Origin of the sequence: Pseudoalteromonas distincta, assembly GCF_000814675.1 — a bacterium.
Lineage (GTDB): Bacteria > Pseudomonadota > Gammaproteobacteria > Enterobacterales > Alteromonadaceae > Pseudoalteromonas > Pseudoalteromonas distincta.
The window spans coordinates 1-57,671 of the sequence record NZ_JWIG01000011.1 but is presented as its reverse complement, the minus strand read 5'-3'; the positions used below and the strand labels follow the sequence as shown (position 1 = coordinate 57,671).

Here is a 57,671-nt window from a genome sequence, read left to right as displayed (position 1 = left end):
AAAACACCACTGGCATTTAATCCCAAATGAGCCCAATTAGCATGAACAAATTGGCTAGAAAAAATTCGCCACAGTTCGCCATCATCAATTAGGCTTCGGTTAAATTCAAGTAAACTATTTAAATCAAATGCAGCAAAAATGGTACTAAAAAGCAGCAAAGTAATAGGCGGTAATATATAACGAGGTTGAATAGGTAAATTAAGCATTTTATTATATTTTTTTAGTCAAAATTTTTGCATATTGTGCCCGTTTAACTTTAAGATGCCAAATACAACTACGTAATTAAGTGTTTTTAGTATTTTTATGCATTTTAAACTTAACTCATTATTTGCCATTGGACTGTGCGCAGTATCACTGCCTTCATTAGCACAGCAAACAACTCAAATTGAAACTCGCGAACCTGAAGCTGCTACCGGATTAATCCATAAAAAAGTAGTGCAAGGTGATAAATACATGGTCGCTGCGGCAAATCCATATGCCTCAAAAGCCGGTCAACAAATTTTAGCCCAAGGCGGCAGTGCCGTAGATGCTGCGATTGCTACTCAACTAGTGCTTACCTTAGTTGAACCGCAATCTTCTGGTATTGGCGGTGGTACATTTATGATGTATTACAACAAGGCTAACAATAAATTGACTAGTTTTGATGGCCGCGAAACCGCACCTGCAAATGCAGACGAAACGCTGTTTTTAGATAAACACGGTAAAGCCGTTAAATGGATTGAAGCCGTAGTAGGTGGACGCTCTGTTGGTGTACCCGGTATTTTACATGCCTTTGCAAGCGCACATAAACAATACGGTACATTACCGTGGGAAGCGCTTTTTAAACCTGCTATTGAACTTGCAGAGCAAGGCTTTGTAGTTTCGCCGCGTTTACATGGCTTATTAGCCCGACAGTTAAACCCAGGCGTATTGAGCATGCCAATTATTAACGAATACTTTTACCCTAATGGTAAATTAATTGAAGTGGGTAGCGTTAAAAAGAATCAACCACTTGCTGATTTGTACAAAGACATTGCAAAGCAGGGCATTGATGCATTTTACAAAGGCGAAAATGCAAAAAAAATGGTTAATGCGGTACAACATTCTAAAATTGCCCCTGGTAAATTAAGTGTGCAAGATTTAGCAGATTACAAAAGTAAAGAACGCGATGCGGTATGTATTCAATACCGTGCTTATAACGTGTGTTCTATGGCACCACCAAGTAGTGGCGGCGTAGCAGTACTGCAAATGCTTGGCTTGCTTGAACATAAAGATATGAGCGCACTTAAGCCAAATGGCGAAAAGGCGATTCATTACTTTAGCCAAGCTTCGCGTATTGCATTTGCCGATCGCGATATGTACATGGGCGATCCCGATTTTACTCAAGTACCTACACAAGAGCTCTTAAACAAAGATTATATTGCCTCACGCGCTAAATTAATTACCGAAACAGACCAAAAAGCCGTAGCAGGAAATCCTGTAGGGTACTTAAGTTATGCAATGGATGATTCATACGAGTTACCTTCTACCTCACATGTATCTATTGTAGATAGTAAAGGTAATGCCGTTTCGATGACCAGTTCAATTGAAATGGCGTTTGGCTCTACGGTTATGGTTAATGGCTTTATTTTAAATAACCAACTAACTGACTTTGCGTTATCACCACGTAAAAATGGCAAGCTTGTAGCAAACCGTGTAGAGGCAGGTAAACGCCCGCGTAGCTCTATGTCACCGGTAATGGTATTTAATAAAGATGGTAGCTTACGCTTAATTGTAGGCTCACCTGGTGGTAGCCGTATCATTGATTACGTTGCACAAGTTGTTGTGGGTGTTATTGACTGGAATTTATCAGCGCAAGACGCCATTAACTTACCCCGTACAACAAATCGTAACGATTACACCAGCCTTGAAAAAGGCACAGCCATCGAAGCCATTGCGCCTGCACTTACCAAACGCGGCCACAATGTACGTATTATTGATTTAAACTCAGGCTTACACGCAGTTGAAGTTAAAAATAATACCTTATATGGTGGCGCTGATCCGCGCCGTGAAGGTGTTGCGTTATCTGATTTAACTGATAATAACGCCACTATCAAATTTTAAATTATGTATAATATACATGCGGGCAGTGAAGCCCGCATGTATTTTCTCTCAATGGTCTGACTAGCTTAATTGTCGTTGCAATTAAACCTCTAACACTGATAATGACAGATCATAACTTAAGACTCCGTTAAAGCCTGGAAATATGACAACTAATACTGATCCTAACTACTTATATATTCATCATTCTGGCCCTGGCCTAATTGAAACACCGCTATTAAATAAAGGCAGCGCCTTTAGTAAAAAAGAACGCGAAAATTTCAATCTTGCTGGTTTACTTCCTCCTCGCTTTGAAACAATAGAAGAGCAAGTTGAGCGTTGTTATCAGCAGTATTCTAGCTTTACCGACAACCTTAATAAGCATATTTACTTACGTGCGATTCAAGATAACAACGAAACACTTTACTACCGTTTAGTACGTGACCACCTTGAAGAAATGATGCCCATCATTTACACACCGACAGTGGGCGATGCTTGTGAAAAATTCTCAGACATTTATCGCAGCGCACGTGGTTTATTTATTTCGTATGAAGATCGCTTTCAAATTGACGACATTTTACGCAACGCTACTAAAGGTAAAGTAAAAGTTATTGTTGTAACCGATGGCGAGCGTATTTTAGGCCTAGGCGATCAGGGTATTGGTGGCATGGGTATCCCAATTGGTAAATTGTCACTTTACACAGCGTGTGGTGGTATAAGCCCAGCATACACATTGCCTGTAATGCTTGATGTGGGTACTAATAACGAAAAGCTTTTAAACGATCCTATGTACATGGGCGCACGCCATAAGCGTATCGCTCAAGACGAATACGATGAGTTTTTAGATTTATTCATTAAAGCGGTTAAACGTCGCTGGCCGAATGTATTACTTCAGTTTGAAGATTTTGCACAGCCAAATGCAATGCCATTACTTAAGCGCTACCGCAATGAAATTTGTAGCTTTAACGATGACATTCAAGGTACGGCGGCTGTAACGGTCGGTTCTTTACTTGCTGCGTGTCGTGTTAAAAATTCAACCTTAAGCCAACAAAAAGTAGTGTTTGTGGGAGCAGGCTCTGCTGGTTGTGGTATTGCTGAGCAAATTATTAGCCAAATGGTTTTTGAAGGTATTTCAGAAGCACAAGCGCGTAGCCAAGTATTTATGGTTGACCGTTTTGGCCTACTTTCAGAGGGTATGGAAGGCTTACGCGATTTCCAACAAGCACTTGCACAACCTACAGGCTCTCTAAGTGATTGGACATACAGCGGCGAGTACGCATCACTTCTTGATGTTATGCACTGTGCTGAGCCTGACATTTTGATTGGTGTTTCTGGTCAACCTGGCTTATTTACAGAACAAGTAATACGCGCTATGCATGCCGGTTGTGAACAGCCAATTATTTTCCCATTAAGTAATCCATCTAAGCAAGTAGAAGCGCATCCTGCTGATGTGATTAAGTGGACTGACGGTAAAGCACTTGTTGCCACAGGTAGCCCATTTGATCCTGTTGAGTACAATGGCGAGACGTTCCCAATCCCACAATGTAACAACAGTTATATTTTCCCGGGTATTGGTTTAGGTGTTATTGCCGCTAAAGCGACGCGCATTACAGATGCTATGTTAAGTGTGTCTAGCGAAATGCTTGCAGAGTCGTCGCCGCGTGCCAACACAGGTAAAGGCAGTTTATTACCAGCCCTGACTGAAATTGAAACGCTAAGTAAGCGTATTGCATTTGCCATTGCTAAAAAAGCAATCGAAGAGGGCGTTGCTCTTGAGATTACGGATGATGCCTTATGGGCAGCAATCGACAAAAATTACTGGTTACCAAAATACCGTAACTATAAACGTTGTAGTGTTTAATTAGGTTTATAAGTAATTAAAAGTAAATGGCGTAATAGCATTATTTACAACGCTTAACAAAAAACAGGCAATTGCCTGTTTTTTTGTGCTTGTTCATATTTAATTAACCACGTACGGTGTTTACTTGCTTTTACATAATTAAAGGATCGACTTAATGAAAACACTGACTCTTGTTTTAGGTAGTGCACTGGCTTTAAACGTACTTAGCTTTGATGCACTTGCGGCAGCGACTCCCGATGCTCCTCATATTTATGTTAAGGGCGAAGCTACTCTTACTACAATGCCAGATTACGTACAGCTTAGTGTAGGTATTACCGAAGTTGATAAAGACTTAATTGCTGCTAAAAATAAAACCGACTTAACTATCGCCAAGGCAATTAAGCTCGTAAAAGAAATTGGTGTTAAAGAGGGAGATATAAACGCAGGGCAAATTTCAATAAACCGTGATAGCCAATACAACCGCACTACCGGTAATCAAGAATTTAAAGGCTTTAAGGTTTCTCGTACGTTAACAGTAAAACTCAGTGATATAAATAAATACCCAGAGTTACTACAAAGCTTAGTTAACAACGGTATTAACGAAATTAATCAAACGCAATTTTTAGCAAGTAACTATAACGAGCTGCATAAAAAAGCGCAAAAGTTAGCAATTAAAGACGCACGGGATGCTGCAAAAGAGTTTAGTGAAGATTATGGCGTTGACTTAAAAGGATTGTACAGCGCATCACTGAGTCCACTCAATGTGCAGTCGCAGCCTTATATGCGCGCAGAAAAAGTAATGATGGCTGATAGCGCACCAAGTAACTATGTACCTGATGCCTACCATGCTGGAGAGATTAAAGTAACAGCGTCAAGCTATGCTGTGTACTACATAGATTAAAATATAGGTTCTTCCTAGGGACGATTAACTCTATGTTGCTCGGTTTTTACTTAGCCCACTAGGTTACAAACCTCGCGCCGCGATTTAATCGCCCCTAGATTGAACAAATTTCAATCCAAATAATTCAACACGCCCTAGTGGTGCTCAAAACGTGCCACCAACTTCTCACCTTGCTCTTGGCTAATACGCGCTATTGAGTTGAGCATATTAGTCACTTCGCGTCTGTCGTATTCATTAGTTACATGCTCATTTATGTCATCAACAATCGCATTTAAATAATTAAATAAACTGTTTCGTGCATCGGTATCTTTATGGGCTACAAACAAAATATTTTTAAATGCCTCAAGCACGTTTGTCATTACGTATGCATCGCCTTTGGCGTAATTACGCAGCGGTGTAAAGTTGTCGTGTAATAACTCATCAAAGCTTGTTTCATGAAGGTATAACAATGGGGCATTATCACTGTGCTTAAACGAGTAGTTAATATCGTTAATCGAAAGTCGTTGAATAAGTAAAATACTCAGCATATCAATTGATTTAACCGCAGTACCGGGATCGTTTATGCCCGGGCTCATTGCCTTAACTGCAATTTCTGATATTTGCGTTAATCCATAACGGTAATGATCGCTAATGTACTCTTCTATATAAAAAATAAAGCAGTCGAGAATTTTATTAATCAGCTCTTCATCGTTTGCTATATCTTTATTACATTTTAAAAACGGGTAACCTTTAACTGTAAAATAGCCTTGGTTTACAGATATATACACCTTTATATCTTGCTCAGCCAAAATAGCACACAGCTTATCGGTATGTACGCCTTTATAATATCCTTCTGTTTTACTGCTTACCGAATGCCACTTGCTAAAGTCTGGAAAGTCTTCAACTGGGTTCTCTTGTTGTCTTTGTATTATTGTTTTAATTTCGTTTTTAGTTTGGCTAAACAAGCCATTTAACACGTTATCAACTTGAATAGCACGTGAGATTGAATGTATAAAAAATACAAACAAACCTAATGAAATCAATCCAAAAATAAGTGCAAACAACACACCTATTGAAGGAATTGCCGTACTGCCACCATCAAGCTTATTAATATTTATAAGCATAATAATAGAGTAAATTATGCTGCCTAAATAAAAGCCCAAAACCATTTGGTGTGATTTACGTGTAATAAGCCCTGGCACTACGCGGGGCGATAAACTCGCACTGGCCGAATTTAAAACCACCATTACCATAGAAAAACTAAACACGGTGAGCGAAATAATACTCCCCGCTAAAGTGCTTAAAATAGTCCGCGCGTTTTCGGCGCTATCTACAAGTACAACCGATATAAACGATTTTAGCTGCTCAACAGGGGCTAAATATTCAACCGACATTGTAATAATAGCAAATACCAAAAAGCCCACTGAAAGCATCGAAGGGTAAAAGCCAATACTGTTAATCATTTCACGGTAACTGTCGGCTACTTTGCGAGGTACAAACATAAAATCCTTATGTATTTTCTACTAACTTAATACCTCTAGCTTAGCATAGGCAATTATTAAACTTCTGATAATGCAGCTCAAATTTATGTGTTATTATCACGCCCACAATAATAGAGCGCATATTTATGCGATAAAAATAACAGGAAAACGCCGTGATCATTTCAACTTATGCTGCATTACTCGCATTCTTTTACATTTATTTAAGCTTTAACGTAATAAAAGTGCGCCGTGCGGAGCAAATATCACTTGGTGATAACGGTAATGCAACGCTACAACGTGCTGTGCGTGCCCACGCAAATTTTATGGAATACGTGCCATTTGCTTTAATTTTGCTTTTTTTAGCAGAGTACCAAGGGCTTGCTAGCCATTACTGCCATATATTAGGTGGTGCGTTATTAGTAGGGCGTGTGTTTCAAAATTTAGGCATCGTAGAAAAAAGCCTTAAATATCGCCAAATTGGTACTATTACTACATTTTTAGTCATGATTATCAGCGCCTTTGTATTACTAGTAACACGCGGCTAATTAAAGAAAAATTAATGAGCAAAATATTTATAATAGGTTTACCACGTACCGGCACAACTAGTGTGTGCCATGCTTTTTTAGAACTTGGCATTACAACAGCGCATACCGCGTATACTAATGCCTGTTTTGAAAATGCCAGTGCGATTGCCGACACTCCCATATTTAACGATTTTAAAGCGCTTGATATTCATTATCCTGACTCTAAGTTTATTTATTTAGAGCGCGAACTTGATGCATGGCTGCCTTCAATAAAACAGCTTTTAACGCGTATGCACACTAATTTAACGCGCGGCGACGGGGGCTTTAATATTCATATAAAGCGCTGTTATTTAAATACGTTTAGTGAGCTTTCGCTTGATAATATTAGCGACGATAGTTACTTAGCTCACTGCTATGAAACACATTTTAACGATGCTCACACGTACTTTAAGAACCGTGACAACGATTTTTTATCCATTGATATAGCAAAGCCTGATAGCTACAAAAAGCTATGCGATTTTTTAGCATTAAAAAGTGATAAAACTGATTTTGAAAAAATGAATATGGGCGGCAAAGTTACCGCGTGGAACGATATTAAACACCCGCTAAAAGTCGAATCCACCGCTAAAGGGCGCATAGATAAATTACTGCCTTACAAGATTTTTTAAATCAAATACGTTAAAATCCCCGCATTATTATTTAAGTTGTACAGAACATGTTTGAATTAAAATACCACACCCCATTTGAATGGACCGAAGTTGTCCTTGCTGACTTTAATACTTTTTTACAAGATCATGCCGCTGCAGAAAAAAAAGCATCGGGTATGGCTATGTCTATGCTTTCACATTACCCAGACAAACGTAAATTAGTAAAAGCCATGACCGACTTAGCATTAGAAGAATTAATACACTTTAAACAAGTGCTTAAGTTACTTTTAGAGCGCGATGTAAACTTAGGTGACGACAAAAAAGATCCGTACATAAAACAAATACGTGCACTGTTTAGACATGGTCGTGATGGTTTTTTAATGGACCGATTACTGGTTGGTGGTGTAATTGAGGCACGTGGTCACGAGCGTTTTTCTTTAGTTGCACAAGCACTTCCTGAGGGTAAAGAAAAAGACTTTTATGTTGCGATTGCCAAGTCAGAAGAAAAACATAAAAACCTTTTTGTAGAGCTTGCTTACGAATACTTTGATAAAGAAGAAGTAGATACTCGCCTAGAAGAGTTACTTATAGCAGAAGCTAAAATCTGTGAAAGCATCCCATTTACAGCTGCTTTGCATTAACTAAAACTAGCGCAGAGCCTATTTTATTCGCTTTGCGCCACCTACCTCTACTCTCATTTCTTGGTTAAACCCTTTATGAATTATTGATTTGCAATTTGCGAATCAAAATAATAAAACACACTTTCACACATCTTAATGCATTGATAATAAAGATAAAAGCGTTTGGTCTCATACTTGCTACCTATACATTAAGCAAATTGAGGGAAAGGCTTATGTTAAAATTTACTTTTATACTATTACTAATATCTTTTAGCGCTGTAGGCAGTGAAAGTCATTTAGATTATATAGAAAATGCAAATGGTGAGCGGGTACAAAAAGTATCACACTTAGTTAAATGGACACATACTCGCTTTGTGTTTACCCGTGATATTTCGCGTATAGCACTTGGCCACGAAACAACGCTTGATGTGAACGTGGTTAATGGTCGCGAGCTACTAATTTTAGCTAAAAAGTTAGGCCGTACATCTATGATGGTGTGGTACGACGATAAAAGCTCGGAAACATTTTTACTTGGTGTTACCGAAGACTATAGCGTACTGGAAAATGCCTTAAACGATATTCACCCTGACGTGCAACTAACCATAGCACCTGATCGCCATGCTGTTGTATTACGAGGTGAAGTACCTACTATAAATTATCGTCATGCCGCTTATGAAGCTGCAAAAAACTATCTATACGCCAGTAGCTCACAAGCATCACAACCCGTTATTACCTCAAACCCTAACCAAGGAATGTTTAATTCTCTCGCTCAACGCTTGCAAGGATTGGGTAACGCAAACGGAGGTACCTCTCAAAACTCGAGCAAAGTCGCTATTATTAATTTAATAAAAGTAACTCAAGCACCCAAGCCAAAAGAAGAACGTATTAGCGAAGTAATTAAATCAATGGGCGCAGATAAAGTGACCATTAAACGCATCTCGGTTGATGAGCTATCAAATGACGACAACGATGTATTTTTACTGTCAGGCTCTGTAAAAAACCAGATAGAGCTAGTGCGCTTATTAAATACAATTAATAAATTATTTGAACCAGAACAAGCATTACAAACTCAGGGTTCTCCCCTTGATCCTAATAATTTAATGGGCGGCGCAACGCAGGATAAAAGCGCAGGTATTGAAGTACTTGCCAACGAGTCGGGTGGGTTAATAAACGATGCTACATCAGGGTTAAACTTAAGTAATGTAAGTTCTAATATTGCAAGAGCAACGTTGCTTTCAGTGGCTGGCGGTAAAGTTTTGTCGAGCATTGAAGTTGAAGATTTACCTCAAGTGCGTGTGTCGGTGCAATTATACGAAGTAAATCAACGTAGATTAAAGCAATGGCGCCCAGATATTAGCGTACTGTCTAATGGGTATGAAAAAGAAGCGGGATTATTTGGTCGTGACGGTATGACTGAACGCGAATCAGGCTCTGCAACAATAGAAAATGCGCTGCAATTAATTGGCGGTCAATTAACTAATAACTTACAGCTTTCTACCTCACAGTTTGCCATTGATATGTTGTTTTCATTACTTGAACAAGAAGGTATTTCTCGAACACTTTCTCGCCCTACAATTACGGTTTTAGCCGGTGAAAGTGCCGTATTTAAGGTCGGTGGAGAAGTACCCGTACCTACAAGTTATAGCCCTTCAGGAATTACAAGCGGGCAGCAAGGTAGTAGTGGTTCGGTGTTTAGCGGTACAGAATTTAAATCATTCGGAGTTGAATTAAATGTACGCGCCATGGTTGACGACAAAGACAGAATCACACTTGATCTAAACCCAGTAATTTCGCTACCCGATACCACGTTAACCGCCGAAATTGCACAAAGCACAGGCAGCAGTTTGAACAGTAGTGCATTTAATACACGCAGCATGCAAACATCAACGCGTTTAAAAGACGGACAACCTCTTATTATTGGTGGCTTAATTAGCACCGATAACAATGCAAGCCACGACTTTGTACCTGATGGCAACGGCAATAGCATGCTAGGAAAGTTAAGCGAAACAACCAGTAAAAGTGAAAACAACCGCGAGCTTATAATTGTTGTAACTCCGAACCTGGTGCGTGAGCCAATTAATACCTTACGTTCGTGGGAACAGGCAAATATAGACACCCAGATACTTAGCTATATACAGGAGCAAGGGCTATGAAAATACTTTATATAATTTTACTGCTTACTTTATCGGGTTGCGCTCATATTGATTACAAGCCAACAGTAAATCCTTACAACGCGCTGGGTGACATAGTTAAAAAATACCAATTAAATGCCCAACCATTAAAGTGCGAAGGTATAAATGCAAGTAACTGTTTGAACCTAGTGCATGAGGTGAATCAGTTAATGCTTGAACACCCCGATAACACGGCAATACTTTCAATATCGGCATATGTACTTTATAAAAGTGGCCGTGCTAATCAATCTCAACAGGTTATAAACACTTTGCTTAATAAAGCTAACCCGCCGTTAAACGCAATTACTTTAGGAGTCACTTTAGCAATTGAGCAAGGTAATTTAGCTAAAGCAAAAAGCATTGCCCAATACGGCGTCGATGTTTTTGGTACACATGCTTCACCATACCTGCAAATGGCCTCTATACATTATGCCCAGGGCAACTACGTTGTAGCTTCAAACTATTTAGAGCTTTCGGTTAAGTTTGGCTTAAATAGCACCGCCTATTTTTACCATAAAGGCCTAATTGAAGAAGCTAATACCAATAATTTATTGGCCTGTGGCTATTATGAGCAAGTTTTACGTGTCGAACCCACACATCAAAAAGCACTTGCTAGGCGCGGTAAACTCTCTGTTTTAGGTAATTGTTATTCTTAAGGCCTTCGGGCCTTTTTTTATACCTAAAATTTGGCATTATTAAGGAGCCAAAACCACTTTATTATTTATCAAAAATAGTAGTAAAGCTTACGCTAATCATACGTTTTATAAGTTACCCCACAAGACTGCTTCTAATATTTAACCCTTTTTTGAACACCTATTAGTTTTAATAATTTAACAGAACGTCTCTAGGGTCTGTTGATCTTTCAAGGTTAAATTTGCAGCAGTCTGTTTGGTATTTAGGCAAGGCAGAGCCTATGTAGTGTGGTTATTCCCCATAAATGGGCGATAACGTAGCATTAATGCCAAACAGGCGCTGCCCAAAGGGTTCTTTCTAGGGGCTATTTACTCTTTGTTGCTCGGTTTTGACTTATTCTTACATGGATGTAAGCCAGTAGGGTAACGCAGGAGCAGTTACCGAGCCCACTAGGTTACAAACCTCGCGCCGCGATTAAATCGTCCCTAGTTTGAACAAATTTTAATCCGCAAAGATCAACAGACCCTAGTATTAAGTATCTAAAATTATTTTTTAATATTGATTTGCATTTTGCAAATCAAAAGTAAAAACAGCTAAAGAGCAAATAATAAAAACACACTAACCACATGTATTTAAAGGACTTAATTAGTTGGCATGGTCCTCGCAATATATAAAGTGAGCATAAGCTCTTCTAATTTAAAGGCTACGATTATGAAAACTATTAAACATAACTTAAATAGCAAAAAGCAAAAAGGTTTTGTACTAACGTCAGAGCTAATCATTCTTTCTACTTCAATGGTAGCGGCACTTGTAATTGGTTTATCTACATTACGTGACTCGGTAACCAGCGAACTTGAAGATGTAGCTGAAGCAATTGGCTCACTTGACCAAAGCTATGTATTTGACGGGATGATTAACGCCGAAGGTACAGCTGAAGTGTCTGGCTCAGGCTTTGTAGATTCAGTTGATGTGTACGCAGGCGATGGTAGTTCATTCACTTTTGTTGCATCAGACTTTAGTGAAAATGCGGCACTTATTAGTGCAACACCAAGTGGTGATGCTGCAACACGTACAACGGCAGGCGGTTCACAAGGTAACTAAGTTTGAATACCAAGCTTAAGGCTCACTGCCACAAAAGTGTGGCAGTGAAAGTTACTCTGGAGGAATATTATGAAAAGTAAAAGTAACAAAGGCGCAACCACAGCGGCTCTCACATTACTCATCACCTCTGGCATGTTAGCTTCGGCTTTGGGTATTAGACAGGTAAACGATGAAAATAGCGTAACAGCCTGGGTAGTAAATAAAAATATGTCGGCCGGTCAAACAGTAACCGTTCACGATGTAGAGCAAAAGAGTATAGATCCAAATAACTATTCAAATATTGCACTGAGCGTTCAAAACCCACGTGCATTAATTGGTCAAAAATTAGCAACTAATAAAATGGTTGAACAACCATTATTTGACACAGATTTTATTAGAGCGAAAAGCCAAAATTTGTCAGAAGCCATACCAGCAGGGCGTGTTTTATATACTTTAAAATTAAACACCTTAGATATTCCGCTTTCGCGTATACACAAAGGTGACCGACTCGACATAGTCGCTAAAACTAATCGTCTAGTAAGAACAGTTGCCCGTGATGTACAGCTCATTGGTGTTTCAAAAGGCCCTAAATCGCAGGCCGAAAAAAATGGCGTAATGGATAACTTAGCTAAAGAGTCTAATTCTGCTACAGGCGGTGTTTCGTTAGTCCTTGCGGTACTTCCAAAAGATGTTTATTCGTTGGCGGGTATAGATAATGCCGACAAAGTTTCAATTATTGTGCATAGCGCTTATGACATTGAACAAGGTCGTTTGCAAAACTTTTCACGCTTACAAACCAGTCGCACAATCGAAGTGGTTAAAGGCGTTAAAAATGAAGCTGTATATGTAGCTAAGTGAGTTTTTATGTTTAATTTATCAAGCAAACATGAAGAAGTTCAAACCAGTTTAAGTACCTTTGAAGAGCTTAAAAAGCTATTGCATGATGCCGTTATCGAAGAGTACGAACAAGAACCAACCGCACTTTTATCAAGTAATGTTCTCGAAAAAATCTCTGCACTGTGCAGTGAAATTCCACAATTTAATCAATCTTCATTTAACCAACATCAACAAGAGCAGGTTGTTCAGGCTGTATTTGATGAAATTCAAGGCCTAGGTCCTATTGCACAGTTTATGCTGGACGATCAGGTAAGTGATATTTTAATAAACGACACTCAAGATATTTGGATTGATAAACAAGGCAAACTACTTTGCACAGCCAGTAAGTTTGATGACGAACGCCATTTACGCCGATTTGTTGATCGCTTACTTGATGGCTGTGGCCGACAAGTCAATGCGCTTATGCCGATTGTTGATGGCAAACTAAAAGATGGTAGCCGAGTTCATATTATTGTACCGCCTGCGTGTACCAGCGCCGCGATTGTATCGATTCGTAAATTTAATCATAAAAAAATAAACGATGACTTTTTAGTTAATAACCATTTTTTAGATAAAAACATCTTATCATTTTTAAAAAGCGCAGTTAAAACAGGCGTTAATATTTTAGTGTGTGGCAATGCGGGGGCTGGTAAAACCTCATTATTAAACGTACTTGCTAACTCAATTAACCCAAATGAACGAGTTGTAACCATTGAAGAAAGTGCTGAGCTTAATTTGCATCACAACCACGTTGTGCAATTAGAAGCCCACGACACAAACAGCGATGGTAAAGGTGCAGTAAGCCTAAGAGATTTAGTAAAAGCAGCCCTAAGAATGCGCGCAGATAGAATACTTGTAGGTGAGGTACGCTCTGGCGAAGTAATCGATATGCTCCAAGCAATGAACTGTGGTCACCAAGGTTCGATGACGACCATACATGCTAACAGCGCAAATGATGCCGTTATTCGTTTATCTACTTTAGTGCAGTTACACAATGCACAACTGAGTGATACACATACAAGTTCGCTAATTGCGTCTAGTATTCAACTTATAGTGCATGTTTCTCGCTCAACTAATGGCACCCGAACTCTAAAAAGTATTGGTGAAATTAAGCGTGTTAATGGCGGCGCACATTTTAGCCCGCTTTATAGTATTAACGAAGCAGAGCCTGTTCAAAGTGAGCTAATAGATAACTCAAGTGTTATTGAGTTTATGAAAGGCCAAGGCGCAAATGCAAAAGAATTAAAAGCATTACTGCACAATAACCCGGAGGCTAACAATGACTAAACTTGATTATTTGTTAGCTATAGCGGCGGTTATTACTTTTGTACTTGCAGCTAGTGTGTTGGTTTCTTTGTATGCTAAAAATAAAAGTAACCAGAGCGCTAAAAAGGTAGATATTTTAGAAGAAAAAGACGTCCTTACTTTGTCACTACGAGTACTAGGCTTAAACATAAGTAACGCTTGGTTTATAAGCATGGCGTGCTCGCTCTCTAGTAGTTCATGGTTTTTAGCTAAATTATATTACCCTGAGGCATCAACCAGCGCATTTATTATTTCAATCGTGGTTTTTGTAACCTGTTTTATAACTGTGATTGACTTGGCTCATTATAAATTAGCAAAATTTGAGCATCATTTTTTAGAATTTATTGAAACCGTACAATCGTGTTTAAGTACGGGGCTGTCGCTACAACAATCAATGCAGTTTGCTGATGAACATGCTGACCCATATATAAAAAAACAAAGCTCTTTGCTATTACAACGCATGAGCATGGGTAGTGATGCCGAAACGTCGTTTGCTCCGTTAATTGAAAGATACAACTGCGAGACCGTAAGATTATTTGCTCATAGCATCATCACACATACACAAAGCCAGTGCGATTTAACTGACATGCTAAAAAGCGTATGCAACATGATGTCGCTTCGGACCCTCGACCGCCAACAGCTAAAAGCAAAGCTTTCGGGTACTAAGTACGCTGCTGTATTTAGTGGTTTTTTACCTTACGCACTAATTCCTTTATTTAGCTATACCGATCCAACCTGGTTTGAACCTTTATTAAACGATCCTAATGGGATTGCATTTATAACGGTTGCGCTTCTTTGTCAGCTATTTGGCTTTTTATGGCTACGCCTTAGCTTAAGGGTAACATTATGATTGATATACTTTTACTTATCGGACTTTTAGTAAGTATGGGCTCGTTTATCCATATTCATAGGCAATCTCTTAAAGTCGAATTAGATAAACCCGATACTAAAAACATTAATTGGTATCCGCTAATCATCATCTCTAAACGTCAATTAAGACAAGCAGGAATTCAAATTAATAAAATATTAATAAGCCTGTACTGCTTTAAAGTGGCTGCTACTTTTAGTGCATTTACAGTTATAGAACTAACAGGGTATGAGCTGAGCCAATCGATTAAATTATTACTGTGTTTTATGTGTTTTTTTGCACCCGAATGCTGGTTTTTATTACGTAAAAATCAACGTAAAACCTTTATAAATAATAGCTTAGAGTTTTTTTTACGGGTGTTACTGGTTTACATGCGCGCTGGATTTTCACTAGAGCGTTCATTTGCACTAGCAGTTGATCATGGATTAAGTCAAAAACACCCATTATACAAAGAGCTAAAGTTATTTTTATTCGAACTAAGCGCAGGTAAAGATCGTGAATTTGCATTTAATTCACTTTTTGAAAGAACCGGCGTATTAGGAATTAAAAAACTCGCAAACTTAATGTTAATAGGGTCAAAACTTGGTACGCCACTTATCCAAGCAGTAGAGGCTCAACTTGAAGGCCTAGCTTTAAAAAAGAACATTTTACTCGCTAAAAAGGTAAACAAAAAAGCGATGCACACAACCTTTCCCATTATCTTAATTTGTTTTCCGATGTTTTTGGTATTGGTGTTTTTTCCCGCAGCATTACAAGTAATGAACGTACTTAAAATGCTTGTAGAAGTGTTATAGGAGCCTGATATGAAAAAGCATTATCAACAAGGGTACATACTTACTATTGAGCTTATTTTAATTATAACTATTTTAATTATTGGCTCAATTGGTGGGGTGATTTTAGTAAGGGATGCCCTTATTAAGCGCCATCAAACTAAGGTCGATAATCAAATTACTGTAGTTGATGCTAACAATAGACCACTCGGTATTGCAGTAAGTTTTGATGAGCATCAAGCACCACTCATTTTTTATACAGACAGGGGAGCAAACAACACGTACAGGGCATTAATAGGCATAAGAGATGATAGGTTTACCTCGCGGGAAGCTGTTTATTACGATGCTCCAAATTGCCAAGGTAACCCGTGTTTAAAGGGCTTAAGCGACGAAGCAACAGACAGCCAAGGTGTGAGTAAACTAAATAATACCGGTAATGTAAGTTATATAAATGCGCTGCAGCAAGGTCCAAATTATGCAATAGGGCAGTTAGGTAACACCGTTATTGGTCAGTTATTAAGAAGTACGCCACAACAATGCCCTGCTAATAGTGAACAAATTCTATCTCGTTATGTATCGCAAAAAGTAGTAACAGGCTCACCTTGTGAAAGCTTTGAAATAGATAAGCAACCGGCCGACAGCAGTTGTTTAGTTGGAGTGACTGCTTTGGGTCGTCCGCTTGTAGGGACCGATGGTCGAGAGTTGGCGGTATCATGTGACACATGTCAAACAGGGTACGAATCGCAAGGCGACATACTTGATTTATACTTACCTGAAGTAGAATCTCTTTTAAAAGATGCACTTAAAGCACTTAAGTTCGTTGGAGTTGCAGTTGGAACAAACTTTGACATAGAGCTTGGCACAATCTGCTGCCCAGAAGGTACACGCTTAGAAGAAGATGAAAACATTGTAGAGACACTCGTCTTCACTATTTTACAAACTACATTTGAGCTCGCTGGTATCGATTTAGTAAATAACCTTATCATTAGTGAAACACTGAGCTTAATAGGGATTGAGCCAGGTATTACATATTGCAAAACATCACTTAATTTAGTTAATGCAGAACAAGTAATAAATATCACCACAGGCGAACCTGCACTTAGTAGCTTAACACCACCATTTAAAGTTTTACTGCCAGTACATAGCGGTCAAAACAGTACAACGTGGATACATACTCCCCCAAAAGGGGAAGGAGAACGTCAATGAACGCCTCAAATATATTTACCTCACATGCTAATTTAGCAGATACACCAACTGATGAAATATCAACAGAAATTAAAGAAACGCTAACGCTATTAAAACAGTTTTATGATGTTCCAATTGTTAAATTTATCGATTTTAGAGAGGTTTATTCAGACCAGTTAATAACCTGCAACGATATAGAAAGCGTCGAAAATGAGTTATTAAGCTATCAACAACGCTGCACACAAGAAAAACTATATTTATTTGAAGATACCTTTTTTGATGATGTATCAAACAACACGCACAAATTAATTCGTTTTTATGCACAATATCCAATTTATAGTGTCACTAATAAATTAATTGGCGTAGTGCTGATGGCTGATTTAGCACCTAAAACATTAATAGGTTCACAAAAAGATCAGTTTATTTCATTTGCTCAATTATTGCAGACACAGTTAAATAAAAATTCAGATTCAGTAAGTAATCAAATTACTAATCCTGTGAAAAAAAATTATGGGGAAAAGTATATTCATGTATTTAGTTTAGCGCCCGTCGCATTCTTAATTGCATTAGTATTATGCTCATTCACTGCATTACTGCTTTATACTATAGAAAAAAAGGAGCTGCAAAGTAATTACAATGAACAAACTCAGCAATTACGTAAAACGTTATTTAATGCTTTAGAGCGATTTGATAATCAAGGATTATATATATCGCAAAAAGATTTAGTTATCGCAGGCTTTTTACAAAGCCAAAATAGCTATACAAAAGAGCAGCTTAATGATTTAGTACAGAGTCAGGTTTCACAAAGCTTAACTTATAAAGGGTATGTTGTGTTTGATTCTGAGTATAACCAACTTGCACTTTGGTCAAAAAATAATTTTGATTTAGCCGCGTATGGATTTAAAAACTGGTTAGAAAAATTCAATAATAGAGCGAATAAACAAGCAGTAGAAGTATTTACTGTTGCAGATACAGCCTTTTTAATTTCTGAAATAAAAATTAAACAAGGCTCTATTTATACACTTACAGCATTTGATTTAAGTAAGTTTTTAAAAGCCGTTATTGGCAAATTAAACACTGAAAATTATAACGTTTTTATAGCAACACCACAGTTTACTTTAGGAAAACAAGGAGAAGTAAACCCTAGTATAATTAAAAATAGTATTAGCGCTTTAAGCAGTCGTTTTCCACCTACTTGGCGTTTACATGTGCAACCAATGAATAAAATAGTACGTCCACAAATAACTAAATATAGCCTAATTAGATTAGGACTGATCGCCTTTTGTGTATTCGCATTCGTGTACTATTTTTTACGTTTGCCTAGGCGTTTACACAATGAAATAAAACAAAAAAATCAGTTAATACTTAATAGGGAAGAGCTATTTTCAAGTTCTCTTGATGCATTGCCACATGGGTTTGCTATTTTTAATAGCCACGAATTTCCTGTGATTACTAACAATGCATTTAATCTTTTATTTGCACAGGTGAATAAACAAAACAGTCAGCTATCGTATAGCCAGCTGATAAGTATTGCGCAACAGCATAATATTATAAATCATTACCATGAGCATCATAAGCTTGATAATGATCGTAACCAATTAATAGATATAGGTTTTACAGACGGGAAGTGGATAACCGTATTACAAAGACATACAGATTTTAATGGTTTTGTTTGCTACTTTAGAGATGATACAGAGGCACATCAAAAAGAGTGTTTACTCGCTGATGTTCTCGAAAAATCAAAACAGACAAATCAATTAAAAGAAAAATTTGTTTCAAGGCTTAGCCGTCAGTTGAAAACGCCTTTATCATCTTTAAAGTCATTAATTGAAATATCTAAAGATCCTATAAGCTTTAACGAATTTAAAAACAATGTAGGGAATATTTCTGATGTGTGCGACCAGCTTGAAAGTGTTATTCAACAGCTAGTAAATATAAATAAATCAGAGATAGGTAAGTTAAAGCTTCAAGCCAAAAACGTAAATCTAAAGAAACTGATCAATAATAACATGTCAATTTTAACGAAAGAGGCTGAAAATAATAAAATAGTTTTGAAAAATAATATTACACCAGAGTTAACGGTAGCAAGCGATGAAAAGTTAATTTCTCAACTGGTTATTCAGTTAGTTACTGAGGTTTTGGATTCATCAAATAATACAACGCTTTCAATTGACGCTCAGATTAAAAAAGAAAGTACGCGTAATTACTTAAACCTCGACTTTTCATTAAGTAATTTAATCAACACTAACCATTTTATAACTGAACTTAAAAGCATTTCGGGTGATGATATAACGCGCTTTATAGATGATAAAGACTTATCATTAGAGTTAAAGTTTTTTATCTCGATATTTAAAATGCTTGGTGGGAAAGCGATAATTATTAGCAGTAGTGCCAATAAAACGACGATATCACTTTCTATGTTGGTAAACCTAGCGAGTAAACAAAACAAAGATGATGAACAAGAAGTATTAAACAGTCCATTAATAACTACCGATTTAGTTAATATTAATCCATTAACTAATGAAGAACAAAACACACTATTACTGGTTGATGACGATCCACTGGTTGAAATTGTTATTAGGGCAATGCTAAAAAATGAGAGCATTAAAATAGATTACGCGCGCAGTGCTATAGAAGCAATGTTGATGGTATCTCAAAACAGTTACGACATTATTTTAATGGACATAGTAATGCCAGAATTATCAGGAACTGATGCTATGTTAAAAATTAAAAAACACAGTGATAATTCTAAAACTAAAATAATTGCACATACATCGACACCCGATCCAGAATCTAAATATGTAAACCAGGGCTTTGATGACATGCTATTAAAACCTGTAAAACAAGGCATATTAATAAACCAAATAGCACGTATTTTAAAAAGGTAATCCGCTATACCAACCGCCTTACATAAGAGGTCTATTTAACGAGAAAGAATTAGCGCTACAACTTAGTAAGTTTTATATCTAATTTCTTTATTTGAAATTTTAACAACATTATAAAGTTATTTTACTCGTTAATTTGTTCAAAAAGTTATAGCGGTTGGTATTAAAAATTAGCAGTAATATATTACTGAAAAGTAATAAGGTGAAAAATGAATAACACTATTGGAAATACAGCGGAAGTTATCGGGTTTAATAAAGTAAAGCCTATAAATAAAACTACACGACTACTTTTAGTCGATGATGATTTACTAATAGAAATTGTAATAAGAAAAATGCTTAAAGAAGAAAACATATTAATAGATTTTGCATCCAGTGCAATAGAGGCGCTATTAATGGTTTCACAAAATATTTACGATATTATTTTAATGGACATAGTCATGCCACAGTTTACGGGCACCGACGCAATGCTAAAAATAAGAAAGCACGCTGATGCATCAGCAACGAAAATTATTGCGCATACATTTAGTGAAAACGAAAATAGTAATAATAAATATATAAAGCTGGGATTTAATGGTTTGTTATTAAAGCCAGTTAAGCAAAGTGTATTAATTGAAAATATTAGATCTTTCTTAAAGTGATTAATACCAATAGTAGGGCGGTTCGCTGTTTATTACTTACTAAAAACTATTTAATAAGAATAATTTCTTCAAATTATTAGCAACTTCGCTTTTGTAATTGTTGCATATATAAGAGTAAACGCTTCACACTTCATAAAGTGGTTTAACAATCACAATTATCAAACTCTATAATAATAAAAAAAAATAAACTTACTTTGCCTTAAGCCCAGGTATCACAAGGGTTTAACTTTTAAAACATTAAGATTTTTTAATAACTAAAAAATACTCATCTTGGGATGGAATTTGCTTTATAAGGCTATATTCCAATTTTATAGTTTACTAAACATTATAATTTTTAAAATTAACGAGGCACAAGCATGAGCAAAACACAGTACGTTACAGTAGAAGGTCATCAAATTGCTTATCAAGAAATGGGACAAGGTACACCTTTATTATTGATACACGGTATTCCGACAAATAAATTTTTATGGCGAAATGTGATGCCAAAACTTGCATCAAAATATCGGGTAATAGCACCAGATTTACTTAACTTTGGTGAATCAGATATGCCAAGTAACACTGATGTATCTATAAATGCGCAATGTAGAATAATGTGTAAGTTTATAGAAGAGCTCGGTATTTCTAAAGTTAATATTGCTGCACATGATATTGGTGGTGGTGTTGCTCAATTAATGGCTGTAAATCATCCAGATAAAGTAAACGGGTTGGTTTTACTTGATAGTGTATGTTTTGATTCTTGGCCAATACCAGAATTTGAACCTTTACTAGAACCAGGCATAGAAGAAAAAACATCTGTAGATGAATTTGTTGATACATTAAGAGATTTCATGCCCAAAGGTGTTTACTACTCGAACGTAATGACTGAAGAGTTGATGAAAATATACTTAACACCATGGAGTAATGAAAAAGGAAAAGCCGCTTTATTTAGTAACATGCGCAGACTCAATAAAGAATATACCGAAGCTATTACAGGCGATCTTAAAAGCTTACCTCATGAAACACTCATAATATGGGGTAAAGAAGACAAGTTTCAAAAGCCAAAGTATGCACCAATGTTAGAAGAAGCAATTCCAAATTCGTCATTGGTTTGGATAGATAAAGCCGCACATTGGGTTATTGATGAACATCCAGATAAAGTGTCTGAGCTTATTAATGAATTTATGAATGATAAAACATTCTAGTTAATTACTAGCCTTATTAAAAAGCTATTTATTTCAATACGTTAAGTTTTATTGAGTAAAGTAGCGAATAGGCAACCATTGTAATACCGCTTGATTATATTAATAACCAAGCGGTATTTTTATATGATTAAGTAACAAATAGCGAAAATAGGCAAAACATTAATTTTTAAAATAAGTAGGTTAATGCTTATTAAATAGTCAAAATATCGCGTTTATACGTTAATTAATGAAGGTGAGTAACTTAGTTATGTATTTATTTATGCTATTTAACATAATATAAATTATAGGTAGTTAATGTGTATATAGAAAGAGCGCTAAAATGCGCCCTTACTATGTCCAATACTAGACGGTATCGGACATTAAGTGTTTTTATTACAATAACTAGTATTACTAATACAGATACTTTATTTATCAATTTGTTTAATCAATACTAAGTAAACGCTCAGCTGTATATTCGTTAGTAATTAATCCACTGATCATGTTTGACCTTACTGCGCCCAAAATGGCTAACACTTTTTCTTCACCAGCAGCTATCGCATAAATCTGTTTGTTAGCATTTGTTTTTAATGGCGTACTTGCTACACGCTGATTAACTGTGCAATCTAAAAGCTTACCGTTTTTATCAAACACCCAACTAATCATTTCACCAACAGCACCCAGATCTTGTAACTCTTTAAGTTCTTGCGCATCAATAAAACCATCTATATGTAATGGCGACTTTTCACCTAAGCTACCAATACCCACAAATGTTACATCGGCATCTTTAGCGAGTTTTAAATTACCGGTAATATTTTGTTGTGCGTGTAACTGTTCTTTTTCTTCAATGCTTCTTGGTAAAACTGGCAATGGCATTGGATAATGTTTTGCATTGGTGTGCTCGGCCATTCTTACTACAACATCATAAGATGAAGCCGATCCATCCAAAGCCATATTACCTAGCATGGCTACAATTTTATGTTGCGGACAATCGACAGTTCTTAGCTCATCCACACATGAACGTAAAACTCGACCGGTTCCCATAGCAAGTACTTTGGGTTGTTCTGATTTTAGATGACGTTCTATTTCTGCCGCGCCAGCTTGAGCCAAACCTAATGTAGATGAAGGTTCAGATGGATCGCTCGGTACAACTTCACACGAATCTAACCCAAAACGGCTTTTTAATTTTTCAGCTAAATCCATACATTTGGCAATCGGGTGGTCAAGTCTAACTTTAATTAATCCTTGGCTCACAGATAATGCGACCATTCTTTGTGCAGATTGACGAGATATATTTAGTTTTTTAGCAATTTCATCTTGTGTGTTACCGCCAACATAATATAACCACCCTGCTCTGGCTGCATCATCTAGCTTTCTAATTTCTGTATTTGATAGCTTTACCACGTAAACCTCTTAAAATAGAAGGAAAACTAAGTCCTTATTTTTATTACATAATTTTAATTATATGTGCTGCTATATAAATTATTTTATTAATTTTGGAGTATCTATTTATCAATAACGTTTTTGTTATTTATAGTTGTAAATATACCATTCCTTAATAAAAAATACCTAGGTTTCATAGGATTATGTAATTAGAATTTAGTTAATAGCACCTTTATAAAGGTGCTATTTAAGGTAATTAAAGATTGGCTCTAGCGAATTGTTAAACCGTTATTATCAAACTTTAATACTTTATCAGCCGGTGCGCTTAGGTAAATACTGTCGCCATATTTTAACGGACAATCACCATCTGCTTTTACTGTTACGGTCCCTTTGCCTTCAATATTTATATGTAAAAAGCTCTCCGATCCTAAATGTTCAATTACACCTACAGTACCAGCCCACGTTCCTTGCTCAGTAGAGAGTGTTATATGCTCTGGTCGTATACCAATACAACTAACATTCGCATCTTCATTTTGTGGAGCATCTATAAAATTCATTTTTGGAGAGCCAATAAAACCAGCTACAAATTTGTTTACTGGGTTTTTATAAAGCTCTAAAGGTGTGCCTACCTGTTCAATAATACCGGCATTAAATACCGCGATTCTATCTGCCATTGTCATAGCTTCAACCTGATCGTGCGTAACATAAATCATTGTTGTAGCTAAACTTTTATGTAATTCAGATATTTCTAAACGCATATTTACACGTAGTGACGCATCAAGATTTGAAAGCGGTTCATCAAATAAAAATGCCGAAGGTTGACGTACAATTGCGCGCCCTATCGCTACACGCTGGCGCTGGCCGCCCGATAATTGCCCAGGCTTTCGGTCTAAATAATCCGTCAAATTAAGAATTTTAGCGGCGTTAGCAATTTTACTTTCGATTTCTGCAGGGCTAACTTTGGCTCTTTTTAAAGGAAAAGCAATATTATTACGCACGGTCATATGCGGATATAACGCATAGGACTGAAACACCATTGCTAAGCCTCTTTTTGCAGGCGGTGTTTTTGTAGCGTCAATGCCGTCAATTTCTATATTACCACTGGTGGTATCTTCAAGACCTGCGATCATACGAAGTAATGTAGATTTACCACAGCCTGATGGCCCAACAAATACGATAAACTCACCGTCTTTAATTTCTAAGTCGAGTGGTTTAATTACGTTAACTTCATCAAAGTTTTTAGTGACTTGTTTTAGTGTGATGCTGCCCATGTGTATTCTCCTATTTTACTGCGCCGAAACTTAATCCACGCACTAATTGTTTTTGACTAAACCAACCAAGTATTAAAATTGGCACAATGGCCATGGCAGATGCTGCCGATAACTTAGCGTAAAATAACCCCTCAGGGCTTGAGTAACTGGCAATAAATGCCGTTAAAGGTGCAGCATTCGCAGCGGTTAAAATAAGTGTCCAAAATGCTTCGTTCCACGACAAAATAACATTTAACAATAGCGTTGAGGCTATACCCGGTAAGGCTATTGGTAATAAAACATGGAATATTTCTTCACCAATAGTTGCGCCATCCATACGTGAAGCTTCAAGTATTTCGTTTGGTATTTCTCTAAAGTAGGTGTACAGCATCCATACCATTATTGGTAAGTTAATGAGTGTCATTACAATTACTAAACCTAATTTTGTATCGAGTAACGCAAAGTCACGAAACAATAAATAAATCGGAATAAGTACGCCTACTGGCGGTAACATTTTGGTAGAAAGCATCCACATTAATAAATGCTTAGTTTTTTTAGTTTGTACAAAAGCCATAGACCAAGCTGCAGGTACAGCAATTAATAAACCCAGCAAACTTGAACCTAGCGATATAACTACAGAGTTCCAAAAATGGTTAAAGTATGGCGAACGCGACAGTACATCTCGGTAATTTTCGAGCGTCCAATCAAACGCATATAAGCTTGGACTTGCTGAAATTGCTTCAGCTTCCGTTTTAAAGCTGGTGATTAACGTCCATAAAATTGGAAAGAAAATCATGCCGCTTATTGTCCATGCAGCAATGGTATAAATTAGTTTGGAACGACGGCTATTTTTTATAGTCATAATTAACCCTCCAAGTTTTTGCCAATTAAGCGCATTAAAAATATAGCGACTATATTTGCAATAATAACTGCAACTATGCCCCCTGCCGAACCACCGCCTACATCAAATTGAAGTAGTGATTGCGTGTAGATTAAGTACGTTATATTGGTCGACGAATAACCAGGACCACCGCTGGTTGTAACTAATATTTCAGCAAAGATTGACAGTAAAAATATAGTTTCGATTAAAATAACAGCGGTTACAGCGCGCGATAAGTGCGGCAAAACGATGTAAAAAAACTTACTAAATGGCCCAGCTCCGTCTAAATCAGCCGCTTCTAATTGTTCACGGTCTAATGATTGTATAGCAGTTAGTAGTATTAACGCTGCAAACGGTAACCACTGCCAAGACACAATTATGATGATTGAAAATAACGGCATTTGAGCAAAAAAGTCGATAGGTTCAAAGCCAAGCCAAATCGCGAAATGTGCAAATAAGCCATTAACTGGGTTCATTAGCATGTTTTTCCATACCAATGCCGACACAGTTGGCATTACAAAAAATGGGGCTAGTACCATAATGCGAACGTAATTTCGTCCCCATATTGCTTGGTCTAATAAAATAGCTAAGCCAATACCACCACATATAGTGATAAGTAAAACCCCAGTTACTAGGTAAAGCGTGTTAAAAAATGATTCAAAAAAAGCCGGATCAGTTAGGAAAAATTCATAGTTTAAAAAGCCTACAAACTCTTTATCCCCTGGAACGAGTAAGTTGTAATCAATAAATGAAAAATACAGTGTCATACACAGCGGAACTATCATCCAAGCAAGTAATAAAATTACACTAGGAAGAAGCATAAACCGAGCAAGCGTGCGCGAGTTAGTTGTTGCCATAAAGGTGACCTTAAAAAAGCCAATTCTATTTACTTGTTAACTATCAAGTGAAAATCAGAAACCCTTGATAGTGTTTATAACTAACAAGTAAATAGAATTGACATAAAATATTGGGTAAGTTTGAGTACTTACCCGCCCATTACATGCTATTTAGGATAGCGAGCTTTACGCATTGTTCGCTCAACGAGGTGCTGAGACGTACTGAGCGCTTGCTTAACGGTCATTTGGCCAGTTAATGCTGCTGAGAATTGTTGCCCAACAGCTGTACCAATTCCTTGAAACTCAGGAATAGCAACAAACTGAATACCTACATAAGGCACTGGTTTAACGGTTGGATTTTTAGGATCTGCAGATTGAATAGAATCTAAGGTAATTTGTGCAAACGGTGCTGCGTCCATGTACTTTTGATTACTGTAAAGTGATTTACGTGTACCTGGCGGTACTTTTGCCCAACCTTTTTTGTCGGCTACAAGTTGAGTGTATTCTTTAGATGTTGCCCAGCTAATAAATTTCATTGCGGCATCTGGTTTTTTGCTGCTTGCCGGTACGGCTAAAGTCCAAGACCATAACCAGTTACCGCGTTTACCTAGACCGTTATCTGGCGCAAGTGCAAACCCTACTTTATCGGCAACTTCTGAGTCTTTTTTGTTAGTAACAAATGCGCCTGCAACGGTTGCATCAATCCAAATACCACATTTTCCGGTTTGAAATAGTGCAAGATTTTCATTAAAACCGTTTGCAGATGAACCAGCAGGACCAGATTCTTTCATTACATCTACATAATACTGAAGGGTATTTTCCCACTCTGGGGTATTAAACTGAGGTTTCCAATTTTCATCAAACCAACGCGCACCAAACGAATTTGCCATGGATGTAATAAGCGCAACGTTTTCGCCCCAACCTGCTTTACCACGTAGACAAAGGCCATAAACACCTTCTTTTTTATCTGTCATCGCTTTAGCAGCTTTGCGTATAAAGTCCCATGTTGGGGCTTTAGGCATTGTCAGCCCTGCTTTTTCCATTAAGTCAGTGCGGTACATAACCATTGAGCTTTCGCCATAAAATGGCGCAGCATAAAGTTTGTCATTAATCGTTAAACCGCTTCGAATTGCCGGAATTAAATCGTCTAAATCGTAGTTTTCACCTAAATTATCCAGCTCTTTTAGCCAATTTTGCTTGCCCCAAATTGGTACTTCATAAGTACCTATGGTCATAACATCGTATTGGCCGCCTTTTGTTGCAACATCGGTAGTGACACGTTGGCGAAGAATATTTTCCTCTAGAGTGACCCATTTTAGATCTATATCAGGGTTTTGGCTGGTAAAGTCACTGCTTAATTCTTTCATGGTGATCATGTCACCATTGTTAACAGTCGCTATTGTAATTGTTTCTTTTGCCGCAGCGCCCATGCTTATAAAGCCACACGCGAGCATAATTAATTTATTTTTCATCGGGTATTCCCCATACACGTTATGTTTTAACAAGTGCTATTAAATTTCAATCTATTACCAATTCTATTTATGGCAGTTTTAACGCATAAAACTGCCCGCAAAGTGCCTTTTTAGGTCCTTTGTATAAATAGTTAGACTAGTTGGATAATGATTTAAAATTTAACAGATATTTCAGAAGTGAAGCCGTCAAATCCTTTACCGATTTGGCCGCCCGAATTAACCCCTTCTTCTTGGTTAACATACTCAACTTTTAAAAGCGTTTTATCGTTAAACCAGTAACCTGCGGCTACTTGAATACGCTCTACTGTGTTGTCTGTTTGTTCAATTAAGTCGGAAGTGTTTTCGGCTTCTGCATAACGAGCCGCTACATATAGCTTTTTAGGAATAATATATTGTTGTGCTTCAAACACGAAGTACTCAACCGATGAGTCGCCTTCTATTACACTGTTTGAATCAAAAGTAGTGCCATTTTCATCTGCTATACCGTTTGTACCAAAGTAGGTAATACCGGCAACTGCATTACCAGCGGCATCTGCGAATGTGTAGTCATCAGATGATTTACCAACCATAAAAATTAAGCTAGTTTCGTCAGATGGTTGATAAGCTAAGTTAAGCTGGATGATTGATTGCTCAAGCCCTGGCATTGCGCCAACGTGAGTGTCACGCTCGTTTGAAGGTGACGCCGAGAAATTATAGTTTTCACCATCGCCAAAGCGATAGTTCGTTGTGGTTACACCATCAAGACTTGCTACGCCATTTTCTAAACGTAGCTGGTCGCCTTGATTGGCTTTTAATAAGTTTAAACCTGCTTTAAAGCCACCTTCAAATTCTAGAGTACCTTGAAGTCGGTAGTTGTAACCTCTATCTTCTTGAAAGGCTTCACCGAAACTTGAAGTCGTAATGTGACCTGTAACATTATAAGCACGTACTACACCACTATCGAAAGTTTCGCTGTAACTTAGCTGTGCACCGTTTTCTGCGGTTGCGTAATCGGTAATACCATTACCAATAAGTGCATTACTTTGGTTATCTGCGCCGTCTTGAAAGCCTTTAAATTGAAAAGGTGATCCACCAATGTTACCTAAACGCAGTGTTAAATTTGCGTTTTCTTTTGGTGTGCCATAAAGGCCTAGTAAGTCAAATTCAACACCTGCAAAATCGTTGTGAAATGAGAAGTCACGATCTTCGCCACCAAAGTCATTAGGCTCTTCTGCAATATCTATATCGGCAGTAATGAACTCGTTAATATGAAATTTAAGCATTAGATTTGCTCTAATACGGCCAAAACCTGATTCTTGTTCTTCATCTTCTGGACGAAATGCGCCGTCTTTAGCCTGAATTGACTGAAAGTTTTGCATTAGTAAAAAGTCTACGTCAACGCGATCTAAATATTCAGAAATATCAGCCTGTGCTGGAGCCGATGTAGCCATAGCTGCCGCTATGAGAGAAATTGCAAATTTAGTCTTTTTATTATTCAACATAATAAGCTCTTTATTTAGTGTGGTGTGTGATGCCAACTTTATTAAATTGCATTTTCATTTAATGAAATTGGTATTAATTCAGTGTGTATAGATGAGGCTGGCTGAGCAAAACATTAAATGGTTAATGAAATTGCACTTGTGAGCATAAGCCCATCTGCTGAGCATAATCACAGAATGAATTTAGAAGGTCAACGATTTTTTATTACAAAACGTTTACAAAAAATCGAATTTATATGTAAATATTTTTGAATCAATAAGTTAAGTAGCAAATTTGTTACATCAAATTTTGATGGAATGTTGTATTGGATTAAGGGATTTCTTATGAATACGTCATTATTGTTCAATACAATTAATAAAAATATAAGTTAGTAGAAGACATAAAAGCAGGTAATCCTTTAAAAATAGGCTGTTTGGCAACCTATAAACAGTTTATTTATTAGTGTTTTTTAAGTAACGTTCTTGAGCTTATGATGGGGTTAGCTTAGTATTAAAGCACTTAGATGTATTCAAAATAGAAGTAACCTACATATGGAATTTGTTCGCCCGCTAGAGCCCATCCTCATTATTGATGACGTTAAGGAAATTCGTGATTATCTAAACCAAATTTTAACGGACTTAGGGTTTGAAGATATATTAGAAAGTGCTGATTTTAGCTCTGCCAAACCTATTATGGACAATAAACCGCCAGGCGTTATATTTGTAGATGTAGATTTACCGGACTCTAACGGTGCAGAGATATTGGAATACATTAATAGTGCTTACCCGCACACTCATGTTGTTATGTGTTCGGGCCACAATAGTCTCGAAAACGTACAAAACACGTGGGAAATGGGCGCTAAAGGTTTTATTGCAAAACCTTTCAATACAAAAAAAGTAGACACTGTAATGAAGCGTCTTGAAATAATAGAATGATAGAAAGGTTAGCATGCATAGTACTGTTACTGCGATTATAGAAGATCTTTCGAGTGTTATATTTGGTAAACAACAACAAATAAAACTGGCACTTACATGCTTATTTAGCGAAGGGCATTTACTCATTGAAGATTTGCCTGGCATGGGAAAAACCACTCTTTCTCATGCATTGTCAGCTGTGTTAGGTTTATCGTATCAGCGTATACAATTTACCAGTGATCTTCTGCCTGCCGATATTTTGGGTACTAATGTATTTAATTCTACCGAGCACAGTTTTACGTTTCATAAAGGCCCTATTTTTAGCCAAGTTGTTTTAGCTGATGAAATAAACCGCGCAGGGCCCAAAACACAAAGTGCGTTGCTTGAAGCAATGGAAGAGCAACAAGTAACAGTTGATGGAAAAAAATATACGCTGCCAAATCCATTTTTTGTGATTGCAACACAAAACCCGCTTTACCAATCAGGTACCTATCCGTTACCTGAGTCGCAATTAGACCGTTTTTTAATGCGTATTAGCTTAGGTTTTCCACCTAAAGAAGCCGAAAAACGCTTAATTTTGAATATGCAAAAACGAGATTACAGCCAATTACCTAAGCGTATTAACCAACAAGAGTTAGCGGCAATTCAAACCCAGATAAGCCAAATTACTTTAAGTAGCCCGGTTATTGACTACATTATAGAGCTTGTTAATTACACACGCACAAGCAACGCTTTTGCATCATCGTTATCACCTCGTGCTAGTATGGCTCTGGCTAAAGCGGCTAGGTCGTGGGCCTTTATTGATGGTCGTGATTTTGTAATGCCAGAAGATGTCCAAGCTGTATTTGCAAGTGTGTGTCAGCATCGATTAGGTTTGCATAACGAGTCAGGTGAAGCGCAAGTAAATGATATTTTAAAAAACGTTTTAGTCCCGGTATAAATTTTTATGCCAAAAAAAACAGCTAAGCGCCCTTCTTTATTTAAGTCATTTAAGCAAAGTGTATTTAATAAGTTATTAAAAAATAAACATTTAAAAAACTCAATTACACTTGAACACAGAACAATTTATGTATTGCCATCATCCCTCGGTTGGTACTTTGTAATTGTTGCTATTTTAAACTTTGTAATGGGCATTAATTATCAAAATAATTTAATTTTAATAATGTCTTATCTTATGTTTGTGGTAATGATTATTGCTGTATTAATGGGCTACAGTAACGCTAAAGGCTTAACAGTTAAATTTAAAGATGCATTTAACAGCTACGCTCCTCAAAAACCGAGTATTATATTTGAATTACAAAGCCCTTCTGTTACCCAATCTATTAATTTAACATATCAAGATAGTGAGCAAACTCACAAACATACCGGCCAAGTTGATAGTAAACCTCAGTTACTTACACTCAACTTACCCTACAGCTCACGCGGTAAGTACTCAGCGCAACGTATTAAAATAGCGAGTAACTATCCCTTTGGTTTGATGACTGTTTGGAGCTACATTCAATTACAAGAAGATATATTTGTATACCCGTCGCTTGAACAAGTACACAGTGATGCGCATGTTTCTATGCTTGATGAGCAAGCCGATAAAGGTATTTCTACACAATCTGGTAGCGAAGAGTTTGAGTCTCTTATCCCACATTTACCTGAAATGGGGTTGCAAAGAGTGTCGTGGAAGCATTACGCAAAAACTCAGCAGTTGTTAGTAAAAGAGTTTGTAGACTTTAAAATAGCAAATGCGCTCTTCGATTTTACGTTAATGAATGGAGATACAGAACAGCGCTTAAGCCAGTTATGCTTTTTAGTGTGTGAAGCAACCGAGAAAAACACCCCTTTTATGTTAAAGCTACCGAATAAAACAATAAATACAAATACCGGACAGCATCATAAGCAGCAATGCTTAGAATTATTATGCTCATTTAATGGTGATGTGTAATGGACATACTTAAAAACGAAAAAGTAATAAATTATTCGCTGTCTTTTATATATGCATGTTTGATTGTATTTTTTGTATCACATTTACCGCTTGTTTTTGTTGGTGTACTTACACTTATTTGTGCATGGAACTTTTACATAACGCTAAGTAATAAACCAAAGCCAAATGCTTGGCTGGCAAATATACTCGCAGGTGTGTCACTAGGTTTAATGCTCTACACAGTAGGCATGTCGGATACGGTTATTTTATTTGTGGCCATGCTGCTACTTGCTAGTTTATTTAAGCTGCTACAGGCTAAAACCAAAAAACACTATCATGTAATTACAACGCTTACGTTTTTTTCACTCTCATCTGTGTATTTATTTAACCAAAGCATTTTAACGACTTTAACTGTTAGTAGTTTATACATATTAAACTTTGCAGTACTTGGCCTACTCGAGTCCAAACATAATTTAAAAATAGCCTCTAAGCAAAGTGGTAAATTGCTACTTTTAGCGCTTCCTTTAGCTATATTTTTACTGCTTTTTTTACCAAAAATGCCCGCCTTTTGGCAGCTTCCTGGGCCTAAGCTTGCTAAAACAGGGCTTTCTGAACAGGTCGATCCATTCGATATTGCAAAGCTGTCAAACTCTGACGAGCTTGTATTTAGAGCTAAATTTAACGAAGAAAAACCTGTAGCGCCTTATTATTGGCGAGCAATAGTTCATGATGAATTTAATGGTAATGCGTGGCTTACGTCTGACTTTTTAAAATATAATAATGTAAAAACAAATACGCAGAGCGAAAATGATGAGCAACTTATTGCAAGCTACTCAGTTATTACAGAGCCTGCTATACAAAAGTGGCTCTATGGTTTAGCGTATTCCAGTAGTAACTCACCAAATGTTGAAGGTAATTCGCTAGGTTTATTGCGTAAAAAAAGTCGCCAAGCTAAAAGCTTACAATACGATGTAAATAGCTTTAACTTCACAACTTTACCGCTTGGCGAATTTGAAGAAAAACGCTACAAATACCTCGCTTATAAAAAGAATGTAAAAACATCATTACTTGCTAAAAACTTAAAGCAAAATACACACTCTGACCGCGATTTTTACAATAGCTTATTACAGTACTTTGCAGGTACGGGATTTACTTACACGTTAACACCCACGCCTATGAGCGGTGATAATACAATTGACCAATTTTTATTTGAAAACCAACGTGGCTTTTGTGGCCACTATGCCAGTGCCGCCGCGTACATTTTTAGAACCGCAGGTATACCCGCTCGACTAGTAAGTGGCTATTTAGGCGGTGAATTAAACCAAGATAATAATACGCTCACTGTTCGCCAGTACGACGCACATGCTTGGGTAGAAGTATATTTACAAAACGAAGGTTGGGTTATTTTTGATGCAACCGCTGTTGTCGCACCAGAGCGTTTAAATGGCTCACTTTCGCAAAACGAAGAGCTGAATGACGAATTTAAAAGTAATCTTGATTTTGGTTTAGTGAGTTTAAGTAATTTCCCGGCTATTAATTGGTTAAGGTTGGAACTTGAAAACCTCGATTATCAATGGTCTAGCTGGGTACTTGGTTTTGACGAAGAAAAACAAAATGATTTTTTAAAATCAATTTTTGGTAGTAAAAATATTTGGCTTGTACCATTAATGGTTTTACTAACAGCTGGTTTTTGTTTTATAGGTTATTTTATTTATTTAAACTTACCAAAACGCCCAGCTAAATTAGCGCCTATGGTTAAAGAGTTTTATGAAGTAAAAGCATGGGCTAAAAAACAAAAAATAAATATACCCGATAATTTAACACCGAGTCAGCAGTTAGACTTTTTTGCTGATCAACTTCCTCGTTCTGCACAATCTATAAACACTTTTAGGCAGTTATTTAACCAAGTACGCTATGGTAAAAAACCTTTTACGAAAGAGCGTAAAACTCAGGCTAAAGATCTGATAAAATTAATTAAAATTTCCAAATAGAGAATACTATGAATGCTGTTGTTATAGGCGTTATTTTAATGCTCGGGCTATCTCTGGCTCGAGTTAACGTCATTGTTGCCATGATCATAAGCGCGTTAGTTGCAGGTCTTACTGCAGGCTTGGGCATAAAAGAAAGTGTTGATGCGTTTAATTCTGGCCTTTCAGCTGGAGCTGAAATTGCACTAAGTTATGCTATGCTCGGCGCGTTTGCCGTTGCTATTTCTAAGTCGGGTTTAACACGCATTCTCGCTGATAAGCTACTTGCTAAAGTAAATGCAAAAGGCAGCGGTAATGAAACATTTTTAAGTTACTTCATTTTATTAATTATTTTAGGTTGTGCAATTTCTTCGCAAAACTTAGTCCCTGTACACATAGCGTTTATTCCTATTTTGATCCCGCCGTTACTCGTTGTTTTTAATCAGCTAAGATTAGACAGGCGTGCTATAGCGTGTATTTTAACATTTGGATTAGCAACGTCTTACATGGTGCTTCCTTATGGTTTTGGGGGGATTTACTTATATTCTATTTTGCACAAAAACCTAGTTGATAACGGCTTAGACATTGTAAATACACAAGTCCCTATGGCGATGATTATTCCTGCATTAGGCATGTTTATAGGATTACTTATTGCGGTATTTATTACCTACAAAAAACGCCGCGAATACACCGAGCTCCCATTAACAACTGTGAGTAAATCGGCTGAGGTAGAGAACCCTAAAAAAGTAATGATTGTAGGACTTTTTGCAGTACTTGCCTCACTTGTTGCACAAAACCTAAGTGGCTCAATGATTTTAGGTGGCTTAGTAGGTGTAATGATATTTAGTGTTTTTGGTGTAGTTAAGTGGGAAGAAAACGGCGACGTATTTAGTAAAGGCGTTGCGATGATGGCCATGATTGGCTTTATTATGATATCGGCACAAGGTTTTGCATCGGTTATGCAAGCCACTGGCGATGTAGCAAGCTTAGTACACAGCGCAGCCGCCCTTTTTGATGGTAATAAACCCCTTGCCGCCGGTGTTATTTTGTTGGTCGGGTTATTAATTACAATGGGAATTGGCAGTTCGTTTTCAACAGTGCCTATTATTGCAACTTTGTTTGTTCCTTTATGTTTAGACCTTGGCTTTTCTGTTATGGCTACCGCTGCGCTTGTTGGTACTGCGGGCGCTTTAGGTGATGCAGGCTCTCCTGCTTCAGATTCAACGCTTGGCCCAACATCGGGTTTAAATGCCGATGGCCAGCACGACCACATTAGAGACTCTGTTATTCCAACATTTATTCACTTTAATATTCCGCTGCTGATATTTGGCTGGATTGCAGCAATGGTACTTTAAAAAGTATTTATGTAAGTTTAATAAATGTAATTAAAATCTAAATATAACCAAAAAGGTATGTTAAAAGCATACCTTTTTAGTATCCAAATCCAACAACTCTCCCCCAGTTTGATTACTTTCTTTTAGTTAATACTAACTCTGTTGTTGAGGTTATACTTTATGAATATTTAGTATGATGTGTTCTTTTGATTGGGTTATATAAGCACCAATTAAGGTGCTTATATAAATTTACTTTAGCGCATATTCAAAACTTTAAGTTAATCAAAACCATAAATCATTTTATCGCATACTACCGGAGTTGGTCTGTGGTTATCATCAACTGCTACAAACGTAAAGCTGCCACTAATGGCTGAATGCTTATCGTCTTTGTGCATAGTTTCTAATAGTATATCTACATCAACTTTTAAGCTGGTGTTACCTACATGCACTACTTTAGCTATTAACTCTGCAAAAGTACCTGCTGGTATGGCTTCTTTAAAGTCGACTCTATCAGAAGATATAGTTACCAAAGGCTTACGGCAAAAACGAGTCGCTGCTATAAATGCCACTTCATCCATCCACGCCAGTGCATCACCACCAAATAAAGTATTGTGATGATTAGTACGCCCTGGAAACACGGTTTTAGTTACCGATGTGGTTGAGTCTTCAATACGCTGAGCAATTATTGCATCGCGATTTACGTCAGTCATAATCTCTACTTTTTGTTTGCTAATGTATCTTGCATTAGTAATGCAGGATCAAGGCGTTCGCCTTTCCAGTTAAAACGCCAATCTAGGTGAGGACCTGTTACACGCCCTGTTGCACCAATTTCAGCCACTTTGTTACCTTGCTCAATTTTATCACCCACTTTTACATCAAGCTTACTTAAGTGAATGTAAGTTGAGGTAATACCATGGCCATGATCAATAATTAATGTACCACCTGAGTAGTATAAATCAGGTTCAGCAAATACCACGGTACCACTTATAGGCGCGTAAACAGGAGAGCCTGTTTTATTGGCAATGTCTAAACCAAAGTGCGGACGACGAGGCTCACCATTAAAATAGCGCTGACTACCGTAAACACCCGATATGCGCCCTTCTGCAGGCTTTAAAACAGGGTCTAAAAAGTACAGTGAATCAGAGTCTACTTCTCTGGCTTTTCGCACAGCAACTGCTTCGCGGCTTATACGCGCACTAACTTCTTTTGGCGGAGATACATATTTTTTAGCTACGCCGGTAATTTTATCAATTTTATATTCGCGCTTAGTGATAGCTAGCGGCTGAGAATGCGATTTACCATTGTTATCTACCCATTTTAAAGTATGAGTAGTTTCAGCGTCACGACCAAAACCAAATACAAAATCACCCTTTGGTGAAAGTTTTAAGCTTTTGCCATCTAAGCTTACTGATTTAGCGTTTTCTAGCTTTCCAGTAACTAAACCGCCTTGTGTTAAATGTCCTTTTAACTCAAGCGCCATAGCACTAAAGCTAGCAGAGGCAACAAGCGCTGTTGCTAAAAGTGTTTTAAACATAACTAATCGATCCTTTTCCAACACCTTCATAAGCGGTTACTTTCACTGCTTTTTCTGGATATTGGGCTTTAATTTGGGCAGCTACATGTTCTGCAATACATTCTACAGTGGTATCTACTGGCAAAATGTCGCAACGAGACTCGCTAATAGCCATTTCAAAATAGCCTTGTGCCGATGTATAAGCAAAACATACATCACCCGCTTTGGCTGTTATGTGTTTTAAATCAGCTGCGTTAATTTGATCTTCACTGGTGGCTAAGTAAATATCTTCCCACTTTTGAGACCATTCTTTTTGCAAGCGCGGCATAGAGATACCATCTAGGCTAATACCAATTTGAGAACGATGCCCATGAATAATACGCTGGCAATTACCGTCATGCTTTTTAAGGCCATGGCTGTAATGATAGTAAAAACTTTGGCTGTGTTCAGGCTTAAGAGACAGCTCAATTTTTTCAATGTTATCTGGTAGCTTCGGTAAAATAGTCGCAATTAAAAATTCGGTAACCGATTCAACCGTTACTTCGTCTGCGTTAATCATGCAATAAGCTTGATGAGGAGCGCTCATAGCTAAGTGATTATTTTCACCAAATGTACAGTCGAGTGTTTTATGCTCGTCAAATTCAGATACAGTGCCATTAAGCCCTGTAGGAATTGCTAAACGGTGATCAATACACTCATCTATAATGCCTTTAATTTGCTTTTTAACTAAACCAAAGTCTAAAACCATAGACTCTTCGTTAAGTTTACCGTGCAAAGTTAAATCAACAATCCAGCTCTCGCCAACGGCGCCGCGTTTGTTACATAAGTAAGAAAAATCAATCACAGTTAGTGAGTTAACAAAAAGGATCATAAACTTCCTTTAGACTGGTTATAAGACAGCGTTAATTATAATGATTTCTGATTGTAATTGCGCGGTTTTATAGTGCAAAAACCAATCGCGTTGATTGATTGATGATTTAATATGCAATATTTTGATTTTTTAACTGCTCCGAGTTGTTTAGCGTACAAGTGTACGCTAAAGTACTTGGCAATTTCTAAGCGAAGATAAGTGTTATGGAACCTAAAAATAGCTATACAAAAGAAGAGTTGATCCTGTGTGGTCAAGGTGAAATGTTTGGTGAAGGTAACTGCCGTTTACCAAGTGACAACATGTTAATGATGGATCGCATTACCTCTATTACTGCTGATGGCGGTATTCATGGGAAAGGCGAAATTGTTGCTGAGCTTGATATTGACCCTAGCCTTTGGTTTTTCGATTGTCATTTTAAAGGCGACCCAGTAATGCCAGGTTGTTTAGGCTTAGATGCTATGTGGCAACTAGTTGGTTTTTACTTAGGTTGGTCTGGTGGCCCTGGTCTTGGCCGTGCGCTAGGTGTGGGTGAAGTTAAATTTACTGGCCAAATTTTACCAACTAATAAAAAAGTAACTTACCGCCTTGTAATGAAACGCGTAATTAAACGTAAATTGTTCATGGGCGTTGCAGATGGCACTGTAGAAGTAGATGGCCGAGTAATTTACGAAGCAAAAGATTTAAAAGTGGGCTTGTTCCAAGACACTAGCGCGTTTTAATTTTTAAATGCGTACAAAAAGGCCTCCAACGTGGAGGCCTTTTTGCTTAAATTCGATTATTGATTTTAGGTTTTGTACATGTTGCGGTTTTCAATCGCTTCACGCCAACCTCCTAACCACTCTGATTTGGGATCTACTTGTTGATAAGGGCATAGCTCTTTTGAGCGACCTGCTAAACCTGCTTTAAAACCTTGAGAATGAGCTCTTTCTAAACGATCTCTTTTCTGTCTCTTCATCGGTAATATCCTCACCTTTTTATTTGTATATTGTGTAGCATTAGTGAAATCTACATTTAATGAATAGTTAATAAAAATGTAAAATTCAAATCGTAAAAGCAATTAAATTGTTTGACTTTAACTAAGCTGCTGATGCAAAAATGAATTAACATTTAAAAAAGTAAGTGGTCATACAACATTTAATTTGACCGGTTTTATGCTAAATAAAATGCGACTCAATAATCGCTAAAAAGCACTTATGTGCTTTATTTGTGACCGACTAATATTGACTAAGTTCCAAACAAAAATGTAATCGTGACACTTTTATTTCGGTTATTTTTATTCACCCGATTTGCATTCTTTTTAAACAATTTAATATTATACTTGATTATTTAAAGTCGATCGGTCTAATATGTGTGCATGAACAAAAATACATCAACACCAATACGCCGTGGTCGCCCACCTAAAATAGCCAGAGAGAACGCCGATACCAAAGCGTTACTTATTCGCACGGGTCTAGAAACCCTAACTGAGTTTGGCTTTAGCGCCACGGGGCTCGATACTATTTTAAAAAAAGCGGCTGTACCCAAAGGCTCTTTTTATCATTACTTTAAAAGTAAAGAAGCCTACGGCATTGCCCTAGTTGATGCATACGACAGTTACTTTATTGCAAAGCTTACCCATTACCTACAGCAAGAAGATGTACCACCACTTGAGCGAATCGTTAATTTTACCCAAAGCGCAATTAAAGGAATGAAAAAATACGATTACAAACGTGGCTGTTTAGTAGGTAACTTAAATCAAGAGCTTAATCATTTAAGTGATGAGTTTAAAACCAGATTAATGCAAAGCTACACCGCTTGGCAAAACCAGGTAGAGGTTTGCTTAAACCAAGCTAAGCAACAAGGCACTATTGCAAGCCATGTAAATACAAAATTGATGAGTGAGTACTTTTGGATTGGCTGGGAAGGTGCGGTTATGCGCGCCAAGCTCACAAAATCAAATACTCCACTTACTTTGTATACAGAAATGTTTTTACGCGCATTATTAACCTAATGCGTTTTTATTTACCAATTAAAAGACGATCGGTCTAAAAGGATATCCCATGAGTAACCCAATTAAAGCCATTGTTATTAATAAAGAAGATAATACCTACAGCGCCTCATTATCGACTATCGAAAATAGTGATTTACCAAACGAAAACGTCTCTATCGACGTGCTATACAGCACACTTAACTATAAAGATGGTTTAGCAATTACGGGTAAAGGCCCTGTTGTACGCAGTTTTCCTATGGTGCCAGGTATCGATTTAGTGGGTACGGTTACAAATTCCACCAGCGATGAATTTAAAAACGGCGATAACGTAATATTAAATGGCTTTGGTGTAGGCGAAAAACATTGGGGCGGGCTTGCTCAAAAAGCGGCACTTAATAGCGATTGGCTAATCCCCTTGCCTGCAGATATTTCTCCAAAACAAGCGATGCAAATAGGTACAGCCGGTTATACCGCTATGCTAAGTGTTATAGCTCTTGAAAAACAAGGAATAAACCCTGAATCTGGCGAAATACTGGTAACAGGTGCCAATGGTGGCGTAGGCAGCTTTGCTATTTATTTATTAAACCAGCTTGGCTACAACGTAACAGCAGCTACGGGTCGATTAGATCAAAGTGATTATTTAAAAGAGTTAGGTGCTAAACAGGTAATTGACAGAAACGAGCTTTCAAATCCTGGTAAGCCTTTGCAAAAAGAGCGCTTTGCAGCGGCAATAGATTCAGTAGGTAGCCATACACTTGCTAATATTTGTGCATCATTAAAGTATGGGGGTGTAGTAACCGCCTGCGGACTTGCCCAAGGCATGGATTTACCTGCCTCAGTTGCCCCATTTATATTACGTGGTGTGTCACTAATAGGCATTGATAGCGTAATGCGCCCTAAAGCCGACAGAATTGAAGCGTGGGATCGTTTAGCAAAATTAGTTAGCGCTGATTACTTAGATAAAATTTCGACAGAAATATCACTAGAACACGTAATTGATAACGCAGAGCGACTTATGCAAGGCAAAATTCGCGGTCGTGTTGTAGTTAATTGTCAAAGTTAAGCTATTTACTCTGTTAAAGCCTCGTTATTAAATTTATAATGCAATTTGTATTTTAATAACGAGGCAACACCTATGAGCAACCAAGAACTTTTCAGTAATAATCCACTGCAAGGCGTTAAATTAGAACAAGTGGTTGAAGAGCTGGTTGAACAATACGGGTGGGAGCTCCTACACGCTTATTTACAACTTAACTGCTTTAAAAACAATCCTGATATAAAGTCTGCGGTTAAATTTTTACGTAAAACACAATGGGCACAAGAAAAAGTAGATAACTTTTACCTTTATCGCTTAAAAAACTTACCTAGACCTGATGATGTGCAATACGAATTACCGCCACGTGATCGCGTGATCCCAGCTGATCATAAACCTGGTGAGCCATGTGAGTTAAGTTTTAGTGATGCAAAACGTATTATGGAAAAAAAAGCATCAAAGCAACGTGCTCGTGATCGCAAACAGCGCTCTAATTCTAGTAACCCTTGGGGTAACTAAACACGCTAATTTAATTTTGTAGAGCTATTTTAAATGGCTCTACAACTCTCTTTTATTAATTTTTATTACATCCACACCATATAGCTAAAAATAGAAATCAATAGCCTCGGTTTTTCCAAAAATCTGTTTCTGTACGCTCTAGCTCTAATGCCACCTTAAAAGTTTTATCAGCAATAATTTTCCTATTTAGCTCAATCGTCATACGCCAATCACCCAATTTATTCTCTATTGGCAACCAAAGCGTGTCGCCTAAATAAAAGTTCCAATCACTGTTTTTAACGTATACATCGCCTTCAAAGGGGTCCATTACATCACCTTTACTGTCTGGTATATCTGGATGGTATATACAATAGTGAAGCTTTTCGCCTTTACCCTTTTTAATATTTACGATTAAGCCAAACTCAACATCTACCTCAGCTATTACATTTGTTGTAAATTGCTCTATTTGTGGCAATGCTTTACTTTCGCTGTCCCACTTAGAGTAAATACCGTGACTTTGTAACGTCACTACAGGTTTTGTTTTAGCCATTAAGGTAACCTTTTATATTAGCTATTTTTGCATTAGTTTAACTTTTTGAAATTTTAAAATAAAACACAATCCAATAAAGTTAAATCTCAACTTAGCTTTAATACTTCGCCTATTTACATCATTGCTAATTTGTCATCATTGTTTACACACTATTTGCACAATTGCTGATTATTGTTTAAGTAACTTAATTGATCAGGTAAGCAGCAATGAAACTACACGCACTTAATATTAAAAACTCAAATAGGGTAAATGCTATAAAGCTAAGCACCTTGGCTCTAGTTGTTTTATCGTTAGTTGCTTGTGGAGGTGAAGAAGGCATAGTTGATACCTCAACAACTACAGATTCATCATCAACCACCTCAGATAACGGTACAGGTACGAGTAGCTCAACCCAAGGCGTGTTGTGTGAATATAGCTACAGTGAATATAACGAGTCAGAATCAGTACAAGCCACCAGCGCTGCAGATTGGTCATGCACAGGAACTACACGTGACTTAGTCGCTAATGGCATACCTGATCACGAAGTAGGTACATTCCCTAATGCCGATAACCCAAATACTATTTCTGAACAATCACTAAATGAAAGCTACACACTTGAGCCTGTAGAAACAATACAAGCAACCATGCTTGGTGGCCCTCGTGGAATGATAGGTGTTGTACTTAACGGCATTAAAATAGACGCCGGCACAGGCGGAAGTTGCGATGATTCAGGCACCGATTGCGATTTAGGCGACAACAGCGGTAATTGGAACATAGAAGCCTTAAGCCAAGACACGTTTAGTTTTGGAACAGACGACAACAATGCACACGTACAACCCGATGGCACATATCATTATCATGGTATGCCTGAAGGCTTTGTAACACTGCGAGGTGGCAATAGCTCCACTATGACTCTAATAGGCTGGGCAGCAGACGGCTTTCCCATTTATGCACGTTACGGCTATTTAGACTCAAATGATGCAACTTCAGCGCTAACCGTAATGACCGGTAGCTACCAACACATAACATCTGTAAGCGCAAACCGCCCTTCTACCGATATATACCCATTAGGTACATTTGCACAAGATTGGGAATACGTAGCAGGCTCTGGTGATTTAGATGAATGTAATGGCCGCGTTGGTGTAACGCCTGAGTTTCCTCAAGGGATATACCACTACTACGCAACAGACACTTACCCGTTTTTTCAACGCTGTGTTAAAGGCGAAGTTTAGTTAGGAGTAAGCTATGCCTTACATAAAAAGAGGTCTACTGAGTATGACTACTTTGGGTTTGTTGATTATGCCAAATTTAGCAAACGCGCATTTAATGGTTGCAGATCACGGTACGCTGAATTTTGTTGATAATAACGTGTTTATTGTGCTTTCAATCCCTATGTCGGCTTTTAAAGGGGTTGATGAAGATAAGGATGGCAAAGTATCAATAGTTGAGTTTAATGCTCATAAAAAGCTAATAACTAAACGAGTTAAAAAGAACGTTTATTTAGCGGATCATCAGTATAAATTTACTATTGACGGACTTTTGCTAAACCCAGAAGCGTCGCATAAACATAAAAGCGACAATATAGACCAAGTAACCATTACTGGGCGCTACTCTTTGCCAAGTAAACTAACCAAAGTTAATTTTAACGTTAAGCTATTTAGTAACAATGAGCACAAGCAGCATTATCAAATTACAGCGACTAATAAAACGCAAAAGCTAACTCATCAATTTGAGCTATCACCAACGTCGCCCTTTAGTAAGGTGTTTAATAATTAGTAATACTTACCTAAATAATTAAGTGGCAAAGAGTACAAGTTAAACCAATTTGTGCTCTTTTTATCTTTGTCTTCTTATTTAACACTCTTTAGTGAAGGGTTCTTTCTATAAAGATACAAGCTTGGGATTTTTAGGAAAATAATGCTCTTGTTGCTGCTCACATAAACTAAACTCACGGGTGTTTTTATATGGGAGTTTCATAAAGCCCGCAACACCCACGTCCGTAATATTTACCGCGTATTGCATAAGTTTATTTAGTAAACGTTTAAACTCAATCTCTTTGCTCGAATCGAGTAAGCGGTAGTAATGGTGAATCTTCATTCTGTCGGGCAGTGCTTCAAAAATAATACACCCAGTATGATGAATTTGGTTAAGCTCAAATACGCACTTAATAACTTTTTTAGGTAGCTGTAGTTGCTCATCAGGGTCTTTACCGTCTTCAAAGTATGAATGCGGGCGGGTTATGTCGTTTGCTTTCATGCTTACAACTTCGTATTCAAGCTCTGGTAGGCTATCAAACTTAAATGCACCGGTGCCATCTCGCTCTAGTTGAATGGTTTTACGGGCATCAAACAAACAACACTTAAATAACCCTTTTTGATTAATCGCTTGGGCTAGCATTACCGTGTTATTTATAGCATCACTAAAGGCATCACCCAATGATTCGTCATGCATAATTAAAGACGATTCAACAAACATCGACTCATCCTTCCAATGAAAACTAAGCCCACCTACTACAGGGTACTTAGCTAATCGGCTTATTGATGCTAAAAATGCTTTTTCGGTATCGCCTGTATCAAACAAAAACTCTTTATAATAGCGGTCAAGTTGCGCGTCGTTTATATCTAGTAATTGCTGGTTATGATCGGCTTGTCGTAAAAACTGTTTTCGTGAACTATATACCACCGTGTCGGGCTGCTCGTCGTTGCCATACCAAAAAGGGATATCTGCTTTTCTTTGTTTTTTATCAAGCTCAGGTAAATACATTTTAGCCATAGTTGTAATGTTACGCATAAAGTAATCACCAGCACCATCACGTATGGCCTTACTTTTTGACAGCATGCCATCAATCACTTTAGCCAGTTCTTTGGGGAGCCCTAAGCTGCTTGCAGGGATGGCTTGCGCACCAAAGCGGCACGACTGCGCCGACGCTAGCGCATACAACGTAGCGGCTACACCTTGCTCGTCGAATCGTGGGGATGATTGCTCTCCCGACATTTGCGCTTCACCAATAAAATATACATCGCCCATACGAGCATTCGTTGTGCTTAAATCACCCGACATTAAATCCATAAAGTTACTGGCAACAGGGTTACCATCACTATCGAGCTGTGCATACACAGAGCTGCCCCAATCCACTAACGAAAGCGCATTAGTGTTTGCATCCCAAACAAGGTTTGAAGGTTTTATATCGCCATGCACTATAGGTTGTGGGCTAACGCCATTTTTGTGGCTACGTAAATCAATTAATACATTACGTAACCTAACAGCTAGCGCCATTATTTGCGCGGCACTAAAGCGCCCTGTTTTAAGCGATACTTTTTCAAGGTCCTCTCCAATGGCGCGAGCCATCATTAAAATCCCTTGTTTTTTAATTCGCTCAAATGCATAAAAGGTAGGCACTAAGGGGTTATTAATTTGCGAAAGCATATACGCTTCGTCTTCTAGGCGGTCACGTACACTTTGGGCAAGTGTAATACGCGAAAACTTAAATACCCAAGGTAAGCCGTTATCGTCATCACCTGCAAACACAAAACCAAAAGCACCCGAGCCAATCATTTCAACGTTTTTGTAGCCCAGCAGTGTTAGCTGCTTAATACAAATATTAAGCCACTGGCGGTGTTTTTTAGCATCGCGGTGCGAAAGCAAATAAACAGATTGCTCTTCGTTGATATAAAAGTTGCGGATTTCTTTGGCTTTCAATACAGGTACTCAAATTTATAAAACTAACTAGGGCGTGTTGATCTTTGTGGATTGAAATTTGTTCAATCCAAGGAAGATTAAATCGCGGCGCGAGGTTTGTAACCTAGTGGGCTAAGTTAAAACCGAGCAACAAAGAGTTAATCGTCCCTAGAAAGAACCCAAAGGGCAGCGCATGTTTGGTATTTATGCTGCGTTATCGCCTATTCATGGGGAATAACCACACTACATAGGCTCCGCCTTGCCTAAATACCAAACATACTGCTGCAAATTCACCCACCAAAGATCAACACGCCCTAATTATTAGTTTTATGTAATGAGATTACAATAGGTTAAATAAGAGTTTTGAAATCGTGGAATAAAACAGCGCTAAAGTAGCGCCAGAACAGTAAATTTAAGTGTAAACGTTAAAGCTCAAAGTAAGCTTTTACAATGCGCTGTATATAAATACAGTACATTGATTTTTGCTAACTTTCTATAACACGAAGCTGCTTAATTGATGACACAGCTATGTGCGTTTGATAATAATATTTATTAGTGGCTCTACCACGGCTCATAAAATCGATAGTTACTCGTTTAGCTTCGCCTGTAACTTCTATTGCTTTATCAATAAAAAAGGTGTCTGCTGGTTGTCCGTATTTACTTTGAAGCTCTGCTACCACATTAGGCTGTATTGATATCGTAATAGAACGCCTGTCACGATAATCAGTTTCTGTATTTAAATACAACCTACTACCCTGAGCTCCCGCCGCTTTAATATGAAACTGGTAAGTGCCAGCAACACCCTTTGGTGCACTTTGCTCAGTTAAAGCGATAAGGTTCATATTTGCTGCCGTACTTTGGCTCATTTCAATTTTATGGGGAACAGAACTACATGCACTAAGCGTTAGCACACTTAGTAAGGCTAGATATTTCAAGACACAATGTCCTTGTTTCTTACACCAATTCGCATAATTCAGTGATCTATTTTGAGACAATAAAATCGTGTGGAGAACACAGCAAAAATTTCGTTATTGAGTTGTTCTATATCAGAAACTTTTAATGCAGTTAGCGATTTAATCCCTTAAATTGATTAACTATTATTGCGAATTGGTATTATGCATTATTAAAAATATGTAGCGTTAATGATACCACTATATGCAGCTGTGTTTCTATAATCAATCCAAACAATTAATTAGCGGATATTAAGGCGCATTGCGCTGAGAAGGATCTGTTTTAAAGCTTTTTAGCAAACTTTGTGGGTCAACCACCTCGGTATGCTCTTTAGCAGCCTGCGCCCACCATATTAGTTGGCCAAACGTGCGTGAGAAATAATTAAACCACGATGATTTACTCTCTCCTGCAACAGGTTTGCCATCCTCACTAAACACATCTTGCGCTTTTGGCACGTGGATCATAGCCGATACTGGCAAACAGCCAAGTTCAGATAAAAACGTGCGCATACTAATAGCCGCTCTTACACCACCCCACTGTCCTGCTGAGTAAGTAACTATTGCACTTGGTTTATACGAAAATAGTGAGCTACCAAAATGATTAAGTAAGTCAGCGAGAGCTGGACTCATGCTGTGATTGTACTCAGGGCTAATCATTATATATCCATCTGCGGCTTTAATTTTATCAGCTAATAGAGTGAGCTCTGTAGGTGCATTACTTTTAGCATATGCAAAGTGCGGTTTAAATACGTTTTCGCTAGGAAAGTCCAACGCATCAATTAGCTCAAACTCATGATCACCAAAATGCTCTGTTAAGCATTCTATACAAGCCCTAGAAACCCTTAAGCCTAAGCGAGCTGGTTTTGGTGGAGTGCTATCGCGTACTGTGCCTAAAAATACTAAAAACTTCATATGTAATTCTCAACTTTTTTAAACGATAGCTAAACACTAACATTTTTTAGTTATTGTGTATTACACATACGCATTGTTTATTGATTCAAAGCATAATAATTAAATTTAAAACTGAAATTTAGCAACAACCGCGCCGTTAAACATATTTTATCGTGTGTTAAATTCACTCGCTTGCATACTTTTTACACATTTGACCAGTAATATGCCACAGTATAAGTACGCCAAAACCTATACCGAAAAGGATACAAGTAATGGGCTTAAAAAATTTTAGCGCATGTGCAATCATTGTTACCGCAACAGCTTTAACTCTAAGTGGTTGCAACGACTCATCTACTAACAAAAATACCGAGCAAGTCAGTAGATCACTTAGTGAGGCGCAAAAAGCAAATCAATCAATAAAGCTATCTATGTTCAAACAAGAGGCTTTTATTACAGAGCCTAAAATTGTTGATTGTGAAACCCAGCAAGGTACTAAAACAACCTGTTATGAGTTTACTACATCAGGTGCACCTGCAGGCAGAGACCCTGGCCCATTTTGCCCTCGCAGCACAACAGACGGAGCTGATGTATCAGGTACTTGGTTTGATAAACAAGGTAAAGGAGAGCTAGTTGACTTAACTGGCGACTTTATTCTTAAGTTAGATGAATACTACGGCGATGAAAAATGGGTATTGTATGACGCAAAAACAAATAAAGTTCGTTATACAGCAACAAAAGAATCTTGCTCAGGTGCTGCACGCCCAGATGTAGAAGAACAATACAAACAAAATTGTATTGAATGCGAGCTATCCTATTTAGAAGATAATTTTTCGCTTACGTATTTAATTCCAACTACACCAATAGTGAGTAAAAAATCCAGCCGTTTACATACCGTGGGCTTAGCGCTTGATGGTACTGAACTTTCAGGCCCTGCACCTATAAATGCTATTTTGGGCAGTTATACAATTGCAGCATTTGACGACTGCGGTGGGCATATTAACCTGCACCAAGGTTATCACTATCATTCAACAACCGGATGTACCAATTCAGCTCCAAGTACTGACGGACACGCCCCTTTAATAGGTTATGCCGTTGACGGTTACGGTATTTACGCAATGAAAGATGCACAAGGCAATGAAGAGTCACTCGACGAATGCCGTGGTATAACAGATGAAACCAGAGGCTATCATTATCATGCTGCCAGCCCGAGCGAAAATTTGTTTATTGGCTGCCTTCATGGTGAGTCAGTAAGAGCAGCTGGTGGCCCGCCGCCAGGCAATAAACCACCACCAAAGCATTGAGAAAATTATGACTATTAAATATAAGTCACTGTTTGTTTTACTTGCTCCTTCATTATTACTTTTAAGTGTTTATGCGGCAGCACATTCTCAGCCACTTAATCAAATAGCAGTGAAAGCATGCTTTGAAAAGCAAAAGTCACAATCGTGTCAGTATCAGGGTGGGCATAACGACTTATATATAGGAAGCTGCCAATATATGGCTGATGACTTAATGTGTGTTCGTAATCAACCCATTCAAAAAGTTGATAACAAAGAAAGTAAAACGAATAACAGCAATGATAGCCACGAACATCAAAATAAGCAGCATAAGTAGTTTTAAGAGTTAAGAGTTGTGGGTTTTGTATCATACCAATTCTCTTAATTAAGTGATCTATTTTGAGGGTAGAAAAACGTGATGATAGCTAGGCAAAAAAACGCGATTTGGTTGTTCTCGGCAATTGCTCCTGCATTGCTCTACCTTCTGCATCTATGCAGTCGTAAATGAGAATTTTTTTAACTCAGGTAGCGACACGTTTAGCCCCGCGAAATGTTTAAGTATTATTGCGAATTGGTATTAGGTGCAGTAAATTTACTGCACCTAATTAATTTAAACCGTTACGATTAGTATTGATAACTTAGCCCTACACCACCCCAAAATATATTTCGAAGTGCCTCGTCACCTGCAAAGCGTTTCTCATCTTTATTAACTGCAATGCTATAGCTTGAATATGTGTATAGGGCTAACTGATTAAAAAGCTGATACGACAAGATTGCAGTAAACTTAACGTTGTTTACTCCGTTGTGCCCATCACTAACATACCCCGCATTAAACCCCACGCTTGATTGAATATCTACTGATAGTAAATCGTTAATATAAAAATCTTTTTTTACTGCCATCTCCAAAAATGTACCGCTGGCATCAAATGAATGATAAACACTACTTAATAACTGAATATCGTCTGCATAGAGATACGCAAAGTCGAGGCTTAGCTCATTATCGTGAGCATCAATGCCATCTTCGCGAGCTTTAATATAGTTATAGCCTACATACATCTCTATCCGCTCAGATAAGTGAGCGGTATAAATAGCATTTAAATTAAGCTCTGAATAATCACTACTAATACCTTTTGCCGCCCAAGGGATCACCGCAAAGTTTTTATAGTTAACCTCAGTAGCAATTGATGCAATACCATTACCGGCAAGGTTATCTCGACCTTCGGTAACATATTGGCTCTCCCATAATGGGTGAATATGTAAATCAAACTCTTTATTTTTATAATTTACGTCAGTATGGGTATGATTAATATTTCCGCCTACGCCCACTTCAAGCTCTTGATAGTGTTCTTGTGTTTTTGCTTGTGCGTAAGCTGTATTTACTCCCGCGAGAGTCGTAATAACAAATACATATTTTAAATAGTGAGTCATTTATTAAGTCCAAAACCATCATAAATGGTAAAAAGTCGCGCATAGTATTGTTATAAAACGTGTTAGCGCAATAAATAGATGCATATATATTGTTTTATTTATTAGATTTGAAGTATTTACTAAGTATTACCCATAAACTACAAGTTGCAATTAGCTCGGGTTTTAACCAGCAAACCAAAGCTATATACGCACCGAGCAATGCTCTAGCAGGTACTTAATTTAATAGTTAAAATGATAGTTATAGTACTCGTGGTGAAGTGTTCCCTATTGCAAAAACAGGAAAAGTATAAGTAGGAAATGTAAAAAAGTGCGGCAACGGGAAAAACATAAGCAGCAACAACTCAATAGGCTGCTTATTCTTAACCTAATTTATTAGCAAATTTAATGACTTAAATAAGCCATAACGGCAATCAGTGCAACATAAAAACCAAAACCTACTAAGAAGGTTAAGTCGACTCTTCTAGCTTTACTCGCTTTATAAGATGCAAAGTCTTTAAACTCGCTTTTATACAGCCCAAACGTAACCACTTTTAATAGTAGCCAACCGGTCGAGTAAAATAAAAAGCTCAAGCCAGTATCAACTATTAGCCAAATAAAAATCTCAAATGCAATACTCATTAACTATGTCCATTAGTTTGGAATACAAAAACTATATCAGCTATGTGTTTAAAATACAGCCAGCTAAGTTAATTAAGGTGTAACAGTAAATTTCGTTAAACCTATTAACTGGCCTGATTCGGTGACTACTTTTACTTGCCACTTACCAACAGAGTCACTAGGGAAATTTACTTTGTGGGTCCATGCTCTGTAACCTAGCTCTCTTCCGCCATTTATATTTAACGTGATCCGATCAACTTCTTTTTTATTATGAAGCCACACATGAAATATTTTTTCATTTAAGCCTCTTGGTGCTTTAACAGCGGTCCAACTATATAAACCTTGATGGTGCAGTGTATAAGAGTCTAACTGTTTAATACTCCCTACTGGCTTTTTATGTTGTAAATCAACTTCATGAGCTAACGTAATATCGGTTAATCGCAGCGCAGCAGGAGGCACATAGCTTCTTAATTGCCACACAGCAGTGCTCAAAGCACATAAAATCAATACAAGAATAGGAAAACGCCACCAGCGTGCATTAGGCATTAAATTGTTTAAACTCGGAAGAGTAACCACTACAGCCGTTACAAGGGCTGCAGCTAAACTTTGGCTCGTGGTAAGGTTTAACAAAATAGGTAAGGTAACAAGTAAAACAACGAATAAAGCAAAGTTATGAAACACACTAAATAACGTACGGTTTTTAGCAAGCTTCTTATAATAAAAGGGGTCGATTACCGATATAACCGCACATACCACAATGAGGGAGGTAAAAAACGCTTGAGGATGGTCCCACTGCGTAACCGCTAAAAAAAACGGCAAAGCAAAAAATAAGCTTTCTTGTTGCACCATTTGCAGAGCAAAACGCATTACATTAGGAGATACAGCCACACCAAATTTTTCTTCTACTTTGTCTCGTAGCCAATTATCAATAATTAGCCACAACCAACTAATAAGTAAAAATATCGCAATAACTTGCGAAAAAGACTCTTTTCTATCTACAAGTGCAAAGCTGGCAACGCCCGACAAAAACGCCAATACAGCCAATAATCCAGGTCGCTTTTGCATCGCGCTTATAAATCTAGCGATTATATTTTTACAGTAATCCATGTATGCGTGTTTCCGTACGGGTATGTACTTTATTATTTTTATTCTGAGTATGATTAGTTTAACCAAGTTTAAATGAACAACAGGTAGACGGATGGATTTAAACGCGCCATTTACCAGTAAATCAAACTAACCATTTTAATTAAATAAAAGCCCGGCATAGCGCGTCATTGGTACGTTTATTAATTTTTGTAACGTGTGAGCCTTAGCAAGTAATTCATCCTCACTAAGTACAGGCATTTTATTGTTAAAAACAAAAACAATTTTATTGCCGCCTTCAATAATAAAACTAAATATCTGTCCTGCAAATTCTTTCTCAAGTAGTTGATCAAACGCTTCTCTTTGCCCAACTTTGGTATGGCAAATATTAAGTACTAAAACACCATCAAAAGTGAGCGCATTTTTACAATCGCGTAAGTAGGATGATTGCACCTGATCTGACTCCATCCCTTCTGAGCTATATAAATCAGAAAAAATAACATCCGTTTTTATCTGCGTTTTTTTCATGTAGTTTGCCGCATCATCAATGTGAATAAACAAACGTTCTGACACAGGAACTTCAAAATATTTTATAGCCATATCAGCCACGGCTTTACGGTATTCAACGGTATGTATGGTCAGTGCAGAAAACGCATGATAAAGACTTTTTGCTATAGAGCCCGCCCCAAGCCCCATTATCATCGCGGTTTTTAAATTTGGTATAAAAAAAAGCGCAGCCATCATTGCTTGCGTATAAGCTAAGCTTAACCCGTTAATATTATTTAATTTAATACAGCTTTGATAAATTTTTCCGTCAAAGCTGAGAATTAGATTCTTTTTTGTTTGATATACATAAACAGGGCCATGCTCATCAATAGTTGATGCAATACAAGTGCCTTTGATATCCACGAATACTCAATAGGTAAAGTGATGAAAATCGAGTATAACTTAGTTAACGTACTACCATTGCTACTAATATGGCCAATAACGCTTTTATTAATTTACAAGCATTTATATACGTACTCAAAAAAGTCGGTTTATCATTTAGGTTAGATGAGCTGAAGTATCTGCTTTTATAGCTAATTAAAACTTTGCCCAGTGATGACTCTTAGTAAAACAACGGCTTAATATACTAAAAATTTGGCTAATGTACTGTTATAGCTATAAAAAATCCCTTTGAATATTCCTCATGTTCAACATGAATAAAGTGCACGCCACCAATAAAGAAGTCTAAACGGCTAAACACCCACCCCTTATTTTTATCGATTTGTGCCTTTTTTTCGTCAATTACTACGTAATCGAATTTAACAATAATGATTAATGAATATGACTCATGTTTTATGTGAAATTAAACCGTTTTTCTTCATATCCCAATCAACGTATAAATTACTCATCCCTTAGCGCTAAACACTATTTAACAACTTAAAGCCGCTGAATACCTAAACCAGCTAAGTAAGTTGTGTTGTAAGGCTAGTAAAGCGCAGAGCATCAATCAGGTTTAAATTATAAAATTGGATATAAACACGATGAAAAAAGATTTTACATTTAATATAAAGAGCGTTTCACTCGACGAAAATTATCATCCATCAACTAATACGCGTATCACAACCAACTTTGCTAATTTAGCCAGAGGTGAATACCGCAAAGCAAACTTACGTAACGCCTTAAACATGATTAACAACCGTTTTAATGCCCTAGCCCACTGGGATAACACCAAAGGTGAGCGTTATGCTGTTGAGCTTGAAATTGTCTCTGTTGAAATAGGTATTGAAGACGGCGGCGAAAGCTTCCCCTCTATCGAAATATTAAAAACAAATATTGTTGACCATAAAACTAATAAGCGTATTGAAGGCATTGTAGGAAACAACTTTTCATCGTATGTGCGCGACTACGACTTTAGCGTACTCCTACAAGAGCACAATAAAGGCAAGCCTCAATTTAGTATTCCTGATGACTTTGGGGTTTTACATGGCAAGCTATTTCAGTCATTCGTAAATTCGGATACATACAAACAAAACTTTAAAAAACCACCGGTTATATGCCTAAGTGTGTCTGATAACAAAACCTACAACCGCACTGAAAACCAACACCCGGTACTTGGCGTTGAATACGAGCCAAATGAATCGTCTTTAACTGAGCAATACTTCAAAAAAATGGGCTTGCAGGTACGTTACTTTATGCCGCCAAATAGTGCAGCGCCTTTAGCATTGTTTTTCTTTGGTGATTTACTTAATGATTACAGCAATCTTGAGCTTATAAGCACCATTAGTACGATGGAAACGTTTCAAAAAATCTACAGACCAGAGATTTATAATGCCAACGCAACAGCGGGTAAATCATATAAACCAAACTTAAAAAACTTGGACCACTCACTAACGCAAATTGTGTATGACCGAGAAGAGCGCGGCAAGTTAGCAAACGAGCAAGGCAAGTTTGCGCAAGAGCATTTTATCAAGCCGTACCAAAGAGTTCTTGAGCAATTCTCTACTAGCTATCTGTCATAACAACTAATAGCAACAACCAGTAATAACGCGCTTAACGATACGTTTAATAATTAACTAAAATATACGGCATTATTTATTATGAAAAAATTACTACCTACATCTACCGCTGGCAGTTTACCTAAGCCTATATGGCTTGCAGAGCCAGAAACACTTTGGTCACCTTGGAAATTACAAGGTAACGAATTAACCCAAGGAAAACACGACGCCCTACGCTTGTCATTATTCGACCAACAACAAGCAGGTATTGATATTGTTAGCGATGGTGAGCAAACAAGGCAGCATTTTGTAACTACATTTATAGAGCACCTAAACGGTGTTGACTTTGAAAAACGTAAAACAGTAAAAATTCGTGACCGATACGACGCAAGTGTACCTACAGTTGTTGGCCCTGTTAGCCGTCAAAAGTCTGTGTTTGTTGAAGACGCTAAATTTTTACGCAAGCAAACCAATCAACCAATAAAATGGGCACTACCAGGCCCTATGACCATGATCGACACGCTTTACGACGATCATTATAAAAGCCGCGAAAAACTAGCATGGGAATTTGCCATAATACTCAATCAAGAAGCAAAAGAATTAGAAGCCGCAGGCGTTGATATTATTCAATTTGATGAGCCCGCGTTTAACGTATTTTTTGATGAAGTGAACGACTGGGGTATTGCCTGTTTAGAGCGCGCAATTGAAGGGCTTAAATGCGAAACCGCGGTGCATATTTGCTATGGCTACGGCATTAAAGCCAATACAGATTGGAAAAAAACACTAGGATCTGAATGGCGACAGTACGAAGAAGCATTCCCTAAGCTTCAACAATCTAATATCGATATTATCTCACTAGAGTGCCATAACTCGCATGTACCAATGGATTTACTAGAACTCATTCGCGGTAAAAAAGTAATGGTAGGCGCAATTGATGTAGCAAATCATACTATCGAAACGCCAGAAGAAGTAGCTAATACGCTACGTAAAGCACTGCAATTTGTAGATGCCGACAAACTCTACCCGTGTACAAACTGCGGCATGGCTCCACTACCTCACCATATCGCTAACGGCAAGTTAAATGCCCTGAGCGCTGGGGCTGAAATTATAAGAAAAGAGTTATTAAAAAAGAACTAGAAAAGTAGCTTTGAAATACAAATTGTAAACAATAACAGCTGTCGCATCATGCCATAGTTAAATCCATAAACATGGTGCGTTAGATAAAATTTAAAGCACAAAGTTTAGGTTAGTTATTTAATTTTTTTATTAAAAAGCTCCAACCTATTTTTTGAAAAATCGATAACTGCTTGGTATTGAGTAAAAAAGGGAGAGCCTAACAAGCCATGTACTCCCTTTTCACCACCCGCTACCTGAACATGGTCAAGATTAAGTGACACAAAGTCAGGACTTTCAAACAAGACATTTCCAAACTCAATTGAATCAACTTCTATATCTCCCATAGCGTGATCTGAAGTGCCTAAGCCTGCCGCATTCTCAATATTGAGTGCTTCTTCAATGCCTAACTTACTTAGGCATCTCCTGTCTAAAACAGATGTTCCAGCGCCAGTATCTAAAATAAAACGTAACAATTTACCGTTAATTTTAGCTTCAACAATTTGGTGGCCTGTTTCTGATATTTCAAACTCAATTACAGTTTTGTTCTCAAATAAATTCATATACATTCCTTGTTATAAAGTTTTTAAAATCTTACTTACTATTTTCAGCTTCCAACAAATTAATAGCCAAATTTTACTAGTCGCCCACCCCAGCGCGTTTTGTTAGGTTACGTTTATCACCTGAGGCTCAATATTTGTTAAAACATGAATGATTTCATTTGTAGTCATTACTGAATAATGAAACAGCTTATTGTTGTTTAAACTGAAAGTATTCGTTTTAGTTTGCGCATACTCCAATAAGCTTGAATCAGAATACACGCCGATTACGCCCGAATCACGGTTTTGATGATAGTCATGAAAATGGGTACTTTCATCATAAGTTTCAAATAAAACGGTATTTGTAAACACAATCATAAACCTTACGGGATCATCGCCTTTTATATAAGTTTTAAGGTTCAGTGTTAGTAACCCATCAACATACGATAATTTGTCTAAGCTCCAGTCTTGGTAATTATTTGTGACTTCATCGATGGCAGTATTCATTTAATTACCTAACGAGCCTGAAGATTAACTCGTTTCTATTTGTTTTTATTGATAAACAAACCATAGCTGAGTTCCTATTTTGGTTCAATCGATTAGTGTTTTCATAAAATTTAGAATGGGTGTCTAGTTTATTTTCTAGTTTATTTAAGAATGGGGATACGCTTTATTATTTCCCTAAGTCTTTTTATTATTAGGGTTTTCAAAAGCATCAGCAAGAGCTTGAAATACCATTTCAGGCTCACCAGATTCAATATTAATCCGACTAAAATACCTTGCTTGCCAATGCCAAAATTCAACTTCAAAATATTTTGCTAAATATCTAGAATCCGCCTCTTTAATATCTACCATAAAATTTAACTTTTTATAGAAATGTTCAATTTTAGATATTTTTTGCCACTCTTCCGTAGATAGTTTTCGGTAAAGACTATCCCAAGATGGGCTTTCAATTTCTAGCATCGACTTTTTAAGTGCTTTACTTGCATCATTACGAATCTGAATGTAATCCGGAGAACTGTATTCTTGTATCAGATCAAGAGCTCTATTTTTTCTTTCACGATTAGTTTCATGGATAACTATTAAAGTTGCAGAAAGTCCTGCACCAATACCCGCTCCTAGGAGTGCAGCCCCAAGACTACCGGTTAATGCACCGACTACCGCACTAAAAACACTCGTAATTGTTATTGCTTCCATTACCCCTCCAAGGGATCAATTAATACCGACCAAACCAGACAGCCACTTTAATTGAACAAACAAAACTGTGCCTAGATTCTAATTGGAAGTGCACCACCTAATTCATTATAGACTTCATTTGGTGTTTTAAATCCTAAACATTTTCTAGGGCGATTATTTAGTTGTTCCTCTACTTTTTTTAATTGCTGATGGCTTACTTTGCTAAAGTTTGTTTTCTTCGGGTAATACCTTCTAATTAAACCATTTATTTGTTCTACAGCACCTTTTTCCCAGCTGTGGTAAGGCTCACAAAAATAAGATTTATTTTTCAAAATGGCTTCTACTTTTTTAAACTCTGTATTTTCAGAGCCATTGTCATAAGTTATCGATAAACAAGAACTCGGTGGGTAAATAGATAGTTTTTTACATATTGCATTCGATGTCGCTAGAGCTTTTTTAGATGGTAATTTGGTGATATGACACACTCTAGAAACTCGTTCAAGTAACACATTCAGCGCACATTTTCTGTCGCTAGATTCAACAGAGTCACTTTCCCAATGCCCAAAGTTTTTTCTGAGATTAATGTCATCTGGCCTGTCTAAAATACTACATCTTTGACCCCAAACTGTTTTCGTTTTACGGGTTGGATATTTTTTCTTACGTTTTTTATGTTGCCTAGCTAAATATACAATAAGTGATGGTTCATTCTTGTATATATATTGATAAATGGCCTCGTGAGATACGTTGGGTAAGGTTTTATCAAATTTTATTCGCCCAGCTATGATCTCTGGACTCCACCCAAGCTTGAGCTTATCAGTCACATATCGTTGAGCTTCAACAGACTTAAGCTTAACTCGCTTAGCTCTCTCCCTTACCCTTACTTCGTAATACATTTGAGCTGGATGAGGGTAATAAGTTGGTACGTAATAATCATATTTATTACGCTTTAACTCTCGGCTAATAGTGCTATGTGAACGATTTAGTAATCGGCTCACCTCACGTATTGATTTTTTTTGGTAATG

General features: G+C 37.5%; 56 protein-coding genes (1 of these 56 running past the window's edge). 32 read left to right on the top strand and 24 right to left on the bottom strand.

Annotation, left to right across the window (positions count from 1 at the left end):
* A protein-coding gene (rrtA, locus tag QT16_RS08200; RefSeq protein ID WP_039487875.1) for a rhombosortase crosses the window boundary here: on the bottom strand, positions 1-206 show its 5' end (the start). It extends 391 nt beyond the left edge of the window; only the first 206 of its 597 coding nucleotides appear in the window; it begins with the start codon at positions 204-206; the stop codon falls past the left edge of the window.
* Between the two features lie 97 nt (positions 207-303).
* Between rrtA and ggt the strand changes: the two genes are divergently transcribed.
* From ggt to QT16_RS08185, 3 genes are all read left to right on the top strand, one after another.
* Positions 304-2,082 (top strand): gamma-glutamyltransferase, encoded by a 1,779-nt coding sequence (gene ggt / locus QT16_RS08195; RefSeq protein WP_039487873.1) that lies wholly within the window; start codon positions 304-306, stop codon positions 2,080-2,082.
* 142 nt (positions 2,083-2,224) lie between these two features.
* Positions 2,225-3,919 carry an NAD-dependent malic enzyme gene (locus tag QT16_RS08190; protein WP_039487871.1) on the top strand — a complete coding sequence of 565 codons (1,695 nt, stop codon included), beginning with the start codon at positions 2,225-2,227 and terminating at the stop codon, positions 3,917-3,919.
* A 154-nt stretch (positions 3,920-4,073) separates the two neighbouring features.
* Positions 4,074-4,799, top strand: coding sequence for an SIMPL domain-containing protein (locus QT16_RS08185; protein WP_007586691.1), 726 nt, complete (start codon positions 4,074-4,076; stop codon positions 4,797-4,799).
* A gap of 134 nt (positions 4,800-4,933) precedes the next feature.
* On the opposite strand, the gene QT16_RS08180 is transcribed toward QT16_RS08185, so the two are convergent.
* Complete coding sequence (locus QT16_RS08180) at positions 4,934-6,280, bottom strand: DUF2254 domain-containing protein (RefSeq protein WP_039487868.1); 1,347 nt, start codon at positions 6,278-6,280, stop codon at positions 4,934-4,936.
* 152 nt (positions 6,281-6,432) lie between these two features.
* Between QT16_RS08180 and QT16_RS08175 the strand changes: the two genes are divergently transcribed.
* The 14 genes from QT16_RS08175 (at position 6,433) to QT16_RS08110 (ending at position 21,642) form a co-directional block, all read left to right on the top strand.
* Positions 6,433-6,804, top strand: a complete 372-nt coding sequence (locus QT16_RS08175) for an MAPEG family protein (RefSeq protein WP_002962524.1) — start codon at positions 6,433-6,435, stop codon at positions 6,802-6,804.
* Positions 6,805-6,818: 14 nt separating this feature from the next.
* Entirely contained in the window at positions 6,819-7,451 is a 633-nt protein-coding gene (locus QT16_RS08170; RefSeq protein ID WP_039487866.1) for a sulfotransferase, read from the top strand.
* Positions 7,452-7,498: 47 nt separating this feature from the next.
* Positions 7,499-8,071, top strand: coding sequence for a MiaE family protein (locus QT16_RS08165; protein WP_002962521.1), 573 nt, complete (start codon positions 7,499-7,501; stop codon positions 8,069-8,071).
* Positions 8,072-8,283: 212 nt separating this feature from the next.
* The gene (locus QT16_RS08160) at positions 8,284-10,203 is read left to right on the top strand and encodes a pilus assembly protein N-terminal domain-containing protein (RefSeq protein WP_039487865.1); all 1,920 of its coding nucleotides are present in this window, start codon (positions 8,284-8,286) and stop codon (positions 10,201-10,203) included.
* A complete protein-coding gene (locus QT16_RS08155) occupies positions 10,200-10,877 on the top strand; it encodes a tetratricopeptide repeat protein (protein WP_039487864.1) in 678 nt (225 codons plus the stop codon). Before QT16_RS08160 ends, QT16_RS08155 begins: the two co-directional genes overlap by 4 nt.
* A 688-nt stretch (positions 10,878-11,565) precedes the next feature.
* Entirely contained in the window at positions 11,566-11,955 is a 390-nt protein-coding gene (locus QT16_RS08150; protein WP_039487863.1) for a hypothetical protein, read from the top strand.
* 69 nt (positions 11,956-12,024) lie between these two features.
* Entirely contained in the window at positions 12,025-12,792 is a 768-nt protein-coding gene (locus tag QT16_RS08145) for a hypothetical protein (protein ID WP_039487862.1), read from the top strand.
* Positions 12,793-12,798: 6 nt separating this feature from the next.
* Positions 12,799-14,097, top strand: a complete 1,299-nt coding sequence (locus QT16_RS08140) for a TadA family conjugal transfer-associated ATPase (protein ID WP_039487860.1) — start codon at positions 12,799-12,801, stop codon at positions 14,095-14,097.
* Entirely contained in the window at positions 14,090-14,965 is an 876-nt protein-coding gene (locus tag QT16_RS08135; protein ID WP_002960861.1) for a type II secretion system F family protein, read from the top strand. The genes QT16_RS08140 and QT16_RS08135 overlap by 8 nt, the downstream gene beginning before the upstream one ends.
* Complete coding sequence (locus QT16_RS08130; RefSeq protein ID WP_039487858.1) at positions 14,962-15,777, top strand: type II secretion system F family protein; 816 nt, start codon at positions 14,962-14,964, stop codon at positions 15,775-15,777. Before QT16_RS08135 ends, QT16_RS08130 begins: the two co-directional genes overlap by 4 nt.
* Before the next feature lie 9 nt (positions 15,778-15,786).
* A complete protein-coding gene (locus tag QT16_RS08125; protein ID WP_039487856.1) occupies positions 15,787-16,959 on the top strand; it encodes a hypothetical protein in 1,173 nt (390 codons plus the stop codon).
* Complete coding sequence (locus tag QT16_RS08120; protein WP_039487854.1) at positions 16,956-19,826, top strand: ATP-binding response regulator; 2,871 nt, start codon at positions 16,956-16,958, stop codon at positions 19,824-19,826. The genes QT16_RS08125 and QT16_RS08120 overlap by 4 nt, the downstream gene beginning before the upstream one ends.
* A gap of 206 nt (positions 19,827-20,032) precedes the next feature.
* The gene (locus QT16_RS08115; protein ID WP_002960870.1) at positions 20,033-20,461 is read left to right on the top strand and encodes a response regulator; all 429 of its coding nucleotides are present in this window, start codon (positions 20,033-20,035) and stop codon (positions 20,459-20,461) included.
* A 356-nt stretch (positions 20,462-20,817) separates the two neighbouring features.
* Positions 20,818-21,642: an alpha/beta fold hydrolase gene (locus tag QT16_RS08110; RefSeq protein ID WP_039487852.1), complete on the top strand. Its 825-nt coding sequence runs from the start codon at positions 20,818-20,820 to the stop codon at positions 21,640-21,642.
* Positions 21,643-22,062: 420 nt separating this feature from the next.
* Here the strand turns inward: QT16_RS08110 and QT16_RS08105 are convergent, their stop codons facing one another.
* The 6 genes from QT16_RS08105 to QT16_RS08080 form a co-directional block, all read right to left on the bottom strand.
* Positions 22,063-23,022 carry a sugar-binding transcriptional regulator gene (locus QT16_RS08105; RefSeq protein ID WP_039487850.1) on the bottom strand — a complete coding sequence of 320 codons (960 nt, stop codon included), beginning with the start codon at positions 23,020-23,022 and terminating at the stop codon, positions 22,063-22,065.
* A 248-nt stretch (positions 23,023-23,270) separates the two neighbouring features.
* Complete coding sequence (locus QT16_RS08100; RefSeq protein WP_007377154.1) at positions 23,271-24,272, bottom strand: ABC transporter ATP-binding protein; 1,002 nt, start codon at positions 24,270-24,272, stop codon at positions 23,271-23,273.
* A 10-nt stretch (positions 24,273-24,282) separates the two neighbouring features.
* Positions 24,283-25,113 (bottom strand): carbohydrate ABC transporter permease, encoded by an 831-nt coding sequence (locus QT16_RS08095; protein WP_039487848.1) that lies wholly within the window; start codon positions 25,111-25,113, stop codon positions 24,283-24,285.
* A 2-nt stretch (positions 25,114-25,115) separates the two neighbouring features.
* A complete protein-coding gene (locus QT16_RS08090; RefSeq protein WP_002960879.1) occupies positions 25,116-25,988 on the bottom strand; it encodes a carbohydrate ABC transporter permease in 873 nt (290 codons plus the stop codon).
* A 146-nt stretch (positions 25,989-26,134) separates the two neighbouring features.
* Positions 26,135-27,439, bottom strand: coding sequence for an ABC transporter substrate-binding protein (locus QT16_RS08085; RefSeq protein ID WP_007377152.1), 1,305 nt, complete (start codon positions 27,437-27,439; stop codon positions 26,135-26,137).
* 152 nt (positions 27,440-27,591) lie between these two features.
* Entirely contained in the window at positions 27,592-28,920 is a 1,329-nt protein-coding gene (locus QT16_RS08080) for a hypothetical protein (protein ID WP_039487844.1), read from the bottom strand.
* 528 nt (positions 28,921-29,448) lie between these two features.
* Here QT16_RS08080 and QT16_RS08075 point away from each other — a divergent pair.
* From QT16_RS08075 to QT16_RS08055, 5 genes are read left to right on the top strand one after another with little or no spacing between them, the layout of a single operon-like run.
* Entirely contained in the window at positions 29,449-29,832 is a 384-nt protein-coding gene (locus QT16_RS08075) for a response regulator (protein ID WP_002960883.1), read from the top strand.
* Positions 29,833-29,845: 13 nt separating this feature from the next.
* The gene (locus tag QT16_RS08070) at positions 29,846-30,751 is read left to right on the top strand and encodes an AAA family ATPase (RefSeq protein WP_002960884.1); all 906 of its coding nucleotides are present in this window, start codon (positions 29,846-29,848) and stop codon (positions 30,749-30,751) included.
* 6 nt (positions 30,752-30,757) lie between these two features.
* Positions 30,758-31,744: a DUF58 domain-containing protein gene (locus tag QT16_RS08065; RefSeq protein ID WP_039487842.1), complete on the top strand. Its 987-nt coding sequence runs from the start codon at positions 30,758-30,760 to the stop codon at positions 31,742-31,744.
* A complete protein-coding gene (locus tag QT16_RS08060; RefSeq protein WP_039487840.1) occupies positions 31,744-33,714 on the top strand; it encodes a transglutaminase TgpA family protein in 1,971 nt (656 codons plus the stop codon). The genes QT16_RS08065 and QT16_RS08060 overlap by 1 nt, the downstream gene beginning before the upstream one ends.
* Before the next feature lie 8 nt (positions 33,715-33,722).
* Positions 33,723-35,045 carry a Na+/H+ antiporter family protein gene (locus tag QT16_RS08055; RefSeq protein WP_039487838.1) on the top strand — a complete coding sequence of 441 codons (1,323 nt, stop codon included), beginning with the start codon at positions 33,723-33,725 and terminating at the stop codon, positions 35,043-35,045.
* 257 nt (positions 35,046-35,302) lie between these two features.
* Here the strand turns inward: QT16_RS08055 and QT16_RS08050 are convergent, their stop codons facing one another.
* Genes QT16_RS08050 through QT16_RS08040 form a run of 3 tightly spaced genes read right to left on the bottom strand, consistent with a single transcriptional unit; the run spans position 35,303 to position 37,408 of the window.
* Positions 35,303-35,734, bottom strand: coding sequence for an acyl-CoA thioesterase (locus QT16_RS08050; RefSeq protein WP_002960891.1), 432 nt, complete (start codon positions 35,732-35,734; stop codon positions 35,303-35,305).
* A 5-nt stretch (positions 35,735-35,739) separates the two neighbouring features.
* Positions 35,740-36,558, bottom strand: coding sequence for a M23 family metallopeptidase (locus QT16_RS08045; protein WP_039487835.1), 819 nt, complete (start codon positions 36,556-36,558; stop codon positions 35,740-35,742).
* Entirely contained in the window at positions 36,551-37,408 is an 858-nt protein-coding gene (locus QT16_RS08040; protein ID WP_039487832.1) for a 6-carboxytetrahydropterin synthase, read from the bottom strand. The genes QT16_RS08045 and QT16_RS08040 overlap by 8 nt, the downstream gene beginning before the upstream one ends.
* A 203-nt stretch (positions 37,409-37,611) precedes the next feature.
* Here QT16_RS08040 and fabA point away from each other — a divergent pair, with 203 nt between their 5' ends.
* On the top strand, positions 37,612-38,127 hold the full coding sequence (fabA, locus tag QT16_RS08035) for a bifunctional 3-hydroxydecanoyl-ACP dehydratase/trans-2-decenoyl-ACP isomerase (protein WP_002960896.1): 516 nt from the start codon (positions 37,612-37,614) through the stop codon (positions 38,125-38,127).
* Positions 38,128-38,192: 65 nt separating this feature from the next.
* Here fabA and rmf read toward each other — a convergent pair whose 3' ends face one another.
* Complete coding sequence (gene rmf / locus QT16_RS08030; protein ID WP_002960897.1) at positions 38,193-38,363, bottom strand: ribosome modulation factor; 171 nt, start codon at positions 38,361-38,363, stop codon at positions 38,193-38,195.
* A 399-nt stretch (positions 38,364-38,762) separates the two neighbouring features.
* Here rmf and acuR point away from each other — a divergent pair, with 399 nt between their 5' ends.
* From acuR to QT16_RS08015, 3 genes are all read left to right on the top strand, one after another.
* The gene (gene acuR / locus QT16_RS08025; RefSeq protein ID WP_002960899.1) at positions 38,763-39,398 is read left to right on the top strand and encodes an acrylate utilization transcriptional regulator AcuR; all 636 of its coding nucleotides are present in this window, start codon (positions 38,763-38,765) and stop codon (positions 39,396-39,398) included.
* Between the two features lie 49 nt (positions 39,399-39,447).
* Positions 39,448-40,440 (top strand): acrylyl-CoA reductase (NADPH), encoded by a 993-nt coding sequence (acuI, locus tag QT16_RS08020; RefSeq protein WP_039487828.1) that lies wholly within the window; start codon positions 39,448-39,450, stop codon positions 40,438-40,440.
* A 72-nt stretch (positions 40,441-40,512) separates the two neighbouring features.
* Positions 40,513-40,929 carry a VF530 family protein gene (locus tag QT16_RS08015; protein WP_002960902.1) on the top strand — a complete coding sequence of 139 codons (417 nt, stop codon included), beginning with the start codon at positions 40,513-40,515 and terminating at the stop codon, positions 40,927-40,929.
* Between the two features lie 97 nt (positions 40,930-41,026).
* Here QT16_RS08015 and QT16_RS08010 read toward each other — a convergent pair whose 3' ends face one another.
* Positions 41,027-41,458 (bottom strand): DUF3859 domain-containing protein, encoded by a 432-nt coding sequence (locus tag QT16_RS08010; RefSeq protein WP_039487827.1) that lies wholly within the window; start codon positions 41,456-41,458, stop codon positions 41,027-41,029.
* Between the two features lie 206 nt (positions 41,459-41,664).
* Between QT16_RS08010 and QT16_RS08005 the strand changes: the two genes are divergently transcribed.
* Together QT16_RS08005 and QT16_RS08000 are read left to right on the top strand one after the other, a co-directional pair.
* Positions 41,665-42,669, top strand: coding sequence for a YHYH protein (locus QT16_RS08005; protein WP_039487826.1), 1,005 nt, complete (start codon positions 41,665-41,667; stop codon positions 42,667-42,669).
* A gap of 13 nt (positions 42,670-42,682) precedes the next feature.
* Positions 42,683-43,213 carry a hypothetical protein gene (locus QT16_RS08000; protein WP_039487824.1) on the top strand — a complete coding sequence of 177 codons (531 nt, stop codon included), beginning with the start codon at positions 42,683-42,685 and terminating at the stop codon, positions 43,211-43,213.
* Between the two features lie 105 nt (positions 43,214-43,318).
* Here QT16_RS08000 and QT16_RS07995 read toward each other — a convergent pair whose 3' ends face one another.
* From QT16_RS07995 to QT16_RS07985, 3 genes are all read right to left on the bottom strand, one after another.
* Positions 43,319-45,136, bottom strand: a complete 1,818-nt coding sequence (locus QT16_RS07995) for a protein kinase domain-containing protein (RefSeq protein ID WP_039487823.1) — start codon at positions 45,134-45,136, stop codon at positions 43,319-43,321.
* 464 nt (positions 45,137-45,600) lie between these two features.
* Positions 45,601-46,050 carry a hypothetical protein gene (locus tag QT16_RS07990; protein WP_039487821.1) on the bottom strand — a complete coding sequence of 150 codons (450 nt, stop codon included), beginning with the start codon at positions 46,048-46,050 and terminating at the stop codon, positions 45,601-45,603.
* Between the two features lie 267 nt (positions 46,051-46,317).
* The gene (locus tag QT16_RS07985) at positions 46,318-46,977 is read right to left on the bottom strand and encodes an NADPH-dependent FMN reductase (protein WP_039487819.1); all 660 of its coding nucleotides are present in this window, start codon (positions 46,975-46,977) and stop codon (positions 46,318-46,320) included.
* Positions 46,978-47,228: 251 nt separating this feature from the next.
* Here QT16_RS07985 and QT16_RS07980 point away from each other — a divergent pair, with 251 nt between their 5' ends.
* Both QT16_RS07980 and QT16_RS07975 read left to right on the top strand, forming a co-directional pair.
* Positions 47,229-48,257, top strand: a complete 1,029-nt coding sequence (locus QT16_RS07980) for a YHYH protein (RefSeq protein ID WP_039487817.1) — start codon at positions 47,229-47,231, stop codon at positions 48,255-48,257.
* Between the two features lie 7 nt (positions 48,258-48,264).
* Entirely contained in the window at positions 48,265-48,570 is a 306-nt protein-coding gene (locus QT16_RS07975) for a hypothetical protein (RefSeq protein ID WP_039487815.1), read from the top strand.
* Between the two features lie 287 nt (positions 48,571-48,857).
* Here QT16_RS07975 and QT16_RS07970 read toward each other — a convergent pair whose 3' ends face one another.
* From QT16_RS07970 to QT16_RS07955, 4 genes are all read right to left on the bottom strand, one after another.
* Positions 48,858-49,661 carry a hypothetical protein gene (locus QT16_RS07970; protein ID WP_039487813.1) on the bottom strand — a complete coding sequence of 268 codons (804 nt, stop codon included), beginning with the start codon at positions 49,659-49,661 and terminating at the stop codon, positions 48,858-48,860.
* A gap of 381 nt (positions 49,662-50,042) precedes the next feature.
* Positions 50,043-50,279 carry a hypothetical protein gene (locus tag QT16_RS07965; RefSeq protein WP_039487811.1) on the bottom strand — a complete coding sequence of 79 codons (237 nt, stop codon included), beginning with the start codon at positions 50,277-50,279 and terminating at the stop codon, positions 50,043-50,045.
* A gap of 72 nt (positions 50,280-50,351) precedes the next feature.
* The gene (locus QT16_RS07960; protein WP_039487810.1) at positions 50,352-51,365 is read right to left on the bottom strand and encodes a DUF5924 family protein; all 1,014 of its coding nucleotides are present in this window, start codon (positions 51,363-51,365) and stop codon (positions 50,352-50,354) included.
* 135 nt (positions 51,366-51,500) lie between these two features.
* The gene (locus QT16_RS07955) at positions 51,501-52,250 is read right to left on the bottom strand and encodes a spermidine synthase (protein ID WP_039487808.1); all 750 of its coding nucleotides are present in this window, start codon (positions 52,248-52,250) and stop codon (positions 51,501-51,503) included.
* 617 nt (positions 52,251-52,867) lie between these two features.
* On the opposite strand from QT16_RS07955, the gene QT16_RS07950 reads away from it, so the two are divergent.
* Positions 52,868-53,845 carry a DUF1852 domain-containing protein gene (locus tag QT16_RS07950; RefSeq protein WP_039487806.1) on the top strand — a complete coding sequence of 326 codons (978 nt, stop codon included), beginning with the start codon at positions 52,868-52,870 and terminating at the stop codon, positions 53,843-53,845.
* A 78-nt stretch (positions 53,846-53,923) separates the two neighbouring features.
* The gene (locus QT16_RS07945) at positions 53,924-54,958 is read left to right on the top strand and encodes a methionine synthase (RefSeq protein ID WP_039487805.1); all 1,035 of its coding nucleotides are present in this window, start codon (positions 53,924-53,926) and stop codon (positions 54,956-54,958) included.
* A 113-nt stretch (positions 54,959-55,071) separates the two neighbouring features.
* Here the strand turns inward: QT16_RS07945 and QT16_RS07940 are convergent, their stop codons facing one another.
* The 4 genes from QT16_RS07940 to QT16_RS07925 form a co-directional block, all read right to left on the bottom strand.
* A complete protein-coding gene (locus tag QT16_RS07940; RefSeq protein ID WP_039487804.1) occupies positions 55,072-55,497 on the bottom strand; it encodes a retropepsin-like aspartic protease in 426 nt (141 codons plus the stop codon).
* 102 nt (positions 55,498-55,599) lie between these two features.
* Positions 55,600-55,980, bottom strand: coding sequence for a hypothetical protein (locus QT16_RS07935; protein WP_039487802.1), 381 nt, complete (start codon positions 55,978-55,980; stop codon positions 55,600-55,602).
* 174 nt (positions 55,981-56,154) lie between these two features.
* Positions 56,155-56,670 carry a hypothetical protein gene (locus QT16_RS07930; RefSeq protein WP_039487800.1) on the bottom strand — a complete coding sequence of 172 codons (516 nt, stop codon included), beginning with the start codon at positions 56,668-56,670 and terminating at the stop codon, positions 56,155-56,157.
* Between the two features lie 71 nt (positions 56,671-56,741).
* On the bottom strand, positions 56,742-57,671 hold a 930-nt coding region (locus QT16_RS07925; protein ID WP_039487798.1), incomplete at its 5' end, for an IS30 family transposase.

Coding starts and splice junctions, on each gene's coding strand:
- QT16_RS08155 (WP_039487864.1), top strand. CDS start 10,200: ATGAAAATACTTTATATAATTTTACTGCTTACTTTATCGGGTTGCGCT.
- acuI (WP_039487828.1), top strand. CDS start 39,448: ATGAGTAACCCAATTAAAGCCATTGTTATTAATAAAGAAGATAATACC.
- QT16_RS08005 (WP_039487826.1), top strand. CDS start 41,665: ATGAAACTACACGCACTTAATATTAAAAACTCAAATAGGGTAAATGCT.
- QT16_RS08085 (WP_007377152.1), bottom strand. CDS start 27,439: ATGAAAAATAAATTAATTATGCTCGCGTGTGGCTTTATAAGCATGGGC.
- QT16_RS07985 (WP_039487819.1), bottom strand. CDS start 46,977: ATGAAGTTTTTAGTATTTTTAGGCACAGTACGCGATAGCACTCCACCA.
- QT16_RS08130 (WP_039487858.1), top strand. CDS start 14,962: ATGATTGATATACTTTTACTTATCGGACTTTTAGTAAGTATGGGCTCG.
- QT16_RS08070 (WP_002960884.1), top strand. CDS start 29,846: ATGCATAGTACTGTTACTGCGATTATAGAAGATCTTTCGAGTGTTATA.
- QT16_RS08145 (WP_039487862.1), top strand. CDS start 12,025: ATGAAAAGTAAAAGTAACAAAGGCGCAACCACAGCGGCTCTCACATTA.
- QT16_RS08055 (WP_039487838.1), top strand. CDS start 33,723: ATGAATGCTGTTGTTATAGGCGTTATTTTAATGCTCGGGCTATCTCTG.
- QT16_RS08180 (WP_039487868.1), bottom strand. CDS start 6,280: ATGTTTGTACCTCGCAAAGTAGCCGACAGTTACCGTGAAATGATTAAC.
- QT16_RS08075 (WP_002960883.1), top strand. CDS start 29,449: ATGGAATTTGTTCGCCCGCTAGAGCCCATCCTCATTATTGATGACGTT.
- QT16_RS08100 (WP_007377154.1), bottom strand. CDS start 24,272: ATGGGCAGCATCACACTAAAACAAGTCACTAAAAACTTTGATGAAGTT.
- QT16_RS08125 (WP_039487856.1), top strand. CDS start 15,787: ATGAAAAAGCATTATCAACAAGGGTACATACTTACTATTGAGCTTATT.
- QT16_RS08090 (WP_002960879.1), bottom strand. CDS start 25,988: ATGGCAACAACTAACTCGCGCACGCTTGCTCGGTTTATGCTTCTTCCT.
- QT16_RS08185 (WP_007586691.1), top strand. CDS start 4,074: ATGAAAACACTGACTCTTGTTTTAGGTAGTGCACTGGCTTTAAACGTA.
- QT16_RS07980 (WP_039487817.1), top strand. CDS start 47,229: ATGGGCTTAAAAAATTTTAGCGCATGTGCAATCATTGTTACCGCAACA.
- QT16_RS08120 (WP_039487854.1), top strand. CDS start 16,956: ATGAACGCCTCAAATATATTTACCTCACATGCTAATTTAGCAGATACA.
- QT16_RS07965 (WP_039487811.1), bottom strand. CDS start 50,279: ATGAGTATTGCATTTGAGATTTTTATTTGGCTAATAGTTGATACTGGC.
- QT16_RS08040 (WP_039487832.1), bottom strand. CDS start 37,408: ATGATCCTTTTTGTTAACTCACTAACTGTGATTGATTTTTCTTACTTA.
- QT16_RS07960 (WP_039487810.1), bottom strand. CDS start 51,365: ATGGATTACTGTAAAAATATAATCGCTAGATTTATAAGCGCGATGCAA.
- QT16_RS08045 (WP_039487835.1), bottom strand. CDS start 36,558: ATGTTTAAAACACTTTTAGCAACAGCGCTTGTTGCCTCTGCTAGCTTT.
- QT16_RS08190 (WP_039487871.1), top strand. CDS start 2,225: ATGACAACTAATACTGATCCTAACTACTTATATATTCATCATTCTGGC.
- QT16_RS08065 (WP_039487842.1), top strand. CDS start 30,758: ATGCCAAAAAAAACAGCTAAGCGCCCTTCTTTATTTAAGTCATTTAAG.
- QT16_RS08015 (WP_002960902.1), top strand. CDS start 40,513: ATGAGCAACCAAGAACTTTTCAGTAATAATCCACTGCAAGGCGTTAAA.
- QT16_RS08115 (WP_002960870.1), top strand. CDS start 20,033: ATGAATAACACTATTGGAAATACAGCGGAAGTTATCGGGTTTAATAAA.
- QT16_RS07935 (WP_039487802.1), bottom strand. CDS start 55,980: ATGAATACTGCCATCGATGAAGTCACAAATAATTACCAAGACTGGAGC.
- rmf (WP_002960897.1), bottom strand. CDS start 38,363: ATGAAGAGACAGAAAAGAGATCGTTTAGAAAGAGCTCATTCTCAAGGT.
- QT16_RS08080 (WP_039487844.1), bottom strand. CDS start 28,920: ATGTTGAATAATAAAAAGACTAAATTTGCAATTTCTCTCATAGCGGCA.
- ggt (WP_039487873.1), top strand. CDS start 304: ATGCATTTTAAACTTAACTCATTATTTGCCATTGGACTGTGCGCAGTA.
- acuR (WP_002960899.1), top strand. CDS start 38,763: ATGAACAAAAATACATCAACACCAATACGCCGTGGTCGCCCACCTAAA.
- QT16_RS08050 (WP_002960891.1), bottom strand. CDS start 35,734: ATGACTGACGTAAATCGCGATGCAATAATTGCTCAGCGTATTGAAGAC.
- QT16_RS08000 (WP_039487824.1), top strand. CDS start 42,683: ATGCCTTACATAAAAAGAGGTCTACTGAGTATGACTACTTTGGGTTTG.
- QT16_RS08160 (WP_039487865.1), top strand. CDS start 8,284: ATGTTAAAATTTACTTTTATACTATTACTAATATCTTTTAGCGCTGTA.
- QT16_RS08060 (WP_039487840.1), top strand. CDS start 31,744: ATGGACATACTTAAAAACGAAAAAGTAATAAATTATTCGCTGTCTTTT.
- QT16_RS08140 (WP_039487860.1), top strand. CDS start 12,799: ATGTTTAATTTATCAAGCAAACATGAAGAAGTTCAAACCAGTTTAAGT.
- QT16_RS07945 (WP_039487805.1), top strand. CDS start 53,924: ATGAAAAAATTACTACCTACATCTACCGCTGGCAGTTTACCTAAGCCT.
- QT16_RS08165 (WP_002962521.1), top strand. CDS start 7,499: ATGTTTGAATTAAAATACCACACCCCATTTGAATGGACCGAAGTTGTC.
- QT16_RS07930 (WP_039487800.1), bottom strand. CDS start 56,670: ATGGAAGCAATAACAATTACGAGTGTTTTTAGTGCGGTAGTCGGTGCA.
- fabA (WP_002960896.1), top strand. CDS start 37,612: ATGGAACCTAAAAATAGCTATACAAAAGAAGAGTTGATCCTGTGTGGT.
- QT16_RS08150 (WP_039487863.1), top strand. CDS start 11,566: ATGAAAACTATTAAACATAACTTAAATAGCAAAAAGCAAAAAGGTTTT.
- QT16_RS08170 (WP_039487866.1), top strand. CDS start 6,819: ATGAGCAAAATATTTATAATAGGTTTACCACGTACCGGCACAACTAGT.
- QT16_RS07950 (WP_039487806.1), top strand. CDS start 52,868: ATGAAAAAAGATTTTACATTTAATATAAAGAGCGTTTCACTCGACGAA.
- QT16_RS08110 (WP_039487852.1), top strand. CDS start 20,818: ATGAGCAAAACACAGTACGTTACAGTAGAAGGTCATCAAATTGCTTAT.
- QT16_RS08010 (WP_039487827.1), bottom strand. CDS start 41,458: ATGGCTAAAACAAAACCTGTAGTGACGTTACAAAGTCACGGTATTTAC.
- QT16_RS07975 (WP_039487815.1), top strand. CDS start 48,265: ATGACTATTAAATATAAGTCACTGTTTGTTTTACTTGCTCCTTCATTA.
- QT16_RS08095 (WP_039487848.1), bottom strand. CDS start 25,113: ATGACTATAAAAAATAGCCGTCGTTCCAAACTAATTTATACCATTGCT.
- QT16_RS07970 (WP_039487813.1), bottom strand. CDS start 49,661: ATGACTCACTATTTAAAATATGTATTTGTTATTACGACTCTCGCGGGA.
- QT16_RS08135 (WP_002960861.1), top strand. CDS start 14,090: ATGACTAAACTTGATTATTTGTTAGCTATAGCGGCGGTTATTACTTTT.
- QT16_RS07940 (WP_039487804.1), bottom strand. CDS start 55,497: ATGAATTTATTTGAGAACAAAACTGTAATTGAGTTTGAAATATCAGAA.